The sequence below is a fragment of the Salirhabdus euzebyi genome (assembly GCF_014207435.1).
Taxonomy (GTDB): Bacteria; Bacillota; Bacilli; order Bacillales; family Alkalibacillaceae; genus Salirhabdus; species Salirhabdus euzebyi.
On sequence record NZ_JACHGH010000001.1, the window covers coordinates 519,045 to 576,715 of the forward strand.

54 protein-coding genes and 1 other annotated feature (2 of these 55 cut by a window edge) are annotated in these 57,671 nt (G+C 35.4%); of the genes, 14 read left to right on the forward strand and 40 right to left on the reverse strand.

The window, feature by feature from the left end:
* Window positions 1-682: the 3' portion of a M24 family metallopeptidase gene (locus HNQ94_RS02690; protein WP_174494346.1), read on the forward strand. 416 nt of this gene lie to the left of the window's left edge; only the last 682 of its 1,098 coding nucleotides appear in the window; its start codon lies beyond the left edge, outside the window; its stop codon occupies window positions 680-682.
* 43 nt (window positions 683-725) lie between these two features.
* Here HNQ94_RS02690 and ald read toward each other — a convergent pair whose 3' ends face one another.
* From ald to HNQ94_RS19545, 4 genes are all read right to left on the reverse strand, one after another.
* The gene (gene ald, locus HNQ94_RS02695; protein WP_174494345.1) at window positions 726-1,844 is read right to left on the reverse strand and encodes an alanine dehydrogenase; all 1,119 of its coding nucleotides are present in this window, start codon (window positions 1,842-1,844) and stop codon (window positions 726-728) included.
* Window positions 1,845-1,991: 147 nt separating this feature from the next.
* The gene (locus HNQ94_RS02700; RefSeq protein WP_174494344.1) at window positions 1,992-2,750 is read right to left on the reverse strand and encodes an SDR family oxidoreductase; all 759 of its coding nucleotides are present in this window, start codon (window positions 2,748-2,750) and stop codon (window positions 1,992-1,994) included.
* Between the two features lie 160 nt (window positions 2,751-2,910).
* Window positions 2,911-4,590, reverse strand: a complete 1,680-nt coding sequence (locus tag HNQ94_RS02705; RefSeq protein ID WP_174494343.1) for a methyl-accepting chemotaxis protein — start codon at window positions 4,588-4,590, stop codon at window positions 2,911-2,913.
* Between the two features lie 174 nt (window positions 4,591-4,764).
* Complete coding sequence (locus HNQ94_RS19545) at window positions 4,765-4,893, reverse strand: hypothetical protein (protein WP_260400886.1); 129 nt, start codon at window positions 4,891-4,893, stop codon at window positions 4,765-4,767.
* A gap of 125 nt (window positions 4,894-5,018) precedes the next feature.
* Here HNQ94_RS19545 and HNQ94_RS02710 point away from each other — a divergent pair, with 125 nt between their 5' ends.
* On the forward strand, window positions 5,019-5,450 hold the full coding sequence (locus HNQ94_RS02710; RefSeq protein WP_174494342.1) for a universal stress protein: 432 nt from the start codon (window positions 5,019-5,021) through the stop codon (window positions 5,448-5,450).
* A 55-nt stretch (window positions 5,451-5,505) separates the two neighbouring features.
* Here the strand turns inward: HNQ94_RS02710 and HNQ94_RS02715 are convergent, their stop codons facing one another.
* The 6 genes from HNQ94_RS02715 to HNQ94_RS02740 all read right to left on the reverse strand — a co-directional run bounded on the left by HNQ94_RS02715 (window position 5,506) and on the right by HNQ94_RS02740 (window position 10,596).
* A complete protein-coding gene (locus HNQ94_RS02715; RefSeq protein ID WP_174494341.1) occupies window positions 5,506-6,315 on the reverse strand; it encodes an EcsC family protein in 810 nt (269 codons plus the stop codon).
* Window positions 6,316-6,359: 44 nt separating this feature from the next.
* The gene (locus HNQ94_RS02720) at window positions 6,360-7,550 is read right to left on the reverse strand and encodes an acetate kinase (RefSeq protein WP_174494340.1); all 1,191 of its coding nucleotides are present in this window, start codon (window positions 7,548-7,550) and stop codon (window positions 6,360-6,362) included.
* 118 nt (window positions 7,551-7,668) lie between these two features.
* A complete protein-coding gene (locus tag HNQ94_RS02725; protein WP_174494339.1) occupies window positions 7,669-8,652 on the reverse strand; it encodes a class I SAM-dependent methyltransferase in 984 nt (327 codons plus the stop codon).
* A gap of 191 nt (window positions 8,653-8,843) precedes the next feature.
* On the reverse strand, window positions 8,844-9,338 hold the full coding sequence (tpx, locus tag HNQ94_RS02730) for a thiol peroxidase (RefSeq protein WP_174494338.1): 495 nt from the start codon (window positions 9,336-9,338) through the stop codon (window positions 8,844-8,846).
* A 91-nt stretch (window positions 9,339-9,429) separates the two neighbouring features.
* Entirely contained in the window at window positions 9,430-9,927 is a 498-nt protein-coding gene (gene ytfJ / locus HNQ94_RS02735; RefSeq protein ID WP_174494337.1) for a GerW family sporulation protein, read from the reverse strand.
* Window positions 9,928-9,960: 33 nt separating this feature from the next.
* On the reverse strand, window positions 9,961-10,596 hold the full coding sequence (locus tag HNQ94_RS02740) for a DUF2953 domain-containing protein (protein ID WP_174494336.1): 636 nt from the start codon (window positions 10,594-10,596) through the stop codon (window positions 9,961-9,963).
* 353 nt (window positions 10,597-10,949) lie between these two features.
* Here HNQ94_RS02740 and HNQ94_RS02745 point away from each other — a divergent pair, with 353 nt between their 5' ends.
* The gene (locus tag HNQ94_RS02745; protein ID WP_174494335.1) at window positions 10,950-11,756 is read left to right on the forward strand and encodes an NAD kinase; all 807 of its coding nucleotides are present in this window, start codon (window positions 10,950-10,952) and stop codon (window positions 11,754-11,756) included.
* 43 nt (window positions 11,757-11,799) lie between these two features.
* Here HNQ94_RS02745 and HNQ94_RS02750 read toward each other — a convergent pair whose 3' ends face one another.
* The 7 genes from HNQ94_RS02750 to refZ all read right to left on the reverse strand — a co-directional run bounded on the left by HNQ94_RS02750 (window position 11,800) and on the right by refZ (window position 19,338).
* Window positions 11,800-13,389 (reverse strand): amidohydrolase, encoded by a 1,590-nt coding sequence (locus HNQ94_RS02750; RefSeq protein ID WP_174494334.1) that lies wholly within the window; start codon window positions 13,387-13,389, stop codon window positions 11,800-11,802.
* 124 nt (window positions 13,390-13,513) lie between these two features.
* Entirely contained in the window at window positions 13,514-13,714 is a 201-nt protein-coding gene (locus tag HNQ94_RS02755) for an alpha/beta-type small acid-soluble spore protein (RefSeq protein WP_174494333.1), read from the reverse strand.
* A 96-nt stretch (window positions 13,715-13,810) separates the two neighbouring features.
* Window positions 13,811-15,013 carry a tRNA uracil 4-sulfurtransferase ThiI gene (thiI, locus tag HNQ94_RS02760; protein ID WP_174494332.1) on the reverse strand — a complete coding sequence of 401 codons (1,203 nt, stop codon included), beginning with the start codon at window positions 15,011-15,013 and terminating at the stop codon, window positions 13,811-13,813.
* Window positions 15,014-15,015: 2 nt separating this feature from the next.
* Window positions 15,016-16,158, reverse strand: a complete 1,143-nt coding sequence (locus tag HNQ94_RS02765; protein WP_174494331.1) for a cysteine desulfurase family protein — start codon at window positions 16,156-16,158, stop codon at window positions 15,016-15,018.
* 187 nt (window positions 16,159-16,345) lie between these two features.
* Entirely contained in the window at window positions 16,346-16,642 is a 297-nt protein-coding gene (locus HNQ94_RS02770; protein ID WP_174494330.1) for a hypothetical protein, read from the reverse strand.
* A gap of 5 nt (window positions 16,643-16,647) precedes the next feature.
* Window positions 16,648-18,351: a septation ring formation regulator EzrA gene (gene ezrA / locus HNQ94_RS02775; protein ID WP_174494329.1), complete on the reverse strand. Its 1,704-nt coding sequence runs from the start codon at window positions 18,349-18,351 to the stop codon at window positions 16,648-16,650.
* A gap of 378 nt (window positions 18,352-18,729) precedes the next feature.
* On the reverse strand, window positions 18,730-19,338 hold the full coding sequence (gene refZ, locus HNQ94_RS02780) for a forespore capture DNA-binding protein RefZ (RefSeq protein ID WP_174494328.1): 609 nt from the start codon (window positions 19,336-19,338) through the stop codon (window positions 18,730-18,732).
* Window positions 19,339-19,510: 172 nt separating this feature from the next.
* On the opposite strand from refZ, the gene msrC reads away from it, so the two are divergent.
* On the forward strand, window positions 19,511-19,996 hold the full coding sequence (gene msrC, locus HNQ94_RS02785) for a free L-methionine (R)-S-oxide reductase MsrC (protein WP_174494327.1): 486 nt from the start codon (window positions 19,511-19,513) through the stop codon (window positions 19,994-19,996).
* Window positions 19,997-20,038: 42 nt separating this feature from the next.
* Here msrC and HNQ94_RS19710 read toward each other — a convergent pair whose 3' ends face one another.
* The gene (locus HNQ94_RS19710; RefSeq protein WP_246199906.1) at window positions 20,039-21,943 is read right to left on the reverse strand and encodes a sensor domain-containing diguanylate cyclase; all 1,905 of its coding nucleotides are present in this window, start codon (window positions 21,941-21,943) and stop codon (window positions 20,039-20,041) included.
* A 465-nt stretch (window positions 21,944-22,408) separates the two neighbouring features.
* Between HNQ94_RS19710 and rpsD the strand changes: the two genes are divergently transcribed.
* Window positions 22,409-23,011, forward strand: coding sequence for a 30S ribosomal protein S4 (gene rpsD, locus HNQ94_RS02795; protein WP_174494326.1), 603 nt, complete (start codon window positions 22,409-22,411; stop codon window positions 23,009-23,011).
* Window positions 23,012-23,338: 327 nt separating this feature from the next.
* Window positions 23,339-24,148 carry a zinc transporter ZupT gene (gene zupT / locus HNQ94_RS02800; RefSeq protein ID WP_174494325.1) on the forward strand — a complete coding sequence of 270 codons (810 nt, stop codon included), beginning with the start codon at window positions 23,339-23,341 and terminating at the stop codon, window positions 24,146-24,148.
* A 52-nt stretch (window positions 24,149-24,200) separates the two neighbouring features.
* Here the strand turns inward: zupT and tyrS are convergent, their stop codons facing one another.
* Window positions 24,201-25,469, reverse strand: coding sequence for a tyrosine--tRNA ligase (gene tyrS, locus HNQ94_RS02805; protein WP_174494324.1), 1,269 nt, complete (start codon window positions 25,467-25,469; stop codon window positions 24,201-24,203).
* 65 nt (window positions 25,470-25,534) lie between these two features.
* Window positions 25,535-25,741, reverse strand: a binding site (T-box leader).
* A 128-nt stretch (window positions 25,742-25,869) separates the two neighbouring features.
* Between tyrS and HNQ94_RS02810 the strand changes: the two genes are divergently transcribed.
* From HNQ94_RS02810 to HNQ94_RS02825, 4 genes are all read left to right on the forward strand, one after another.
* Window positions 25,870-29,247: a transglycosylase domain-containing protein gene (locus HNQ94_RS02810; RefSeq protein WP_174494323.1), complete on the forward strand. Its 3,378-nt coding sequence runs from the start codon at window positions 25,870-25,872 to the stop codon at window positions 29,245-29,247.
* A gap of 325 nt (window positions 29,248-29,572) precedes the next feature.
* Entirely contained in the window at window positions 29,573-30,214 is a 642-nt protein-coding gene (locus tag HNQ94_RS02815) for a GNAT family N-acetyltransferase (protein WP_174494322.1), read from the forward strand.
* A 12-nt stretch (window positions 30,215-30,226) separates the two neighbouring features.
* On the forward strand, window positions 30,227-30,874 hold the full coding sequence (locus HNQ94_RS02820; RefSeq protein WP_174494321.1) for an acetoin utilization AcuB family protein: 648 nt from the start codon (window positions 30,227-30,229) through the stop codon (window positions 30,872-30,874).
* The gene (locus HNQ94_RS02825) at window positions 30,871-32,055 is read left to right on the forward strand and encodes an acetoin utilization protein AcuC (RefSeq protein ID WP_174494320.1); all 1,185 of its coding nucleotides are present in this window, start codon (window positions 30,871-30,873) and stop codon (window positions 32,053-32,055) included. The genes HNQ94_RS02820 and HNQ94_RS02825 overlap by 4 nt, the downstream gene beginning before the upstream one ends.
* Before the next feature lie 24 nt (window positions 32,056-32,079).
* Here the strand turns inward: HNQ94_RS02825 and motS are convergent, their stop codons facing one another.
* The 4 genes from motS to HNQ94_RS02845 all read right to left on the reverse strand — a co-directional run bounded on the left by motS (window position 32,080) and on the right by HNQ94_RS02845 (window position 36,092).
* The gene (gene motS / locus HNQ94_RS02830) at window positions 32,080-32,892 is read right to left on the reverse strand and encodes a flagellar motor protein MotS (RefSeq protein ID WP_174494319.1); all 813 of its coding nucleotides are present in this window, start codon (window positions 32,890-32,892) and stop codon (window positions 32,080-32,082) included.
* Window positions 32,882-33,706 (reverse strand): flagellar motor protein MotP, encoded by an 825-nt coding sequence (motP, locus tag HNQ94_RS02835; RefSeq protein WP_174494318.1) that lies wholly within the window; start codon window positions 33,704-33,706, stop codon window positions 32,882-32,884. The genes motS and motP overlap by 11 nt, the downstream gene beginning before the upstream one ends.
* 53 nt (window positions 33,707-33,759) lie before the next feature.
* Window positions 33,760-34,755 carry a catabolite control protein A gene (gene ccpA / locus HNQ94_RS02840; protein WP_174494317.1) on the reverse strand — a complete coding sequence of 332 codons (996 nt, stop codon included), beginning with the start codon at window positions 34,753-34,755 and terminating at the stop codon, window positions 33,760-33,762.
* A gap of 257 nt (window positions 34,756-35,012) precedes the next feature.
* A complete protein-coding gene (locus tag HNQ94_RS02845; RefSeq protein ID WP_174494316.1) occupies window positions 35,013-36,092 on the reverse strand; it encodes a bifunctional 3-deoxy-7-phosphoheptulonate synthase/chorismate mutase in 1,080 nt (359 codons plus the stop codon).
* A gap of 147 nt (window positions 36,093-36,239) precedes the next feature.
* Between HNQ94_RS02845 and HNQ94_RS02850 the strand changes: the two genes are divergently transcribed.
* Entirely contained in the window at window positions 36,240-38,396 is a 2,157-nt protein-coding gene (locus HNQ94_RS02850; RefSeq protein ID WP_174494315.1) for a cell division protein FtsA, read from the forward strand.
* Between the two features lie 111 nt (window positions 38,397-38,507).
* Here HNQ94_RS02850 and ytxJ read toward each other — a convergent pair whose 3' ends face one another.
* The 10 genes from ytxJ to HNQ94_RS02900 form a co-directional block, all read right to left on the reverse strand.
* Complete coding sequence (gene ytxJ / locus HNQ94_RS02855) at window positions 38,508-38,855, reverse strand: bacillithiol system redox-active protein YtxJ (RefSeq protein ID WP_174494314.1); 348 nt, start codon at window positions 38,853-38,855, stop codon at window positions 38,508-38,510.
* Between the two features lie 41 nt (window positions 38,856-38,896).
* The gene (locus HNQ94_RS02860) at window positions 38,897-39,295 is read right to left on the reverse strand and encodes a YtxH domain-containing protein (RefSeq protein WP_174494313.1); all 399 of its coding nucleotides are present in this window, start codon (window positions 39,293-39,295) and stop codon (window positions 38,897-38,899) included.
* 29 nt (window positions 39,296-39,324) lie between these two features.
* Window positions 39,325-39,729, reverse strand: a complete 405-nt coding sequence (locus HNQ94_RS02865) for a DUF948 domain-containing protein (protein WP_174494312.1) — start codon at window positions 39,727-39,729, stop codon at window positions 39,325-39,327.
* An 817-nt stretch (window positions 39,730-40,546) separates the two neighbouring features.
* Window positions 40,547-41,839: a UDP-N-acetylmuramate--L-alanine ligase gene (murC, locus tag HNQ94_RS02870; protein ID WP_174494311.1), complete on the reverse strand. Its 1,293-nt coding sequence runs from the start codon at window positions 41,837-41,839 to the stop codon at window positions 40,547-40,549.
* Window positions 41,840-42,050: 211 nt separating this feature from the next.
* Window positions 42,051-43,166 (reverse strand): nicotinate phosphoribosyltransferase, encoded by a 1,116-nt coding sequence (locus HNQ94_RS02875; protein ID WP_174494310.1) that lies wholly within the window; start codon window positions 43,164-43,166, stop codon window positions 42,051-42,053.
* Window positions 43,167-43,349: 183 nt separating this feature from the next.
* Window positions 43,350-45,518 (reverse strand): DNA translocase FtsK, encoded by a 2,169-nt coding sequence (locus HNQ94_RS02880; RefSeq protein WP_174494309.1) that lies wholly within the window; start codon window positions 45,516-45,518, stop codon window positions 43,350-43,352.
* 140 nt (window positions 45,519-45,658) lie between these two features.
* Window positions 45,659-46,264, reverse strand: a complete 606-nt coding sequence (gene ytpR / locus HNQ94_RS02885; protein WP_174494308.1) for a YtpR family tRNA-binding protein — start codon at window positions 46,262-46,264, stop codon at window positions 45,659-45,661.
* A 15-nt stretch (window positions 46,265-46,279) separates the two neighbouring features.
* The gene (locus HNQ94_RS02890) at window positions 46,280-47,092 is read right to left on the reverse strand and encodes a DUF1444 domain-containing protein (RefSeq protein ID WP_174494307.1); all 813 of its coding nucleotides are present in this window, start codon (window positions 47,090-47,092) and stop codon (window positions 46,280-46,282) included.
* 105 nt (window positions 47,093-47,197) lie between these two features.
* Window positions 47,198-47,536 carry a thioredoxin family protein gene (locus tag HNQ94_RS02895; RefSeq protein WP_174494306.1) on the reverse strand — a complete coding sequence of 113 codons (339 nt, stop codon included), beginning with the start codon at window positions 47,534-47,536 and terminating at the stop codon, window positions 47,198-47,200.
* Between the two features lie 2 nt (window positions 47,537-47,538).
* Window positions 47,539-48,585 (reverse strand): PTS sugar transporter subunit IIC, encoded by a 1,047-nt coding sequence (locus HNQ94_RS02900; RefSeq protein ID WP_174494305.1) that lies wholly within the window; start codon window positions 48,583-48,585, stop codon window positions 47,539-47,541.
* Window positions 48,586-48,738: 153 nt separating this feature from the next.
* Here HNQ94_RS02900 and HNQ94_RS02905 point away from each other — a divergent pair, with 153 nt between their 5' ends.
* Complete coding sequence (locus HNQ94_RS02905) at window positions 48,739-50,877, forward strand: methyl-accepting chemotaxis protein (protein ID WP_174494304.1); 2,139 nt, start codon at window positions 48,739-48,741, stop codon at window positions 50,875-50,877.
* A gap of 39 nt (window positions 50,878-50,916) precedes the next feature.
* On the opposite strand, the gene HNQ94_RS02910 is transcribed toward HNQ94_RS02905, so the two are convergent.
* Complete coding sequence (locus HNQ94_RS02910) at window positions 50,917-51,444, reverse strand: hypothetical protein (protein ID WP_174494303.1); 528 nt, start codon at window positions 51,442-51,444, stop codon at window positions 50,917-50,919.
* A 125-nt stretch (window positions 51,445-51,569) separates the two neighbouring features.
* Here HNQ94_RS02910 and HNQ94_RS02915 point away from each other — a divergent pair, with 125 nt between their 5' ends.
* The gene (locus tag HNQ94_RS02915) at window positions 51,570-52,010 is read left to right on the forward strand and encodes a YtoQ family protein (protein ID WP_174494302.1); all 441 of its coding nucleotides are present in this window, start codon (window positions 51,570-51,572) and stop codon (window positions 52,008-52,010) included.
* Window positions 52,011-52,041: 31 nt separating this feature from the next.
* On the opposite strand, the gene HNQ94_RS02920 is transcribed toward HNQ94_RS02915, so the two are convergent.
* Window positions 52,042-52,566 (reverse strand): DUF84 family protein, encoded by a 525-nt coding sequence (locus HNQ94_RS02920; RefSeq protein WP_174494301.1) that lies wholly within the window; start codon window positions 52,564-52,566, stop codon window positions 52,042-52,044.
* A 71-nt stretch (window positions 52,567-52,637) separates the two neighbouring features.
* The gene (locus tag HNQ94_RS02925; protein WP_174494300.1) at window positions 52,638-53,705 is read right to left on the reverse strand and encodes a M42 family metallopeptidase; all 1,068 of its coding nucleotides are present in this window, start codon (window positions 53,703-53,705) and stop codon (window positions 52,638-52,640) included.
* Window positions 53,706-53,841: 136 nt separating this feature from the next.
* On the opposite strand from HNQ94_RS02925, the gene HNQ94_RS02930 reads away from it, so the two are divergent.
* Window positions 53,842-54,165, forward strand: coding sequence for a PepSY domain-containing protein (locus tag HNQ94_RS02930; protein WP_174494299.1), 324 nt, complete (start codon window positions 53,842-53,844; stop codon window positions 54,163-54,165).
* A 56-nt stretch (window positions 54,166-54,221) separates the two neighbouring features.
* On the opposite strand, the gene HNQ94_RS02935 is transcribed toward HNQ94_RS02930, so the two are convergent.
* The 4 genes from HNQ94_RS02935 to HNQ94_RS02950 form a co-directional block, all read right to left on the reverse strand.
* Window positions 54,222-55,076 (reverse strand): YtnP family quorum-quenching lactonase, encoded by an 855-nt coding sequence (locus HNQ94_RS02935; RefSeq protein WP_174494298.1) that lies wholly within the window; start codon window positions 55,074-55,076, stop codon window positions 54,222-54,224.
* Between the two features lie 39 nt (window positions 55,077-55,115).
* Entirely contained in the window at window positions 55,116-55,754 is a 639-nt protein-coding gene (gene trmB, locus HNQ94_RS02940; RefSeq protein WP_174494297.1) for a tRNA (guanosine(46)-N7)-methyltransferase TrmB, read from the reverse strand.
* Window positions 55,755-55,892: 138 nt separating this feature from the next.
* Window positions 55,893-56,690, reverse strand: a complete 798-nt coding sequence (locus HNQ94_RS02945) for a phosphotransferase family protein (RefSeq protein WP_174494296.1) — start codon at window positions 56,688-56,690, stop codon at window positions 55,893-55,895.
* A 255-nt stretch (window positions 56,691-56,945) separates the two neighbouring features.
* A protein-coding gene (locus HNQ94_RS02950; RefSeq protein ID WP_174494295.1) for a diacylglycerol/lipid kinase family protein crosses the window boundary here: on the reverse strand, window positions 56,946-57,671 show its 3' portion. 204 nt of this gene lie beyond the right edge of the window; the window shows 726 of its 930 coding nt (coding positions 205-930); the start codon falls outside the window, past its right edge; it ends in the stop codon at window positions 56,946-56,948.

The window sequence follows — 57,671 nt, forward strand, 5'->3', positions numbered from 1 at the left end:
GGATAAAAAGGAATACGCCATTTTGAAAAAAGCTGCAGTTTTAGCCGATTTTGGGGTAGAAAAAGGAATAGAAGCATTACAAGATGGAGCTTCGGAAATGGAAATTCTTGCTCATATCGAATATTCTCTGAAACGAGAAGGGATAAGGGAGATGTCTTTCTCGACTCTCGTACTAACTGGAGAAAAAACAGCATCCCCACATGGGAATCCAGGTACTAAACAACTAAACCCAGGCGATTTTGTGTTATTTGACCTAGGAGTAATTTATGATGGATATTGTTCAGACATTACAAGAACTGTAGCTTACCAAACCATTTCACAAGATCAAAAGAAAGTTTATGAAACGGTTTTATCTGCACAAGTAGCGGCTATACAAGCTTCACAGATTGGTGTTCAAATTGGGCAAATTGACCAAACAGCTCGCCAAATAATAACAGATGCAGGGTATGGTAAATACTTTACGCACAGGATCGGACATGGACTCGGTATTGATGTTCACGAATATCCTTCTATGCATGGAGCAAATACAGTTCCACTAAAGGAAGGAATGTGCTTTACCATTGAGCCCGGTATATATATTCCAGGGGTTGGTGGTGTAAGAATAGAGGATGATATTTTTATGACGAAGAATGGACCAGAAATATTAACTTCCTTTCCAAAGGAATTACAAATTATCTCGTAAAAGGAAAAAGAGGCCGAAAAATAATTTCGGCCTCTTTTTCTGTTTATTTGTTTAATAATTCATTCACATCAGAGTAATCTAATTGATGAGCCTCAGCTACTGCCTCATATGTTACATAACCATCTAACGTATTAATACCCTTTTTCAAGGATTCATTATCTAAACAAGCTTGCTTATACCCCTTGTTCGCTAATTGTAATGCATAAGGTACAGTAACATTCGTCAGACCGATTGTTGACGTTCTTGGCACTGCTCCAGGCATATTAGCTACTGCATAATGAAGTACCCCAAATTTCTCGTACGTAGGATCATCATGTGTTGTGATACGATCTGATGTAGCAACAATTCCACCCTGATCAATAGCAACATCTACGATAACAGAGCCAGGTTTCATTGACTTAACCATATCTTCTGTAATCAGTTTTGGTGCTTTTGCTCCTGGAATAAGTACTGCACCTATCACTAAATCAGACTCTTTAACAGCGTCTGCTATATTTAAAGGATTTGACATTAACGTATTAATAGAAGAGCCGAAAATATCATCTAATTCGCGTAGTCTATCTGGACTTAAATCAACTATTGTCACATCTGCTCCAAGTCCCATAGCAATTTTGGCTGCGTTTGTACCAACAACTCCTCCACCAATAATTGTTACTTTTCCACGGCGTACTCCAGGAATTCCACCTAACAAAATTCCTAGACCACCTTTTGATTTTTCCAAAAATTGTGCACCAATTTGGGATGCCATTCTTCCTGCTACCTCACTCATAGGAGTTAAAAGTGGTAAAGAACGATTCGGTAATTGTACAGTCTCATAAGCAATACCGATCACCTTTTTATCAATAAGCGCCTTTGTTAAAGACGGCTCAGCCGCTAAATGTAAATATGTAAACAAAATAAGTCCTTCATAAAAATAACCATATTCCTCTGGTAATGGCTCCTTTACTTTCATGACCATCTCTTTACTCCAAACGTCTTTTGCCGTTGGAGAAATAAAAGCACCCGCTTCTGTGTATTGTTCATCAGTAAATCCTGATCCAACACCTGCATTCGTCTCAACGTATACTTCATGCCCAGCCTTTGTAAGTGAAATAACACCTGCAGGGGTTATAGCTACTCTATTTTCATTATTTTTTATTTCCTTTGGTACTCCTATTTTCACGTTGTTTCCTCCTTCTACAAAAAAGCTATGTATATGAATTATAAATATATAAGCGACATTAATATACCACTACAAAATAAAAAAAGATAGGTTTCTGCACGAAAAAATGTAAGCATTTACATTGTTAGAATTTTCTTAAAAAATTTCTCATTGATGACGATGTATCACATCTAATCCCCCTGTGATATCTATGACAGATCCCGTTATCATATCGGAAGATTCTTCACATAAAAACAAGACCATTCTTGCGATATCCTCACCAGTCCCTGACCTACCTATAGGTGTTTGCTCATCATTAAACTTTCGACTATGAGCAATAGTTGCTTCCTTCATTTCCCCGACAATATTTCCCGGGCAAACCATGTTTGAAGTAATACCAAACGCTGCCTCTTCAATAGCAACACTTTTTGTTAACGAGACAAGGCCAGACTTTGCTGCGGCAAATGCAGAACGATAAATCCATCCTGGTGCATCATCAGCTCCTTGAAATCCATAATTAACAATTCTACCAAACTGTTGCTCTCTCATCTTTGGTATAACTAATTTCAACAGCAGGAAAACACTATCCAGGTTCCCCCGAATCATCCTATCCCACTCTTCATAACTATAATCAACCATTTTCTTTCTTTCAAAAATATAAGGACCTGCGTTATTAATTAAAAAATCAATGCGACCGAATTTAGTATAGGCTTTTTCCACTAACATCTTTAAGTCTTTTTCTTTTTGTACATCTACTTGGATTAATTGTAGGTGCTCATGATAGTCAGACAATTCTTCTTTTAGCATATCCGCCTTTTTTCGATCACTTCTGTATGTAGCTGTGACAGAATAGCCTTTTTTCAAAAACAACTCCGTTACTTTTTTACCTAATCCTTTTGTTCCAGCTGTTACGATTGCATGTTTCATTATTGTTAACCTCCAAGCTAACACGGTATAACAAGACATTCTTTTGCTTAAATTTTATCATGACAAGTAAAAATAGCAAAAGCATAATAGATTTTAAACACATTTTATAAAAAACGACGAGTGTACTCTCTTAAGAATACACTCGTAAATTTAATCCTATTTACAGTTTAAATCGATTTACTTGGGTAGTTAGTTGTTCCGCTAAGTGAGCTAAATGCACAGCACTTTTTGAAACTTCCTCCATTGAGCTACTTGATTGTTGAGCAGAAGCTGCAGCTTGTTCAATTCCAGCTGCTGACTCTTCTGAAACTGATGCAATTTCATCAATAGAGTTATTCATTTCATCGCTAGTTTTCACAATTTCTTTTAGATTTCCAGATATACCTTTTATTTTCGTTACCATATCAGCAAGCGAATTCGAAATTTGCAAAAAGGACTCCTCTGTCTTTTTGATTTGCTTAGAACCCTCATCTACTTCTTTATATCCAGTCTGCAGTGAATCGACAACTGAATTTGATTCCTGTTGAATATTGTTAACAATGGTTGTAATATCACCAACGGAATACTGAACTTGTTCAGCAAGCTTGCGTACCTCATCCGCCACAACTGCGAACCCTTTCCCGTGGTCACCAGCTCGAGCTGCTTCTATTGCAGCGTTTAGTGCTAATAAATTCGTTTGCTCGGCAATATCTTTAATGACAACGACTAATTTAACGATTTCTTTTGATTGATTATCTAAACCTTTTACCTTCGCAACTGCATCGCTCACTATTTGATCAATGCTACCCATTTGACGTACAGATTGTTGCATTCGTTTACTACCTTCTTCTGAAACCGATAAAACTTCATTAGAAATTTTCACAACATGATCACCTTGTTGATCAGCAGATTCTATTTTTTGTTTAAAACCATCCATTTTCTCCGCTAAATTTGATGCACTATTCGCCTGAGATTCTGCTCCAGAAGATAACTCTTGCATAGTTGAAGCGATTTGCTCACTTCCTTCCTTTACTTCATCAGCAAACTGGGTAAGTTGAGTGCTTTGACTTGCTACATTTTGGGTTGCACTAGAAACCTTTTCTACAACATCGCGTAAACCATACTGTAAATCGTTCATTTTCTTTGCTAGATGTCCTATTTCATCCTTCGTGTTAATTTGCAAATACTCATGTGACATGTCTCCATCTTCCATCACATTCATTCTTGTCGTTACTAGTTGAATCGGATTTGCTATATTTCGAGCAATCATAATGGCTAATGTTGAGCCAGCGAGGAGGACAATTGCCAATATAATTGTTCCCATTAAATTCATCCGGTCTCCATTTGCAATAACATCTTGTCCCGCTACATTTATAACCTGTTCCCGTTCAGAAGACCATTTTTTTAAGGAGGCCATTAGTTCTTCCGCTAAAGGCTGAACTTCCTCCTTCAAGTTTTGTTGAGCTTGAGCTATGTTACCTGTATCATACACTTGGAAAACTTCTGTAATAGATAATGCGCGCCAGTTCATTGTATTTTCTACTAGCATTGTGTTACTATCGTTTTCTTGCAGCACTAGTAATTGTTCTTGAAGAATTTCACTTTTCTCCGTATACTCATCAAATTTATTACGATATTGTTGATCCCCATATAATACGTAAGCCCTAGTCACTGCAATTTGTTCTGCTATATTAAAGGCTAATTCTTCTTCAATCATTAAAAGAGGTAGCTGTTCATTTATTATGTTTCTTGCATCGTTATTCATTTTGCTTGTTGCAAAAAAGTTAAATCCCCCCATAATAACTGTCAGGATAATAATAACCATAAAGGATAACAATATTTTAGTCTTTATACTTTTCAAGTTTATTCCCCCTCGTGTATGTCAACCTGTGAAAAATTTGCAAAATTATGTATTTTTATGTTTTTTAGCATACCTACACTTTGGGGTTCTGTCCATAGTTTTCTTGCTATATTTTTCTAAAAGATCAAAAAAGCGACGAAATTCATTAATGAATTTCGCCACTTTCATTCCTATCTATTCCTTCTCTTGAGCTCGCTTGTCTAGTTCTGGTTCATAAAACCCACTTTGATAGCTGTCTGTAATTTGCTGGGCAATAACTTCTTCTTCTTGTTCTTCTTTTGTCTTTTTCCTTTGCTTGTCCATTATGACACCTCCTTCTATTATTGTTTCAAAATGTTCATAATTTGCTCCATCCACTTTATACCAGTTGGAAATATACTTGATATAATTAACGTGTAAGATGATCACCTTAAAAGGGGGAGTTTTTTATGGCTTATCAAAAAATTTTGGTAGCTGTTGATGGTTCAGATGCTTCAACTCTTGCTTTTCAAAAGGCTGTTAAAATGGCCCAAACAAACAATGCCAAAATGATTCTTGCACATGTTATTGACACAAACGTCTATGGTTCAGTCGTGGGATATGATTTGACTTTTGCTCAGAGAGCAGAAAAGTATGCGAACGAGCTTTTAAATGATTTTAAAAAGATGGCTGAAGAGGCTGGGGTTCAGGATGTGATTATCCATCTAGATTACGGTTCCCCTAAAGCAAAAATCGCAAAGGATATCGCACCACAATTTGATGCTGATTTAATCGTATGTGGAGCTACAGGACATAATGCTGTAGAACGTTTTTTAATTGGAAGTGTGTCTGAACATATTACTAGATATGCAAAAGTAGATGTTCTAGTTGCTCGTTCTTAATGTAGGAATAAGAAAAAGCTATCCCTGAAGAACCAGTTTCTTCGCGGATAGCTTTTTATAGGAAACAACCTTTTTCTAGTAAGTATCTATACTGAAAATACTTAATAATAAATCTGTTCTCATCATTAGATCGGCAATAATTCGCTAAACACGATAATCCTATGCTAATGAAAGGAATTTGACGGACTCTTTTATTCCGCAAAGACACAATGCACATCATTTCTAATAAAAGCTTTCCATGATGAATGACCATCTTCTCATCAAGTAATCGATCTTCTCCTTCATATACAAAGGGTGGATCCACATAAATTTCCTTTTTAAAAGACTTCCATGCCGTATATCTGTCACCTTTAGGTAACCTCGTTATGTACAAAAACTTTAATACCATAATCATTTCATAAGGTTTAATCATTTCATATCCGAAACATAAGCCAGTTAACTGAGCTTTTCTTACACTCCGAATCAAGGTTATTGGAATATTAGCTGAAGCTAATATAGCCGGACTCATTCCTAATATTCCCCCTTGAACAGCAGATAACCAAGTATCTTTCTGGCAAATTTTCTCTGCCAAATGAGTTAACTGCCTAATAGGTAAATAGCGTAGATCCTCGATTTTTTCAATTTGCTCATCAAAGATTAGACTTTCATGAATGATCCTTTCTCGGTCTTCCTTATAACGAGAAGTTCCTTGCAAAAAATGATACATATAAAACAAGTAATCATCAATTTTTGCAAGGAGTTTCGTATTCATAGTCCTCGAATCTAACAGCAATTTAGAAAAATTACTACTATTCTGGAAGGATTCATCCTCCTTCATTTTCTTTTCCCAGGAAATAATATTAGCCACATACGTATTCAGACTCATCTGGATCCCCCTTTTTAGGGTATCCCTCTTCAACCTCTTCTTAACTAATCATGAAGTAGTCTAATCGTGTCTCGTGCAATCATTACTTCTTCGTTTGTAGGGATAACAATAACTTTTACAGGTGAATGAGGGTAATTGATAAATACTTCCTTCCCTCTCACTTTATTCAAGGTTGGATCCCAATATACACCCATAAATTCTAATCCTTTCAGAACACGCTCTCTAATAGTAGTACTGTTTTCCCCTACACCTGCTGTAAAAATGATTGCATCTACTCCGGACATTCTCGCAGCATAAGAACCTAAATATTTATGGATTCGACCGGCAAATACATCCAAAGCTAATTCCGCTCTTTCATTTCCTTCTCCTTCAGCTTGTTCAATATCCCTTAGGTCACTAGAAAAGCCAGAAAGCGCAAGCATACCACTTTGTTTGTTTAAAATGTCCATTACTTCACCTGCAGATTTTCCTGTTTTGTCCATAATATATGGGATAAGTGCGGGATCGATATTTCCAGATCTTGTACCCATTGTTACCCCAGCAAGAGGTGTAAAACCCATAGAAGTATCAATTGATTTTCCACCTTCAATAGCGGCAATACTAGCTCCATTTCCTAAATGACAGGAAATAATACGCAGTTTTTCTATCGGAATTCCTAATAGCTCGGCAGCACGAGCAGATACATACTTATGAGAAGTCCCATGAAAACCATATTTACGAATACCATATTCTTTGTAATACTCATATGGCAGACTGTACAAATAAGACTGTTCAGGCATACTTTGGTGGAATGCAGTGTCAAATACAGCAACTGCAGGTGTATCCGGTAAAATTTCCTTAAACGCCCTAATACCTACGAGGTTTGCCGGATTGTGCAAAGGGGCTAGATCGGATATTTCTTCTATCTCCTTTATTACTTCATCCGTTATCACAATAGAATCACTAAATTTTTCTCCACCGTGCACGACCCGGTGGCCAATAGCCTCTATCTCTTCGTAAGATTGAATTGCTCCTGAATTAATCAGTTTATTTAAAAGGGTTTTAACTGCTTCTGCATGGTCCTCTATATCTTTAACTTCTTTTTCTTTTGACGCATCAAACTCTATTGTAAAAATGGAGTCATTTAATCCTATTCTTTCCACTACACCTTTTGTAACGACTGTTTCTTCAGGCATTTCAATCAGCTGAAATTTTAAGGAAGAACTACCTGCATTTATAGCTAAATACTTACCCATTACTTTTCAACCCCTCATTTTTTAACCAGATTCATTATTACCTTTCCCCATTTAATCACCGGCTAATAGAGAATTCAAGAAAGATCTACCCATGGGTACGCTTTCAGAGTGAATGTTTTTATTTTCTGTCATTTTTTAGCCATATATTTATTTGATTTAAAATTTTATCCATTGCTTGTACATTTTTAAAAGAAGGTAATTGTGCCATCAAAGCCTTTTTAGGTGGGGTTGTTTTAATACCCTTCTTTTGTAAAACAAGAATGCTTTTTGCGTTTTTTTCTGATTTAAACATCGATAATGGTAATTGTAAAAGCCCTTGAATATGAGCATATTCCTGTAAATAACTATGTAGCTTATCCGATTGTTCACTATCAAATAGAAAATTTGGGACAATTAAGAATAAATACCCACCTGCCAATGTATAATTTAAACTTTGTTCAATAAATAAATGGTGTGCAAAGGAATGCCCTTCTTCTGCATGTAATGTGAAATTTTTAGCCTGCTCGTCGTCTGGATAATATCCGACCGGTAAATCTGAAACGACTATATCAACAGGCTCTAAAAGTAAATGTCGTAAGCTGTCTTGATGGAAAAATTCAATCTCTCTTTGTTGAAGATTCGCATTAACATAAGCTAGCTGTATTAAAGAAGGATCAACTTCACTTCCAAATGCGTGTGTCTCATATGGAAGCTGATTCATTACCCCCGTTAGTAAGTTGCCTGTCCCACAAGCCGGGTCAAAAATTCTTACATTCTTTTTATCACCAATAAACTTTCTAACTAAATAGCCAATAAAAATAGCTACAGCATCAGGTGTTATGTAATGATTCTGTTGTGTCGCCCCTTTCATGCCTTTTAAAATGGCAAGCTGTAATGCCTTTCTAATTTCCTCTCTTTCGAACGACTCAATGTTTATTTTTGATAATTGCTTCTCTAATTTATTTTTAAATTCCTTCTCTATTTCTGCAGATACTTCTTTAACATGTAGTAATTCCCCAGCCTCTATTAATCCTTCTAAGTAAGGAATATCCTCTGTATATTCAATTAGTGTTGTCATTTGATCAAACCATTTAAAAAGATTTTCTATATTTTGTTGCTCCATCTTTCTTTCCCCCATTTCTAATGCTAATGTACTACTATACTAGCAGATTTACATCCAACAAATCATTTATTAATGACTGAAGACAAACTTGAAGGGTCAACCCCTCTATGTCATCGTGTACAGTGTTGCCTGTATCAAACAATGACATACTTGGGATTGACCCTTTCTCAAAAGATATATTCCATTTTTTATTATGCTTGTTTTACCGCATCTAAAGCGGCCTCATAATTTGGATGATCTGTTGCCTCGCTTACATATTCTACATATGTAACTTCATTGTTCTCGTTAACAACAAAAACCGATCTCGTTAATAATCTTAAATCCTGAATAAGGACTCCGTATGCTTGACCAAAGGAAGCATCACGATGATCAGATAATGTAATAACATTTTCAATACCATTCGCACCACACCAACGCTTTTGAGCGAAAGGTAAATCCATACTAACCGTTAATACGGTTACGTCTCCCAAGCTACTTGCTTCTTCATTAAAACGACGTGTTTGAGCATCACATACTCCTGTATCAAGAGAAGGTACGACACTAATTAATTTGACACCACTAAAATCCTGTAATTTTTTTTCTGAAAGATCGTTAGCAACGACTTTAAAATCTGGAGCTTGATCCCCAACTTTTACTTCCTTACCTACAAGTTCTTTAGGTTGTCCTTTAAACGTAATACTTGCCATACTTTATCGCCTCCTATTTAATGATTAGCACTTTCCATTATTATGAAGGGTCTAATTAGATTTGTCTAATCATTTCATTTATTCGAACTATTTATAAATTATTAGGAGGTTCATTGTTTTTGCCTTCACTATCTTTCTCTTGCCCTTTTTCTTTGTTGCCATCTTTGTCATCTTTTTTACTATCATCTTTCTTATCCGGTTTATTTGATTTTTGTGATTTAAGCAATTCTTGAATTTTATCAACTGCTTGTGGTGCAAGATCTAATATTTTTTCATATATATGTGTGCTTTCATCTAAATGTACAGTATTCACACCGTTAGGACTTACAATGATAAATGCTATTGGTGTAATAGAAACTCCTCCACCACTACCTCCTCCAAATGGTAAACTACCTCCACCATCTGAAGATTGTGTCTGGAATTCACTACCACCTGCCGCGAACCCAAATCCTACTTTTGATACAGGTAAAATCACTGTACTACCATCCGGAGTTTCAATAGGATCTCCTACGATGGTGTTCACATCAACCATCTCTTTTAAATTTTCCATTGCTGTCGTCATTAGTCCTTGAATTGGATGTTCAGACATGTGTAGAGCTCCTTTCTGCCAATCAATTTATACTCATTTTTCCTGTTGATTTTTTTGCCGTACAATCTTTAATATGGCGTAAATAGCTTGCCCAATCCGAAAAGAAATCATGCATTGAATGTTTGTTTCAAATATGTTTCGTTGAAAAACTGGTGTGATAGATAGATTAGGATAGTTTAGGAGTTTTGTGAATTGACCTATTGCTCCTACCATACTACCTTTTATTGCCCACAAGGAACCTATAGCAATACCTGTTAAACTTGCATCGGTTGAACCTATGTACGTTTTCCATTGGAAAGAGTGGACCCTTATTTTTTTCGTGAATTTCACAATTACTGGCAGGGATTTTAAAATTGTTCTTATTAATTTTTCAAAATCCTTTAAACGTTTTACTATTTTTTCTAAAGAAAAGGTGTGCTTTTTCTCATTATTATCATTTTTCTCGATCTTTATTTTCACCTTTGTGTCTCCATCTTCTTCCTCTTCAACTTCTAGTGGGATTTCTCTCTCTATTTTAATTATCTTCCAAAATTTTAATTGCACATCTAGCTGGTTGTAATCTTTCTTATGGTTATAGTGAAAAGTAATATGTACCCTTGTATAAATAATAATGATAAACAGAATAATGAAGAGGATAATGAGTACAAAAAGTATAAACAATACGTTCAAAGCAACCACCTCTTTTTATCATTATTTTCACAAAAAATAAAATTAAACAGAGAGAAGCTTTTATTTTCTGTCACTTTTCAAGTCGATTATAGTTTTTGAGAGAAAATGTGGTGCATTACTTCTACACCCTCTACTTACTGAGGGGTCATTCGTAGTAGTTGTTAAGCGGATTGATGCTTCAAAGGAAAAATCCCATAGAAAGGATTCGCCTTCCCATTTCTGTCTACTGTATGAAAACAACAATATTGTAGAAAATGGCCTATTTTATTATGGTAAAAATGAGGAAAGTGATATGATATAGGTGAAATTCATCAACTTTTAAGGTACAAACTCGATAGCGGAGGTAATGTCACATGGACGAAAGAAAAAATCTTTACTTTTTCTATCCAAAAAATGACCAATTAGAAAAACAGCTACAACCATTATTTGATTTAGCACAAAATAATAACTTTAACATTGTAACAGAAGCAGAAAATGCAAATATCATCATCAGCGTTGGTGGAGATGGCACATTTTTGCAGGCCGTAAGAAAAACAGGTTTTAGGCAGGACTGTCTATATGTAGGAATAAAATATGAAGAAGAAGCAGGACTCTATTGTGACTTTGATTTAGATTCCTTCGACAGTATGGTCGATGTCATGCTTAACCAGGATTTAGAAGTTAGAAGATTTCCTGTTATAGATGTTGCCATTAATGGAGATGAAGCACGTTTCCATTGCTTAAACGAGCTTAGTATTCGTTCTTCGATTATTAAATCATTTGTGTTAGATGTGTTCATCGATGATACTCATTTCGAAAAATTTCGTGGGGATGGTTTGGTAGTGGCAACGCCAACGGGTAGTACAGGCTACAATAAATCAACCAATGGGGCTGTTGTAGATCCTAAGATTCCTTGCTTTCAAGTAACTGAGCTAGCTTCCTTAAATAACAACATGTACCGCACACTTGGTTCTTCCTTTATACTTAGTGGCGAAAGAAAACTACGTCTAGAAGTAATTCAAGATGGCAATGATTACCCTGTAATTGGTATGGATAACGAAGCCTATTCCATTCGAAATATTAAAACGCTCGACATTACATTAAGTGACAAAATTGTCAAAACAGTAAAACTTAAAAATAATTCATTCTGGGATCGCGTAAAACGAACATTTTTAACCTAAAACATAATGGCCCGTGTTCACTTGAACACGGGCCATTAATCGTTTATTTACGATAAACAATGGTTTCGTCAACAACCGTTTTCAAAACCGACGTACTAGAAATTTCACTTGGTTCGATTTTGAATAAGTCTTTATTTAAAATGGTGAAATCGGCATAAAATCCTGGAGCAATTTGACCTTGAATATGCTCGTTTCCAATAGCTGCAGCTGCATTTATTGTATACAAGGCTATTGCCTCATATATGGATAAAGCCTGTTCTAATCCATAAGAATTCCCATCAAATATGGACTTACGTATAATTGCCGCTTCTATACCTTTTAATGGATTTACCTCTTCGATTGGAGCATCAGAACCACCCGCACAAATAATTCCTCGCTCCAAAAAGGATTTCCAAGGATATGCATGTTGAAGTCTTCTTTCTCCGATTCGTTCCATTACCCATGGGAAATCAGAGGATACAAATGTTGGTTGAATATCAATAATTGTGTTTGATTTATTGATACGTTCATATAACTCTTCTCTCATAATTTGCGCATGGATAATTCTGTCTTTCACTCCACTAGGGGGAGGAAATTTCTCCAGCATGTCCACAACAAATTCTACCGCTTTATCACCTATTGCATGAATCGCGACTGGCATTTGAAGCGATCTTGCTTTTTCCATTAATAACGACATCTGTGTTTCTGAATGGATTGGTACTCCTACTTGCATTGGATCATCCTCATATGGTTCGGATAACCATGCTGTTCTACCTCCTAAAGCACCGTCAGCAAAAATTTTCATTGCCCCTAATTCTACCCATTTTGTTCCTCGTTTGAAACCTAATCCAGCCTTTTCCATATCTTCGATTACACCATGGTGGACTAAGAGATGAGCTCTGAATTTGATTTTTTCTCCATCTATGGTCCGACAAAATGCTTGATATGTTTGATCAAATCCACCATAATAATTTAAATCTTCTGTATGGCCTGCAACTATACCTTTTGCAAGCAGGTCATGAATGGAAACATTAATTGCTTTTTCAATATACTCGTCTGTTACAGTTGGCATTGCATTCTTTATTAAATCTTGTGCAGTATCTAGTAAAAAGCCAGTAGGACTTCCATCTTCATCTTTGGCTATTACGCCACCAAATGGTGCCTCGGTTCGATGATCTACTCCTGCCATTTCTAATGCTTTTGAATTAGCAACTATTGCATGTCTACAAATTCTCGTAAGCATAACGGGATGATCAGGAGCTATCTCATCTAATTCCTTGCGATGAATAATCCGTGGGTCGTCCCACTGATTCTCATTAAAACCTTCACCAACTAACCATTCCCCAGGAGCTAAATTACTAGTAGCTTTCTTAATCGACTCGAGCAATTCCTTTGGGGATTGTGTATAAGCTAAATCAAGCCTAAGTATCCTTTCACCATGACCAACAATATGTAAATGGCTGTCAATAAAACCTGGATACATAACCTGTCCTTCTATATCGACATATTCTTCAATATTATCTTTATATTTATTTTCTAATTCCTGTTTTAAGCCCATATCCATTACTTTTCCATTTTCCGAATAAACTGCTTCTACCATTTCATTTGGCATGCGCATTGTATATATACTACCACCAAACCAAAGTTTGCCCATATGCTACACTCTCCCAATAAAAATTAAAAAGTAATCTTTTTTTCACTATACGACATAATTTAGCTGAAAGTAAAAAGAAAAGGGCAGATAAATCTGCCCTTTTCAATCCAAACATATTCAATTATTAACGATTCATTTGTTGTTGAGCAAATGTTACAAGGCGCTTCGTGATTTCACCGCCGACTGAACCGTTAGCACGAGAAGTATTGTCAGCTCCTAAGTTAACACCAAACTCCTGTGCAATTTCAGTTTTCATTTGGTTAATAGCTTGTTCAGCACCAGGTACAACAAGTTGGTTCGAATTTTGGCTATTATTGTTTGCCATGTGTAATCACCTCCTTGTCACTAATTATGTTGTGCAGATTTGGAGGTTTCATACAAAAAAACAATTGGTAGTTTTTTCTTTTTCGTCATTTAGCTGTTATAAAAGGTCTTCAAATAGCTCTTTACGTGGCGATTTTTCGGAAATAGTCACTGTTTCAACATTCTCTAATATTTTTTCAATATCAGGTGTAAAATCAATTGGATCTTCAAACTGATGAATTTTTTCTTTTCTTGGTTTCGTTTTTGGCTGTTTAGGTACGAATACTGTGCAACAATCCTCATAAGGACGGATGGAAATTTCATATGTGCCAATTTCCCTAGAAATATCAATAATATCAAGCTTATCCATTGTTACTAGCGGGCGGATAATTGGATAATTGGTCACTTCATTAATCACATTCATACTCTCCATCGTTTGACTGGCCACTTGGCCTAAGCTTTCTCCTGTTGTTAAGGATAAAATTCCTTCTCTTTCTGCCAAACGTTCACTAACTCGAAGCATCATTCGACGCATAACAGTCATCCCATAGCCTTCTGGTATTTCTCTAAATATTTTCTGTTGGAGTTCAGTAAATGGAACAATATGGACCTTTAATTGATGTCCATATTTCGTTAGGGTATGAGCTAAATCAAGTACTTTTTGTTTTGCTCGCTCACTTGTAAAAGGTGGAGAATGAAAATGGATTGCTTCTACCTTTACCCCTCTTTTTAACGCTAGATATCCTGCAACAGGGCTATCAATTCCACCTGAGAGCAGAAGTAATGTATTCCCTGTGGTTCCTACAGGTAGCCCGCCTAGCCCTTGAATTTTTCCCGACATAATGTAGGTTGCATCTTGCCTAATTTCTACTCTAATTTCCACATCTGGATTACGAACATTAACCGTATATTGATCTGTATTGGAGAGTAGATGTCCACCTAACACCTGGTTCATTTCCTGAGAACCAATAGGAAACTGTTTATTAGGTCGCTTTGTTGTAACTTTAAACGTTTTGGCATTTTTCGCTTCCCTTAAAGCGTATAATGCACCTTCTTTAATTTTATCAACGTCATTTTCCACTTTCATTGCCACATTCATAGATTGAATACCAAAAACTTCTTGGCACTTTTCAATGACTTTTTCATGATCTTCGCCGTTTAGCTTAATGTACATTTGATCACGGCTACGAATAACATGTAGATTTGAAAATGAAGTGAATTTTTGCTTAAGGTTTTTCTTTAATTGTAAAATAAATTGTTTCTTGTTTTTGCCTTTAAGGGCCATTTCACCATACCGAATAATTATATGATCAAATTCCATTGTTATCTCCCCATTACATCGCTAAGTTCATCTAACACTTCTAAAAACGTCCGACAAAATTGATTAATTTCTTCCTCTGTATTATAAAACGAGAGACTTATACGAAAGCCATGCATCGTTCTACTTTGCTCTAAACCACATGCTGCGAGGACTGCACTTTCATCGCTATGTTTAGATGAACAAGCTGATTTAGTTGATATAAAAATATCTTTTTTCCCTAGTGCATGAATAACTACTTCTGGTTTATATCCAGGTACGGAAATATTTATAATATGAGGCGCACCTGTCTTTGGAGAATTGATATAAATTCGCGAATCAGCAGCTAAGCACTCACGAATTGATCGAGAAAGCTTGCTAATTTCATCTATCTTATTTTTTTGATTATCAAACGTTAAACGTAATGCCTTCACCATTGCAACGATTCCTGAAACGTTTTCTGTTCCGGGTCTTATTTCTTCTTGTTGTCCTCCACCATGTACTAACGGATATAAACTAGTGCCTCTCTTTATATATAATAACCCTGTTCCCTTTAACCCATGAATTTTATGACTGGACATAGAACATAAATCGATGCCTTCATGAGCTAAATGCAATGGCACTTTTCCAAGCCCTTGTACATGGTCCACATGAAAGAAGAGCTTCGGGTATTGTTGAGAGATAGCTGCGATTTCCTCAATTGGCTGAATTGTTCCTATTTCGTTGTTTACATGCATAATGGAAATTAAAATAGTATCTTCTCTGATAGCAGCTTTAACTTGTTCTGGCGAAACCTTTCCTTCTATATCAACGGATAAATAAGTAACGTCGAAACCAAATTGTTCAAGAGAACGACAAGCTTCCAAGACAGAAGGATGTTCAATCTGAGTTGTAATAATATGTTTACCACGATTTTGGTGCTGTAGGGCAATACCTTTAATAGCCAAATTATTACTTTCCGTACCACCTGATGTAAATATTAGCTCTTTTGGTAAGACATTTAGTAAAGAAGCTGCCTGCTCCTTTGCTTTTGTTAATAATTGCTCCACCTCTCCCCCTAAATAATGGATAGAAGAAGGATTGGCAAAAAAACCTTGGGAAACTTTATAAAAGCTATCCAAAACTTCTTTGTAAGGACTTGTTGTTGCGCTATTATCTAAATAAATCATCATTAAGCTCCTTTTTCCGTTTGCAATCAAATATAATAACACAATATTTTTCAATTTAAAACTTTTACCTTACGTTAATAATAACAGAGTAAAGGGTAGATTACCCAATTTACTAGCCTATTGAAAACGATATGGGACATTACTCAAAGAAAAAGCCGTCCTTTAAAAGGACAGCTTGAACTACTAGTTATTCCAAAAGCGAAAGTAGCGTATCGATTGATATCATTTCTTCTGAAGATATGTTTCTTATCCATTCCTTGCTTAAACCCACTTCTTTTATGTCTGCTAATTCCTGCTTGCCTAGTGCTTGATGAAATAAAGTATCCACATTTCCCGATTTATAAAGGTTCGTTTCCAATACATATGCACTATGGTCACTCATAGGATAGTTTTTTACTTTGTTAGCTGATATAAACATCCAAAGAGCAGTACTCCAAATGGTTATACATCCGATCACTAGGGTAATAAGAATAAATCTTTTCACAGCTATTACCGCTTAAGACCAACTTGCTGTCTCATGATCTCCTCTAGACGTTTTACAGCACCAGGTTCAATTTCTTCCAGACCATTACCTGCATGTTCCAAAGCAAGTTCATAGTCCCAGTTACGGAAAGCATTTTCTGCTTCAGATAATTGAGCTGCAAGCATAGGGTATTGGCTTCTATAACGATTTGCATATTGGATAACGTACTCAGCTAAGTATGCTTGTTCAAATAAATAATCAGTTTGCTCAACAGCTGTAACCGTATTTTTTTCGGCTTTCGTTAAAGCATAGTTAATTTCATCGATTTTCAAAGGATGTTGATCTAGCTTTACATTCATATTGTCAATCATTGCTGCTACTTCTGAAATAGCATTATAAATATACTCAGGAACTCCCGGAAGATTACTTTTTTGCAATCTTCTTCTGACATGCGCTAGTTCGCGTACTAAGTTATTTATTTTCTCTTTTGCTTGTAATTCGTCTTGTCTAAGTGATTTAATTTTATTTTGAAACTCAACGTGTTGTTGATGTAAATTTTCCCACTGTATAATCCAACCTTCTAATTCACTTCGTATATGGGAATAATTTTTCTTTTCTTCATCTAGCTCTCGTTCCATTTTTTCTGACTGAAGTTTCAATTGCTTTAATCCATTTTCTAGATTAAGCTGTGTTTCTTGATCTTCATCTTTGAAATGATAGCTTTCTTGAAGAATTTTCACATCACTTTTTGTTTTTTCTAAATCTTTTTCAATCTCTTCTAAGCTTCTATACATGACATGGACATGTTTTTCCGTATATGTTTTTGCCAACGCTTCTTCTTCTAATTGATGGAAAATTTCTTGAATTCGTTCCTCTATCTCGATAATAGTATTTTCCACACCATCTATTTCCCCTTGGTGGAGCATTTCAATTAGAATCAATAATTGTTCATGATGTTTATGTATTTCCTTCTCAAAACCAAAGTGATGAATTTGATGTCCATTATCTTTCATTTCTTTCAAACCACTAATAAGTTCATCTAATTGTTCTGGCAAATCTGTTTTACACGTCCGATATAATAATGGTAAAACCTTTATTTTATGGTTTAAAATTTGGAGACGGGCATTAGCATCCTGCACAAGATGTTGCGCTTCCAAATAATTGCCTTTATTAGTTAAGTCTTCAAAGTGAGATAATTGGTCTTCTATTTCATCTAATTCTACATCGAAGACCACTTCCGCTTTTCCGAATTGATATCTATTTTGTAACAAGTATTTTCTTGTTTCTTTTACACGAGGACGAATAAACTCAATTTCTTTTGAGCTATCTTCTTTTGAAATAATTAAGGCATCAACCTCTTCAAACATTTTCTCGATGGATACTTCGATTATCTCAATTGTTCTACTTACTTCATTAAGGATCTTTTTCGCAGAACGAAAACGATATCGGTCAGCTGCTTCTTCAGCATCAAGTAAATCCTCTTCAATATCAGGCATTTTTCTTGTTACGATATGGTCCCATTCCGTACGCCACTTTTCAAAACGTGTCTGAGTTTCACCGGATAGATTCAACTCTTTTACTTTTGATAGTTGGTTTGTTACGTCCTTATTCATAACTTCTAATTTCCACTCTTCTAATTTATCAACTCGGTCATAAACCTTTTTTCTTAATATGAGACCTATGGTGATGAGGGTGATTAATAAAAGAATGGCTCCGATGATGTACTCCATATAAAGCCTCCTTACCATTTCCAACGTTCCTTTTAACCGTTCGGCATGGAAAATTGTGTTGTTAATATAATATCATGATAAGGCTTATTTTTGCTAAATTTTTTCAAATTTCTTTTGATTTTGACAAGATTCAAGCAGAAAACGCCAATACTTTGTAAAAGGCTGACAGCAATAAGTAATACCTCATATGCTAGTTTGCGACACAAGAGATTTTCTCCTATTGTCATAGGGGCTTATTACGTTTGCTAAATGAGGTGTCAGAAAAATTTTAGAAATTGTCGCCAAGTCCTTTTGCGAAAGCCTTAGTTTTTTTACGTTAATCTTTTAACAAAGTTAAACTTTCTTAATGTATAAAAAAAAGACAATTGAGGGTTCCTGTTAAGAAGCCGCAAGTGTCTTTAACCACAATTTAATTGTATTCGTGTAGTTTTTCATATAAGCATCCTTTGATAAGTCCCATTTCACCATACTTTGCCATTCATAAGGCATTGTATATGGAACATTTAATAATCCCTTAAATTGCATAAACAAGCACTCTTTTTCAATTGTTGTATATGATTTTTCGTAGATTACGCGATCAAAAACGTCTTCTATTAAATATTTCTCTTTTGCTAAATACGTTACTAGTAGTTCCCTAACTAATATATTGTCCATAGAAAGTTCTCTTTGGATAAAACAAGTAAATTGATGATGTTTCTGTTTGTAATGTATAATAGCCTCAATAAGTTTATATGTATTTTCAAGAGGGTTGTGTGTTGAGTCTAAAGATTTTTGAACATGCTCTATTTCTTCTAAGTATTTTTCATAGTAGCTTACAATTAAGTACTCTAGAAGTCCTTGTTTATTTTGAAAGTAATAACTTATCATGGAGACATTCACTTTCGCTTTTGTTGCGATATCCCTTACAGATGTGCCATGAAACCCCTTCAAATAAAACAAATGAGCAGCTGTTTCAGCAACCTTATCTTTTGTTTTTAGACGACTCATAAAACATCCCCCCTTCTTCTCAAAAAAAGAACATAGTCTAATTTTTGATGCTATACTTTATTTTTCTGCTTTTCTTTTCAGAATCCTCTCATAAAGTTTCGTGGATTTCTGACAGAACGATGGACCAAAAACATAAATAATGGCTTATTTTGTCAAATAGGAGGTAATTGTGTTGTTTCACACAGAAATGTATAAAGGTACAAAAGAAGAAAATTATCAATTAGTAAATAAGCAACTACAAGCTTTATTAGAAGGAGAAGATGATTTAATCGCAAACTTAGCAAATGCTTCAGCTCTTCTAAATCAATTTTTAGATAAAGTTAATTGGGTAGGTTTCTATTTGTATAAAAATGGGGAACTTATACTCGGACCATTCCAAGGACTTCCTGCGTGTGTGAAAATTGGGTACGGAAAAGGTGTATGCGGAACGGCACTAAAAGAAGAAAAAACAATTCGGGTGAAAGATGTTCATCAATTCCCAGGGCACATAGCTTGTGATGCTGCAAGCAGATCTGAAATTGTTATCCCTTTTTATAAAAATGGAAAAATTACTGGTGTTTTAGATATAGACAGTCCTATTGAGGATCGTTTTGATGAAACGGACCAAAAATATTTAGAACAATTTACACAAATATTAAATCAACATATTAGCACATAAAAAAGGAATACCAACTCGGTATTCCTTTTGCTTGCTTATAAATTAGACTACAATTTCATTTTGATTTACAACACGGTTTTTACCTTGCTCCTTAGCAATATAGAGAGCCCTGTCCGCTCTTAAGAAAATTTCCCTACTATTATCCACTAACTTATTATTCCAAAAAGCAATTCCACAAGAAATAGTCACTTTAGGATTCGTTTTCATAGCCACTGTTTCCACCAGGCGTTCTGCTACTTGGGCCCCTGCTGTGAGGGAAGTATTCGGAAGATAAATGGCTAGCTCCTCTCCACCCCATCTTGCAGCAACATCATGACTTCGAATATTCTCTCTTATAATTTCCGCTACTTGCGTAATTATTTGATCTCCCATATCATGACCATACTCGTCATTTATACTTTTGAAATTATCAATATCGATTAAAATAAATGATCCCTGTTGTCCATGTTCAATATGCTTATTCATCATCTCATCTAAATGTTTTCTCGAGTATAACTTTGTTAGATAGTCTGTTCGAACTAACTGCTCAAGTTCTTCTTTCAACAGTGAATTTACTACAGTTAGGGCAGAATGATGAACAAGAGCTTGAAGTAACTTATATGTCTCAAAAGAGAAGAAATATTCAATTTTATGTAAAACAACGACAAAACCAATAATATTTTGCTCATGAACCATTGGTACCGCCATAACAGATTGAAATGGTAACGAGACATTTGGATACTTATTGGAGAAATCTCCTATAAACATCGTCGTCGTTTTATTGTGGATACAGTTGTGAATAAAAGAAACAAATGCTAGTCCCTCTTCTGTAGAAAAGAAGGAAGAACTTTCCTCTAACACATTAAAATTTTTCACTTCATTATTAGGATATAAAACAAAACCAACCTGTTCTGCTCTAAAGGAATCCTGAATCAGATGAGACATATAAGAAAAAGTATCTGTTAATCTCATTTTTGAATTTAGCTTTTGGGATGATTTAATAATTAATTGAAGATCATCAATCAATCTCTTTGATTGTTGATAAAGTCTCGCATTTTCAAGCGCATTTCCAGCCGTATTAGCTATTAAAGTAATAAACTCAATATCATCCTCGGAAAACAAAGCAGATTGAGAAGTTATCACCTGTAATACACCGTATATTCCTTGTTTTCCCTTTAAAGGTGCATAAAGCGACTTTTCTGTTTCTGATAAGGATTCCATTTGACATTGTCCTGTTAAATAAGACTGTGCACTTGCGTGGTGTTCTTCATTGTAATAATCAATTTCTCGAATAGGTAGGTTACTTTTCTGAAAATCATATTGTGATAAGAGCAAGTAATAATTAAAGCTCGGATAAAGTTGCTTTAATGTAAGAATAATTTCTTCCAAAAGCTCTTCCATATTGATCGATGAATGAAACTTGGATGTTAATCGATAGAGCAACTCGTACTTTTTCTCTTCACTAATGGAAGTATAGAAATGTTTCATTTTTATTATGATCTGAAGCGTCTGAAATGCTATTTCATCAAAATAGGCTGTGATTTCCTCATTAAAGGTTGCTTTATCAAAACCTAATAAAATGAATCCGTTTATTTCTTTTTCAACTTTCAATGGAACAATGAAACAATATAGATGATCTGCACGATCCCCTAACAAAGCATTGCTAACGGGAAACCCACAGTGTTTCGGTGAATTTTCTAATAAACACTCAAACTCGTCCAAAGAAACGGTATGTTCTTTACAAGTATGCTTTAACAACTCTCCATTTGATAATAAAACCAATTCCCTCAAGGAATCATTCAACAAAAATAGTTCTGTAAAATCCGCTTTTGTTGCATCTTTAATATTGCCTGCTAAATCAGACATGAATATTGGAAAAGTAGTATGATTTTGTTTCATAATTAAGTCATAATACTTTTGCTTTATATCATTTATTAAGTGGTCAAGGGCTAGGACTTTTTTCGTCACTCTGCATCACCTAAACTATTTTTGATATTTCCAAATTAGGAAATTTTACCTACTAAATATATTATTATTTTATCACATATAAACAAATTATAATGTAGAAATTTGTATAAAAAATCAAAAAATATTTGTTATTTTTTCAAACAAATTTTAAAACGATAATAAAGCCGTGTACAGCAATTATTATTTTTAGTTCTTTGTAATACTAGGATTTATCATAGCAAACGCAGATAGTTCAATAGAGTTCCTTGACTTCTCCTTAAAAAGAACTTATAATGTCCTTTGTGTAAAATAAAAGGTAGCTTAGGTGAAACCGGCGTTGTAATCATTTTGTTCCTCAAGGAAAAAAAAGAGGTGTATCGTGTAACTCTCTGCTGCTGGAGCGATGGTACATGAAAACAAAATGAGCACCGTTAAGGAACACAGTCCTTATTTTATGCAAAACTTAATTATAAAGGAGAATGTCAAGTGTCAAGATACACAGGTCCAACTTGGAAAAAATCTCGTCGATATGGCATTTCTTTAAGTGGTACAGGTAAGGAACTAGAAAGACGCCCTTATCCTCCTGGACAACATGGTCCTAACCAACGTAAGAAATTGTCAGAGTATGGTTTGCAAATGCAAGAAAAGCAAAAGCTACGTTTTATGTACGGCTTAAACGAACGTCAATTCCGTCGTACTTTTGATGAAGCTGGTAAAATGAAAGGTGTTCACGGTGAAAACTTCATGATTCTTCTTGAATCTCGCCTAGATAACCTTGTTTACCGCTTAGGCTTGGCTCGCACTCGTCGTCAAGCTCGTCAATTAGTAAACCATGGTCACGTAACAGTGGATGGTAGCCGTGTAGATATCCCATCTTATCGTCTAAAACCAGGTCAAGTTATTGGTATCCGTGAAAAATCTCGTGATCTTACAATTGTAAAAGAAGCTATGGAAGTAAACGTATTTGTTCCTGAATACTTAACTTTCAATGAAGATAACCTCGAAGGTACGTACAACCGTTACCCAGAGCGTTCAGAATTACCAGCTGAAATTAACGAAGCACTTATCGTAGAGTTCTACTCTCGTTAATTGTGATTTAAAAAGCTTGGCTTATTGCCAAGCTTTTTTTTATTACAAACATATGATTTGAACGAAATGTGTAAAACTAAGTATAATATCTTATCATTATCATTCTTCATCTTTTAGAGGTGCATTAACTAAATCTTTTTTGTTGACTTTTTTTATTCTCTTCACTAAATTTGAGTTAAGGCAACTTTTTTAAACACCGTGAAAATTTTATGTCACATCAATGACAGTTCAGCATATAGATTTTAAAGGGCTCTTTTTTTAGATTTAAAGTTTCCTTAGGTAAACTTTTGTGCGCTTGTGTAAGAAAAATTGTGAGGAGGATAAATAATGGGAGAATCAGTTCTTTTCGCATTTTTGCTAACTTTGTTTGCAGGATTAGCAACTGGTATTGGAAGTATATTGGCTTTCTTTACATCTCGAACAAACACGAAGTTTTTATCATTAGCCCTTGGTTTTTCTGCAGGAGTAATGATCTATGTTTCCATGATTGAGATTTTTGTCAAAGCAAAAGATGCTCTTGTTGGATCGCTAGGGAACGAGATTGGTAATTGGATGACTGTATTAGGGTTCTTTGGGGGAATTTTATTAATTGCTTCTATAGATAGATTCATTCCGAAACAAGGAAATCCCCATGAAATCAGAAAAGTAGAAGATATGAAGAAAAACGGCCCAGTTACCAATGATGCTCAGTTACTAAAAATGGGAACTTTTACTGCATTAGCCATAGCTATTCACAATTTTCCAGAAGGGATAGCTACATTTACTTCAGCAATTCAAGATCCGGCTCTTGGAATTGCAATAGCTGTTGCAATTGCAATTCACAATATACCAGAGGGGATTGCAGTATCTGTTCCGATATACTTTGCAACCGGAAGTAAGAAAAAAGCTTTTAAACTTTCTTTCCTCTCGGGATTATCAGAACCTATAGGTGCATTGTTAGCCTACTTATTTTTAATGCCCTACTTAAATGACGTTATGTTTGGTTTAATATTTTCAGCAGTAGCAGGTATTATGGTCTTTATTTCCTTAGATGAATTGTTACCCGCTGCCAAAAAATACGATGAAGCTCATTCAGCTATTTACGGTCTAATTGCTGGTATGGCCGTGATGGCACTTAGCTTATTACTATTTATTTAATCGTGATAGTAAAAAAGATGCATTCGAAAAACCCGAATGCATCTTTCATTTATTAGCTATAACGAATTAAAAAGTATTTTTTCTTCCCTCTACGTATAATTGTAAAGCGGCCGTCAATTTTATCTTCATCAGAAATCCCGTATTGAAGATCTTGCTGACGATCCCCATTAATGTAAATAGCCCCATTGCTAATATCTTCACGAGCTTGACGTTTGGATGAGGAGATATTTGCTTCAACTAAGAGGTCAATTAAACCTATTTCAGCGTTTTCAAGCGTAAATGTTGGAACATCTTTAAAACCTTGCTCAATTTCTTCTCCGTTTAATGCTTTTACTTCCCCACTAAATAAAGCTTCCGTAATTTTTTTTGCTTGTTCAAGTGCTTTTTCTCCATGAACAAGCTTTGTCATTTCTTCTGCAAGACGAATGTGAGGAATTCTTTTTTCCGGTTGTGTTTCCAATTCTTGTTCTAATTCTTTTATTTCTTCTTGACTTAGGAACGTAAAGTACTGCGTAAATTTGATTACGTCTCGGTCGTCTGTATTAATCCAAAATTGGTAAAATTCATAAGGAGTTGTCTTTTCTGGATCAAGCCACACAGCTCCACCTGCTGTTTTACCGAATTTCGTACCATCTGCTTTCGTAATAAGTGGAACCGTTAACCCAAACGCCTTTGCCTTTTCTTCTTCTTCTGAGGTACGGCGAATTAATTCTAATCCTGCTGTTATATTTCCCCATTGGTCACTTCCACCAATTTGCAGGGTACATCCTTTTTCTTTGTATAAAGTAAGAAAATCAAGTGACTGAAGGATCATGTAGCTAAACTCTGTAAAAGAAATTCCATTTTCTATTCTGGATTCAACTGAGTCCTTAGCCAACATATAATTAACACCAAAGTGCTTTCCGATGTCTCTTAAAAATTCAATAACGTTCATTTGAGCAAGCCAATCATAGTTATCTGCAGCTATTACATTTTTTTCATCTGAATTTGGGTCTAAAATATGTTTAATTTGATTTTTTAACTTTTGACTCCAATCTTGTACTACATTTTGCTCATTTAATTGTCTTTCCGTATTTCTTCCACTAGGATCCCCAATCAATCCTGTTCCTCCACCAACTAACGCAATAGGTCTATGCCCAGCCTTCTGAAATCTTTTTAACATAAGAAGTGGGACCAAATGACCTATATGAAGACTGTCTGCTGTTGGATCAAATCCACAGTATAAGGTCACCGTATCATTTTCCAAATGCTTTTTTAACCCATCCTCATCTGTAATTTGATTGACAAGCCCACGTTCATTTAAATCCTTTAAAATGTCCATTAGTGCTCCTCCTTTTACTCGGTACGTATATTTTTAGACGCAAAAAAACCTCGCTCCTATAAAAATATAGGGACGAGGTTTACCCGTGGTACCACCCTAGTTGCAGTATATTGCACTGCCACTTCATTTGTTAACGGCTTTAACCGTCTTCTACATTAAGTAGAAAATGCTCCCAGACGTAATTCACGAAACTACTATGTATTGACTCACACCAACCGTCAACTCTCTAAAACAGGGAGTAGTTTGCTACTTCATCTTTTCTTTGCATCCATATTAAATTGTGTTTGTTATCATTTTATACCATAAACGATAAATGAAAGCAAACCTATTTATACTAGACTTGTCTGTATAACGATAGATTATGGTATAATGTATTGTGGAATTTAGGGGGTAATTAATAATGAATGAAAAATTTTATGATAAATACCAAAAAGTAAAAGCATGGTGGAAAAAAGGGAAACTACAAAAGTTTTCTCGCATTACTTCCGACGTTATTTGGAATGTTATTTTAATTTTTATCATTATTGGATTAGTCGGAGGATTTTTTCTTGGTGGTATTGGAGCAGGATACTTTGCTTCTTTAGTAAAGGACGAGCCTATTCGTGCTTACGATGATATGAAGCAAAGTATATACAATTATGAGGAAACTACAGAGCTTTACTTTGCTGACAATCAATACCTTGGAAAGCTTTCAGCAGATCTTCATAGAGATGAAGTTAGTATTTCAGACATCTCGCAATATGTTATTGATGCAGTAATTGCAACAGAAGATGAGTATTTTAATGAACATAATGGTGTTGTACCAAAGGCTATCTTAAGAGCATTGTTACAAGAATTTTTAAATTCCGCAAATAAAACTGGTGGAAGTACACTTACTCAACAATTAATTAAGAATCAGATTTTAACAAATGAAGTGTCTTTTGAACGAAAAGCAAAAGAGATTCTTTTAGCAATGAGACTCGAAGAATTCTTTAAGAAGGAAGAAATACTAGAAGCTTATTTAAATGTTGTCCCATTTGGACGCGATTCATCTGGGCGAAATGTTGCTGGTATCCAAACTGCTGCACAGGGTGTTTTCGGCGTTGATGCAAAGGATCTTAATCTGCCTCAAGCGGCCTATCTAGCAGGTATGCCACAAAGTCCTTTTGGCTATACTCCGTTTACTAATGGAGGAGAGCAAAAAAGTGCTGAGGGCTTACAGCCTGGTTTAGATCGTATGAAAATTGTACTATCTAGGATGCTAGAAGTAGGTGACATAACAGAAACAGAATATAACGAAGCCCTAAACTATGATATAACCGCAGACTTTATCGAACCACAGCCGTCACCAATTGAAAAGTATCCTTTATTAACAGTGGAAATCGAAAAGCGTGCAAGAGAAATTATGGCGCTTCAACTAGCAAAACAAGATGGCTATACGGAAGAAGATTTAGAAAATAATGATGATTTGGCAGAAGAGTATAATATCATAGCTAAACGTAATCTACGCCAAAAAGGATATAAAATCAATACAACTATAGATAGAGAAGTATATGATGAATTCCAAAGAATCGCAAAGGAGTTTGAACACTATACTCCAACCCATACGATTATTAGAGAGAATCCTGAAACAGGAGTAAAAGAAAAAGTAGAAAATCCAGTTCATCCTGGTTCCATTTTAATCGAAAATAAAACAGGTAAAATTATCGCATTTGTTGGTGGTCGTGACTTTGCTTTAAGTGAAAACAACCACGCAACAACTACTATTAGACCGAATGGTAGTACAATGAAACCAATTTTAGACTACGCACCGGCGATGGAAAAAGGAATCGTTCAGCCTGCAACAGTTCTGCCTGACGTCAAGAATAGTGGCCCTAACACTGGAGCAAATTGGTTACCTGATAACTACACAAGTACGGAGTCAGGATTAACTACTGTTCGTACAGCATTAGCGAAATCCTTAAACATTCCAGCTGCAAGGGTTTATAAAGAAATATTACCGGATAGACCTACTACTTATTTAGAAAAAATGGGCTTTACCACTTTATATGAAGATGAAAATACAAGCGATCATGAAAATCCTTCCATGTCCATTGGTAGTTTGTCTAAAGGGGTATCAGTCGAAGAGAATACAAATGCGTATGTAACGTTTGGTAACATGGGTAAATTTGTCGATGCTTATATGATTGAAAGCATCGAAACAAAAGACGGTGAAGTAATCTTCCAGCATGAATCAGAAATGGTTGACGTCTTTACTCCACAAACTGCTTATTTAACAATAGACCTTATGCGAGATGTATTAAGTGCTGGTACAGCTACGTATGCAAGAAGTGTACTAAACCATCCTGGTGTAGACTGGGCAGGTAAAACAGGATCTACAGAAAACATTCAAGACACTTGGTTTGTAGCAACCAATCCAAATGTTACGATTGGAAGTTGGATGGGGTACGATACGTACGATTATGAAGGAGATGGCGGCGGAAGTTCAGCAGCCGATAGACGTATTCATTTAAATTACAATTATGGAACAAATTTAGGATACAGTAGTCGTAACGTTCTTTTATGGGCTAGACTAGTAAATGCTGCCACCGAACTCCGTCCAGACTTGATGTTACCGGAAAGTGGCTTCCAAAGTCCTGGTGGATTAGTAAGAAGAAGTGTTTGTTCTGTTTCAGGGTTACTTCCAAGTGAGGCTTGTGAAGAGGCTGGATTAATCACAACAGACATATTCAATGCTAAATTCGCACCTAAAGAAGAGGATTACAGCTTAATCAAAGATAATATCGTTAAGATTGAAGATAAGTATTATCCTGCTATAGAAGGAAAGACACCAGAAGAATTTACCGAAGAAGGTTTCCTACTTAACCCTGAATTCCTGAAAGACAGGGGCTGGGATAAAGTACATGACCTAAGCAAGCTTCTTCCAAAAGGGGAAAAGTGGGAAAAAATTATGATTCCTGATACTGAAGAGCTTGAGGATGATGGTAAAGCGCCTTCTGCTCCAAGTAACGTCACACTTTCAGGTAATAAGCTGACTTGGACGAAGCCTGCTGAAAAAGACGTCATTGGTTATCGCATCTATATGGCAGATGAACCAGAAAAAGAAGCCGAAACAGTAGGTAACACGAAAGAGACTGAGTTTGAGCTCCCTAGTAAAAACAAAGCCTTTTATGTTACAGCAGTAGATATTTACGGTGAGGAATCAGAGTATTCAAAAGTAGCCGTATTTGGAGAAATCATTACAAAGCCTGGTGCAGTTGCAGATTTAAAAGCATCAGCTGAAGAAACTTCCGTGAAACTTACTTGGAGCAATCCAGCTGACGATGACTTCTCGCATGTAATGATTTTAAGAGGATCAAACGTCATAGCCGAAAGCGTATCTGGTACATCTTATACAGATAATGATGGCCTAAAACCTGACACCTCATACACATACACCGTCATTGCCGTAGACGAAGATGGTGAACAAAGTGATAGAAGAAATGTCAAGGTGACGACGAAGGGTGAGGCTGTGGAAGTGGATAAACAGCCACCTGGAGAAGTTACAGAATTAAAGGCGACAATTGATAAGAAAAAAGCAACCATTAGCTTTAAGATTCCAAATGATGATGATTTCCTTAAAGTAATCATTCAGGGTGACTTACAAGCGGAAAAAAATACTGGCCCAATAGTATTTAATGGACTACAACCCGGTGACTACACTATTTTAGTTAGGACAGTTGACTCCGCAGGAAATAGGAGTCCAGGGAAAACTCTAGAATTCACAATAAGCGAAACTACTGATACTCCAACAGAATAATTACTTAGCAAGTGGTCTAATCAAGGCCACTTGCTTTTTTATGCAATAAATATGGTAAATTATCAATAATTTTTCCTGAACCTTCAATTCTTCCATTCAACCTTTATTTATTATGATGGTACCTGTAATAAGCAGCAGTTATTGAAAATATGCCATTATAACTATCATCTCCTTTCCTTTTATTACTAAAATCAATCACTATATACCTCACATCCATTTGTTCACTAAATTAATATATTTTTTTCAACCAAACGGTTTATTATTTCATGTATAATGGTAAATAAATATAGATGTTTTATGTTTATTATTTATAGGTGGTGTAGGAATGAAACATCGGAAAACTTATCATTCCGCAACAATAGAAACAGATGATAAAGCACTCATTTTGGAGGGGCCATTATCGTCTGATCAACTGGCGAAATATAATTTTCATGAAGGCTTAAAGGCATTCCGGCCTCCGAAAAAACAATTTGAAGCTCTGAAACAAATTGCTGATTTTGAGGAAGGTAGGATTTTAGTTGCCCGGGATGGGGACATGATTGTTGGTTATGTCACGTACCTTTATCCTGATCCGTTAGAGAGATGGTCGAAGTTCCAAATGAAAGATTTAATTGAACTTGGAGCCATTGAGGTTGCAGCTGAGTATAGATCTTTAAAGATTGGGTCTAATTTAATAAGACTCGCCATGATGGATGAATTTATGGAAAATTATATAATTATTACAACTGAATATTATTGGCATTGGGACCTAAAAGGAACAGGGTTAAGTGTATGGGAATATAGATATGTTATGGAGAAGATGATGGGAGCAGGCGGATTAAAGCCGTTTCCTACTGATGATCCTGAAATTGCCTCCCACCCTGCTAACTGTTTATTGGCTTATATCGGTGAAAACGTTCCAGAAGAGTCTGTTAAGCAATTTGAAGAATTACGATTTTTAGGTAGAAATCGCCAGGACTGGTTCTAAGGGGGATTTACGATGTTAGTTGAAGAAGTGATGAAGCGTGATGTCATTACACTCCCGCCTCACGAGAAAATTGAAACCGCTTTAAAACTGTTGAATCAATATCATATTCGGCACATTCCAATTGTTGATGAGCAAAATCAAGTGATTGGAATTGTATCTGATCGAGATGTTAGGGATGCTAGTCCATCTATTTTTGACCGTGCCACGAAAGCGGAACAGTTAAAGAATGAGATTCAATCAATTATGTCTTCACCTGTCATTACTGTTCATCCATTGGATTTTGTTGAAGAAGTAGCTGGAATATTTTATGACCAGGAAATTGCCTGTGTTCCGGTTACAGAAGACAATAAACTTGTAGGAATTGTAACAGAGAAGGATGTTTTATATACCCTTATTCAATTAACAGGAATTCATGAACAAAGCTCTCAAATTGAAATAAAAGTAGAAAATAAAATTGGTATTTTACCTGAAGTAACGAACATTATTGGTAGTCATAAAGTTAACATTTCTTCTGTTTTAGTTTATCCATATAAAAATAATTACAAAAATAAAATTTTAGCATTTCGAGTTCAAACGATGAATCCAATGCCAATTATTGACTCATTAAAGAGCAAAGGATATGAGGTATTGTGGCCAAACATGCCTGGGATTTCAAAATGACATGTGAAGCAGCGTTTGTTTACTCAAATAGTTTTGTGAATTATCATTTTAGGGCGGATCATCCGTTTAATCAAAATCGCGTACTCTTTACCTATGAGTTGTTAAAGGATGCCGGTGCTATTTCGGATGACCAAATCATAGAACCAAGATTAGCATTGGATGAAGAAATAAAACTTGTACATGATGAAGATTATGTTGAAGCAGTCAAAGCTGCTGGTAGTGGAAAACTTGCTGAAGAAGATGCCTTAGAATATGGAATTGGGACAGAGGATACCCCCATTTTTAACAATATGCATGAAGCTGCTTCCTTACTAGTTGGTGGCTCCTTAACTGCTGTTGATGCTGTCTTGGCAGGGAAATATAAGCATGCTTTAAACCTAGGTGGTGGCTTGCATCACGGCTTCCAGCGTAAAGCGTCTGGATTTTGTATTTATAATGACGGTGCTATTGCTATTCAATATATTCGGAAAAAATATAACTTAAAAGTGTTATATGTTGATACAGATGCTCACCACGGAGACGGGGTACAATGGGTTTTTTATGATGACCCTAACGTATGTACTTTATCCATTCATGAAACGGGTAGATATTTGTTTCCAGGAACCGGGAATATAAATGAGCGTGGCTTAAAACAAGGGTACGGTTACTCTTTCAATGTACCTATTGATGCATTTACGGAAGATGAATCTTTTCTAGAAGTTTATGAAAACGCTTTTCGTAATGTCGTAGAGTACTTTAAACCAGATGTTATTGTTACACAAAATGGTGTGGACGCTCATGCATACGATCCTTTAACGCACCTTTGTAGTACAATGAAGATCTATGAGTACATTCCAAAACTTGCACATGAATTGGCCCACGAATATTGCAATGGAAGATGGATTGCATTAGGTGGTGGAGGCTATGACATTTGGCGTGTAGTACCTCGAGCATGGGCCCAAATTTGGAAAGTCATGACGACAAATACAGTTTTTAAAGGGAATTTGCCACAAACTTGGCTTGAAAAGTATGAAAAACTATCCCCTGTAGACTTACCATCGTATTGGCATGATCCGGGAGAAGTGTATACTCCCATTCCAAGAAAACATGAAATAACGGAAAAAAATATGCAAACACTTGAAAAATCGATGCAGTTTATTAAAAATAAACAATATCGTTTTAATGGATTAACGAATGTTTAGAAACAAGAAAGCCTAGTGATCGTTTTAGTCACTAGGCTTTTCTACATCTTCAGGCTCGAGAATTACAATTTCTACTCTTCTGTTTTTTTGTAAATTTTCTGGGCTATCGTTACTAGCAATGGGACGAGTATCGGCGAAACTACTTAGTTGAAATCTCTTGGAATCTAATTCATGACCGTCTATCAAGTACCGAATAACACTACTTGCTCTTGCTCCGGAAAGCTCCCAATTGGAAGGGTAGCGAAAAGTAGAAATAGGACGACTATCTGTATGACCTTCCACCTTCACATGATTAGGAATAGTATTTAAAAGCTTCCCAACCTTGTCTAAGAAGGGTTTTCCTTCTTCAATTAGTTCCGCTTCACCTGATTCAAACAAAATCTGCTCTTGGAGGATTAATACAACACCACGTTCTGTTATATTAGCCGAAATCACTTCATTCAATCCTTCTCTTGTTAAGAACGACTGAACTTCTTGTACTAGCTCTTCCAAATTTCCTTCGCTTTCTAATTCATCAGGATTTTCGTCTTCCTTTTCTTCCTCGTCATTTTCCTCATTCGCTGGTGGTTCTCTTAATTCACTTGGACTTTCTGCATCCACATCATCCCCTAATTCAGAAGGGTTTTCAGCTGGTACAATGGATGGATTAAAATCAAAAATTACCCTATCACGGTAAGAGTCAGCTACTGCCTTAAATTTTTCAATATCAATTTGGGACATCGAAAATAAAAGAATAAAAAATACTAAGACTAAAGTGATTAAGTCAGCATATGTGGTCATCCAACTAGCTGTAGAACCAGAATCTTTCTTCTTTTTTCTTAGCTTCTTATAATCCATTTACAGTCTCTCCCACTAATTCCTCAGTGTTTTCTTGCTCTAATTGTTTCTTTTGTTCACTGGAGAGAAATGCACTTAATTTTTCCTCTAAAATCTTAGGGTTTTGACCGGATTGAACGCCAATAACTCCTTCGATTACTATTTGCTTTAAGAAAATCTCTTCATCTGTTCTATTTTCTAGTTTACTAGCTATTGGAAGAAAAACTAAATTCGCTAACAAAGTTCCATAAAAGGTAGTTATTAAAGCCACTGCCATACTAGGTCCAATTGTTTCTGGATTTGTTAAGTTCTCTAACATTAAAACGAGCCCAATTAAAGTACCAATCATCCCCCATGCAGGAGCGTATTCCCCTGCTTTTTGGATGATTGCTCTACCTTTTTGATGTCTTTCTTCAATTGCAGCAATTTCGGCACTCATTATATCGTTAATTACTTCCGGTTCAATCCCATCGATTGCCAGTAATACACCTTTTTTAATAAAAGGATCCTCTACTTCTTCAATTTCATTTTCTAATGCGAGTAATCCTTCTCGTCTTGCTTTTTCGGACAAAGTTACAAATAAATCAATTAAGCTTTTTAAATCATTTTCACTTTTTCGAAATGCTTCTTTGAATACTTTTAATGTTAATTTTAATTCTTTGATACTAAAGTTAACGATAATTGCTGCACATAGTCCACCTAGCACTACTAGAATGGATGCAACATCGACAAAAGATGCTACTCCACCCAAACCGCCATTTGTATATATGCCAAATAAGACCATTGTTAATCCTATAAATATACCGATTGGTGTTAAAATATCTCTCCGCTTCATCGTCTCTCTCCCTACTCAAAGACATCTCTATAATATATTTATCGGATTTAATCTTATTTTGTTGAGTCCCTTTCGACAATTCGATGTGGAAGAATAACGTTAGATTCATCCACTTGTTCTTTATTCATGTATTTTGTCAGAAGACGCATAGATACAGCACCAATGTCATACATCGGCTGCACGATAGTTGTTAAAGTTGGTCGAACCATTGTAGCTAAACGAGTATTATCAAACCCAACAACTGCTATATCTCCAGGTACAGTAAGCCCTCTATCTTGTATTCCATGAATAACACCGAGTGCCATTTCATCAGATGCAACAAAGATAGCTGATGGTTTTGTTTTGCTCGTTAAAAATTGCTCAACAGAGTCTAAACCAGATTGATATGTATAATCACCTGTATAAATAAGCTCTTCATCAACAACTAATCCAGCTGATTGTAGTGCTTGTTTATACCCATTTAGTTTTTGATTGTTAATATCTGTCTCTAATGGACCTGATACAATACTAATCACTTCATTGCCATCATTGATTAGTTTTTCAACGGCTTCCGTTGCAGCTGCTTCATAATCAATATTTACAGATGGTATCGTATTTGTTTTATCCACTGTTGCAGCAAGTACAACAGGAACAGGTGCAGACTGGAACTCTTTAATATGATCTTCCGTAATATCCCCACCCATGTATACGATTCCATCTACCTGCTTCCCAAGCATCGTATTGATTAAATGTAACTCCTTGTTTTTGTTTTGATCAGAGTTACTTAAAATGATGTTATATTTATACATAGTTGCAATATCTTCAATACCTCTTGCTAATTCAGCAAAAAATACACTAGATATATCTGGGATAATAACACCAACAGTGGTAGTCTTCTTACTAGCCAATCCTCTTGCAACTGCATTTGGGCGATATCCTAGTCTTTCAATGGCTTCTAATACCTTTTGTCTAGTAGCTGGTTTAACATTAGGATTTCCATTTACCACACGTGAAACGGTTGCCATGGAAACATTTGCTTCTCTTGCTACATCATATATAGTAATATTCATTTGCATATTTCCTCCTTAGATAATCCGTTCTAAAAATATATATAATAATGATACGACACAATTAATAAACAAGCAACGACAAGCATGTGAACATTGTATAAACATACATAATTGTATCAAATACTAACGAAACATAACGAATTTATTACCTTTACCAGGTTTTTAAGTATAAAAAGGTCCTTGCCATATTTATTATGGACAAGGACCTCGAAATGAAACACTTTTCATAGAAAAAATGAGCTTTATGTTTCTTTACTCTATCGTCCAACCTTTTCTGTTAAGCCTTTTAACTCTTTCATGAAATGATCAAAAGTCGGGATATCCATCTGCTGTTGGGAATCGGATAATGCAACGGCTGGATCTGGATGAACTTCTGCCATTACCCCGTCTGCACCTACAGCAATTGCTGCTTTAGCTGTTGGTAGAAGTAAGTCTCTTCTACCAGTAGAATGTGTAACGTCTACAAAAACAGGTAAATGTGTTTCTTGTTTTAATATAGGCACAGCTGAAATATCTAACGTATTTCTTGTTGCTTTTTCATATGTGCGAATACCTCTTTCACACAAAATAATATTTTCATTACCTCTTGAAATAATGTATTCCGCAGCATTAATAAATTCGGAAATTTGTGCTGCAAGTCCTCTCTTAAGTAGGACTGGTTTATTGACTGATCCGGCAGCTTTAAGTAGTTCGAAATTTTGCATGTTTCGTGCACCGATTTGAATCACATCTATATAATCAATCGCAACTTCTAAGTCAGCTGGGTTTACAATTTCGCTTATCACGGCCAAGTCATACTCATCGGCAACTTGTTTTAATATTTTCAGCCCTTCTATACCGAGTCCTTGGAAATCATAAGGAGATGTTCGAGGCTTAAACGCTCCCCCACGCAGCAGTTTTAGACCTTGATTTTTAACAGCCTGTGCCACTTCTGCAACTTGTACATAGCTTTCTACAGCACAAGGCCCAGCTATGAAACTCACTTTCCCGTTTCCAATTTTCTCACCCTTAATAGAAATAACCGTATCTTCTGGCTTCTTCTTTCTAGACACTAGTAATGCTTTACTATGATCATCTTCTTGTAGTTCAAGACCCATCTTAAAAATTTCTTTAAAAAGATGTTGAATTGTGGAGTATTCAAAGGGACCATCATTATGCTTCAACAAATCATTAAGCATTTTCCGTTCGCGCACAGGATCAAAACGATTCATTCCTTGCTTATGCTTAATTTCACCAATTTGTTTTACTAAATGTCCCCGCTTATTAATAAGGGATAGGATATCAAGGTTAACTTGATCTAACTCTTCTCTTAAACTGTCTAATTGCTCATTACTCACTATGAATGCCCCCATCTTCAGTTTATTAAATACCTTTAATATGGTACATTTTAAATAATTAGAACTTATTATAACGAAACAAAAAGGGAATGTCATTAATATAGACAAAGTTTTTACAATTTTCTGTTTTAAGGGGGATGACGAAAAATGGGCGAAAGAATTATTTCGTTCGATATCGGAACACGATCCGTTGTCGGAATTATTTTAGAAAAAGTATCTACTCATTTTGAAGTAATAGACTTTATTTCCGTTGAACATAATGAACGCTCCATGTTAGATGGACAAATTCATGATATTTTATCCGTTTCGAAAGTAATCCGAAAGGTAAAAGAATTTCTGGAGGAAAAACACGGTCCAATAAAGAAAGTGTGTGTTGCTGCAGCAGGAAGAGCACTTAAAACCCAACAAACAAAAGTCACAAAAAATATTTTTCAACAACCATTGATGAATGAGGAAGACATTTTACATCTAGAATTAAGTGCCGTTCAGCAAGCTCAATATGAATTGGCCCAAAAAGAAATGGAGGAAAACAGTACCAACTACTATTGTGTGGGCTATTCTGTCCTTCATTATAAGTTAGATGGGGATGATATTGGCTCCTTAATCGATCAACAAGGACATGAGGCGGAAGTGAAAATTATTGCAACTTTTCTACCGAAAGTGGTCGTTGAATCATTAATATCAGCTCTTCATAGAGCTGATTTAGAGATGGATGCTTTAACGCTTGAACCTATCGCTGCAATCAATGTATTAATACCACCATCTATGAGAAGATTAAATGTTGCTTTAGTTGATATCGGAGCAGGAACAAGTGACATTGCTATTACTAACTATGGAACCGTCATTGCCTATGGTATGGTACCTGTTGCTGGAGATGAAATAACAGAAGCTATTAGTAATCATTATTTACTAGACTTTCCATTGGCTGAAGAAGTGAAAAGAGAAGTCACTACCAATAAAAAGAGTAAAGTAACCGATATTTTGGGCTTCGAATCAGAAATTACATACGATGAACTAGTGTCTAACATCATGGATTCGATTGACCAACTTGCCAACTCGATTTGCGATGAAATTCTTCTACTTAATCAAAAATCACCACAAGCAGTAATGGTTGTAGGGGGTGGTAGTTTAACCCCTGAGCTTACAAAACGAATTGCAAACCGACTTCAACTACCTGAAAACCGTGTTGCTGTAAGAGGGACAGATGCTATTCAACAACTAAAGAAAACATATATCATACCAGAAGGGCCAGCCTTTGTCACACCTCTAGGCATTGCAATTGCAGCGAAACAAAATCCAATACATTACATTAGTATTCAAGTAAACGAACGTACTGTTCGATTATTTGATTTAAAACAATTGACGGTAGGGGATTGCTTACTTGCAGCAGGTATTAATATCAATAAATTGTATGGAAAACCAGGCATGGCTTACATGGTTACCTTTAACGGAAAAAACATTACTATTCCAGGTACGCTAGGCCAACCACCTATTCTTACCTTAAATGGGAACCCTGTGTCCTTAAAAGACTTGATTAAACATGGGGATAAAATGAAAGTTATTCCAGGGGAGAACGGACAATCTCCTTCTATTATGCTAGGTGAGTTAGTAGAGGATGTATTTTCGTTCCCGGTATACGTAAATGGAGAAAAACATATTGTACAACCTTCTATTTTAGTAAATAATCAACCTGCTAACAAAAATACGTATATCCAAGATAAAGACGACATTCGACTAAATGCCATTCAAACAATAGAGGGATTTTTGCATTCCATCAATAAATCATCCTTACTGGAAAACAGGATACCCTTTCACGTGAAGATAAACGGAGAAAAGAAAAAGTTAGATGTAGATATTTGCACCATTTATATTAATGGAGTAAAGTCCACGCCAAAGTCTAGTATAAAACAAAATGACAAAATTACTATTGTTGAACAAAGTCAGTTTCCACTTAATCAGCTTTTAGAAATGTTAGAAGTAGATAGAAGTATCGTTTTGCCAGTAACATTTGAATCTAGAACAATTTATTTAAAAAAGGAGAAGGTAGCTTTCTATCGAGAAGATATACCTTTATCAGAAGACAGCATAGTCAAGCATGAAGATTCACTTAAGATGACAAAGAATGATTCACAGCCCTTTATTTTTCAAGATATTTTTAGATATATCGACTTTGACATCTCTAGCATTACTGGAAAACAGTTTAAGTTGTACGTAAACGGAGAAGAAGCTTCTTTTACTACCGAGTTAGCCCCCCACGATAAAATAAGTATTAGATGGATAGAATCCATTTATACAAAAAAATAACGAATTAGAAAAACTTGGCTTGTCGCCAAGTCCTTATGGCGAAAGCCTTAGTTTTTCTTTTACTTTAATCCTTTAATAAAGATAAACTTTCTTAAAGTAAAAAAAGAGCCATTATTTTGGCTCTTTTTGTGTTACATATTGTTCTTCCACTTCTTTAAGTGTATTTTCTGTAATATCCCAATGGGATGCGTTCCAAATGATTTTCCCTTCAGAAAATAACAAAGCTTGAGGGGATTCATGTTTCACTTTATATTGTTCCGCTATTTCATTTGATAGCGGGCGTGCTTCTTGAACATGTAACATATATAAAGGAACAGAAGTATTAGCAGCAAATGACTCGTATTGATCCTTTGCTTCTCCACTAATTGGGCACGTTAAACTGTGCTTCAATAAGAAAAAAGAAGTCTTATCATTTAGTTTTGAAAATTGCTCCCGTGTTTCAATTAATTGAATACCCATCAACTTATCCTCCGTCTATCCAAAAAATAAATAATCGACCTTTACTTACTAAACTTTTCTTCTAAGTCGTCTGCTGCCTCTTCAAGCGTATCCGCAATATCTTGTCCATCCATTTTATCACGTAATTGATTCACTTTTCCTTGAAGTTGCTGCTTTGTATCCTTCATACGCTCCGTAAATGTTGTTGAAAATTCATCTGTTTTATTCTTAGCGAGATCACGCCACTCAGAACCTTTTTCATAGGCAATATCTTTCCAATCTTCGGCTCTTTCTCTTACATTTTGAGCTCGATGATTTATATCTTCACGTAACTCTCTACCTGATTTAGGAGCTAACAATAATGCGACAGAAGCACCTACAATACCACCTAATAAAGTGCCTAATAAAAAGTCCTTGCTATTAATGTTTTGGTTGTCATTATGGTTTTGTTCATTCCCCATTTAAATTCCTCCTTCTTATTAGTAAAAATTTACCTTTTGTACTTTTTCCATAAGTCAATAATTGCTTGTCCCCACTTTACCGCTTGGGCAGCAGTTGCTTTATTGTTTTCCGATTCACGGACAATTTCCGTTGAAATTTTTTGGAGCGATCCATTAAATTGTTTAACAGACTCACCAACTCCGTATATACCTTCTACTAAGTTATTCATTCTTTGTGATTTATGCTGAATATCCTCAGCTAGTTTATTTGTTTTATTTAACAAAGCCGCTGTTTCTACCGTTATACCTTCCATTTGTTTCTCTAAACCTTCTAACGTGTTTGCGACATTATTCATTGTTCGTTGAACAGACTTTAATGTGCCCGCTAGATAAAAAACTAATACAGCAAAAGCAATTGCAGCGATTAAAGCTGAAACGTAAAGCAGGACTTCCATATTCCCAACCCACTCCTTTTATGTATTTTACTTTCCATTACAACATTCGACATTATTGGCTAATTTAAAACCTTAGTTGATATTTTTTAAAAAAATTAATCCTTTTGCTTTATATATAGCCTATACCCGAATACAAGATTCGTCAAACAAATCAATCCTAACTATTTACTCATTATATGCAAAAATCCACTCTTTTATTTAGCTCTTTTCTAAAGTAGTTATTATTTTTGCGCAGTAGATGGAAAATGCGACGTAACTTATGTAGGGTTTGCTCTTTGAAGCAGCTAGGTGCTAAACGGCCGCTCCGGCAGAATACTTCGCTTTCCACGGGTTCCCACTGAGCCTCCGCTATGATAAATGTTTTGATTTATGAGTAGTAATACCACTCCATTTATCTTTTGGGGAGTCTTCTCGCTCGTACAGCACACCATTCTAAGCCGCGGAAACATGCGAGACTCCTATGGGAGAGCATGAGTCTGAAGACCCCCGAGACGAGCGCTCTTTGCTCGCGAGGAGGCTGAGGCCTTGCCCATGGAAAGCGAGTATTTTTCCGCGGCGACGGACTACCACTCATCTTGTAGAGGATGAACTTCACACACATAAAGTTATGTCGTAGTTTAAGTAAAAAGTAACGGTCCTTCTTTAGTATAGGTGAGAAACAATCTCCTTACTTCATTTTTTCCTCTTTTTTTAGAAAAACTTCGCTTGTCGCCAAATCCTTATGGTGAAAGTCTTAGTTTTTTTTATACTTGAACAAGGTTAAACTTTCTTAAAGTATAAAATAAAAAGCCGTTCTAATGAACGGCTTCCTAAACTTTTATAATTTTTCATACGCTTCTTGAAATTTTTGAACATCCCCTGCTCCCATGAAGATGAGAACACTGTTTGAAAAGTCTTGTAAAACGTCTGTATTTTCTAAATTGAGTATTGTTGCACCATCTATCTTGTTTTGCAGGTCCTCAATAGTTAAACTTCCACTTTTTTCACGTGCAGATCCAAAAATATCACACAAGTACACATGATCTGCTTCACTTAAGCTGTCAGCGAATTGTTGCAAGAACGTTTTTGTTCTTGTAAAAGTGTGTGGTTGAAATATTGCTACTATTTTTTTATCTGGATATTTCTTCTGAGCAGATTCGATAGTTGCCTCAATTTCTCTTGGATGGTGAGCATAGTCATCAATTAAAATTTGCCCATTTTTCCATTCCTTTTCGGTAAAGCGACGTTTCACACCTTTGAACGATTTAAGATGTTTAATATCTTCTGCCCCAATTCCTTCATAGTGACAAAGGGCAATAACAGATAATGCATTTAAAACGTTGTGCGTGCCATAGGTAGGGATTTCAAAGGTTTCATAAAATGTGCTTCTAACAAATACATCAAAGGATGTTCCTTCTGTTGTTGCCTGAACATTTTTTGCTTGAAAATCATTTCCTTCCGATAGACCGTAGTAAACAACTGGTACTTTCGGTTGAATATGCTGAAGCTGTTCGTCATCCCCACAGGCTATAATGCCTTTTTTCACTTTCATTGCTAACTCTTGAAAGGCATTGAATACATCGTCAATACTTGTAAAATAATCAGGATGATCAAAATCGATATTTGTCATTATTGCATAATCGGGTTCGTAAGCTAAAAAGTGTCTTCGGTATTCACAAGCCTCGAACACAAAATACTTACTATTTTCATGTCCGTTACCTGTTCCATCCCCTATTAAATAAGAAGTTGGTTCCACTTGTTTGAGGACATGTGCAAGTAAACCTGTAGTTGAAGTTTTCCCATGAGCACCTGTGACAGCAATGCTTATATATCTTTTTAGCCATTCCCCTAGAAATTCATGATAACGATAATAAGGTAATTCCAATTCCTTAGCTTTTTTAATCTCTTCGTTCTCGTCGTTAAAAGCATTTCCAGCAATAATAGTCAAACCTTCTTCTATATTATTCTCTGAAAATGTTGTTATTTTAATCCCTCTTGTTTCTAAAGCATCTTGGGTGAAAAAGTATTTATCAACGTCTGAACCTTGAACCTTTTCACCTGCATCATGAAGAATTTGTGCTAATGCACTCATTCCAGTTCCTTTTATACCAATGAAGTGGTAAGTAGTCATAAACTTGAACCTCCACAAACTTTCATTCTGATTTAGTATATGTATCTGCCTACAATTTTGCTATTTCCAATACCCATTTTTCTTACCGGTTTATTATATCAAATTCATTTTAAATTGTAATAACTTTAATAATAAAAGTTAAATTTGTATGAAAACCCCTGTCTTATCAAGACAAGGGTTTCTATCCTTTTTATTATTGCCAGGAAAAACTTTATTCAGTCTCTTCAATATATTCCACTTTTTCTAATCTCTTGTTAGGTCTGTACCTACGACCTTCTTTAGCCTCTGGTTTCCCATTTAACAGGACATTATCACCAGTAAAACCAATATTAATTTTTAATAAGCTTCCACCGACACCGTACATATCTACAGGTACTTTTAATTTCTCAAAAGCCCGAATACGATCTTCTGTAAATCCACCGCTCGCGACAATCTTTACATGCTGAAAGCCTTCATCGTCTAAAGCCCTTCTTAATGCAAAGATCAGCTCAGGATTTACTCCTCTTGGATCAAATGTTCCCATTAAATGAGGATTTCGGAAAAAGTACTTATCTACAATTGTACGAGAAGTATCAAGTCTGACACCTTTTAAATCTTCTTTAAATGCCCTAGCTACTTTTAACGAGTCTGTTATAACATCATTGTTGTAATCGACTAATGCCAACAAATCATCATTTGGAAAGCTATCTTTATAAGCTCGTGTAGCAGCAACAATATCACCTTTAAACATCTGGATTAGAGCATGAGGCATTGTTCCCATTCCTTCTTTCCCCCACCATTCGTTCATGGCATGGGTAGCTTGGGCAGTCGAGCCTCCTATATAAGCAGCATAGCCATCTCCAGCCTGTTGCGTATAATGATCATCACGGTCCCCCATAAAAATAATAGGCTTTTGTTTCCCAGATGTACGAGCAGCCTTAACTACATGATAAACATTTGTAGCAACTGAAGTTCTTCGTGCTAAAACACCATCAATTAAGCCTTCCAAAAAGCCGAAATGTTGATACGGCCCCGTTATCGTAAGGACAGTTTCAAATGGATTAATTTTATCTCCATCTTTTAAAGAGTGGATTTCTAACTCCTCTGGATGATCTGCAAATGTATGAATTAAAGCAATAGCTTCATCAGTCCCGCATAAAACGGCTTCATCCTTTTGGAAGAATTGCATCGTAACATAATTATCTGGAACAGAAGCCTTAATGATTTCCTTTGTTTTCAGAAAATAAACAGCCGAAAACCAACCTTCTCTAATTCGTTCATCAAACTTAAAGGTTTTATTTGTCAGCCTATTTATTTTGCCTTTCATCTTTAATTCTATTTCTTTCATTTCTTATCCCTCTTATATGTAATTTGCGGTTATATACGCTATTTATTATCTTAAACATTGTAACATAATTTAACAAGCTAAAATCATTTAACTTGATTTTACTCTCATCCTTACAAGACAAGTGAAATAAGGCAGAAAAAAAGAAAAACCATATATGAATGGTTTTCCTTACTTTATAACCCACTATACAGAAAAGTCAATATTCTCTTTTACTTCTTCCTTTGAAAGTAAAATATCTCTAGGCTTACTACCATTTTGTTCTGATATGAGCCCGATTTCTTCCATTCTATCTATTAGTCTCGCTGCCCGATTATAACCAATGCTAAATTTTCTTTGTAAAAAGGATGTACTTGCTTTTCCTTCTCCCAAAATAATTTCAATTGCCTCTTGCAAAAGATCATCCTCATTTTCTTCTAAAGATACACTTTGAATTAAATCTTCTTGCTCAAATAAATAATTAGGGGGAGCAAGTTTTTTTACATAGCTTGTCACCCGTTCAATCTCATCGTCAGACACAAAAGCACCTTGTATTCGTTTTGGCTTACCTACCCCATTTTCAACAAAGAGCATGTCGCCTTTACCTAACAGCTTTTCTGCTCCATTGCTATCAATGATTGTTCTTGAATCCACTTGTGAAGATACACTAAAAGCTATTCTTGTTGGTACATTCGCCTTTATTAAACCTGTAATAACATCTACAGAAGGGCGTTGTGTCGCTAACAGCAAATGAATGCCACACGCTCTAGCTTTTTGGGCAATTCTACAAATAGCATCTTCAACATCTTGTGGAGAAGCCATCATTAAGTCTGCTAATTCATCAATAATGATAACGATATAAGGCATTTTTTCTTTCGCCTTTTGATTATAACGTTCAATGTCCCGGACGCCTTCTTCAGCAAAGGTTGTATATCGATTTTCCATTTCATCTACTGCCCACTTTAATGCAGAAGTAGCTGCTTTTACGTCAGTTATGACAGGTGCAACAAGATGTGGAATATGATTATAAGGTGCTAACTCCACCATCTTTGGATCAATTAACAAGAACTTCACATCCTCATAAGAGGCCTTATATAATAAACTAACTAAAATCGTATTAATACAAACACTTTTACCTGATCCAGTTGCACCAGCAATCAAACCGTGAGGCATTTTTTTCAAGTCGGTCACAACAGCTTTTCCTTCTATATCTAAGCCTAACCCTACGGCGAGCTTTGATGGCTGCTGCTTAAAAGAAGAACTTTGTAAAATATCGTGCATTGTTACCATACTAGAAGATAAATTCGGTACTTCAATACCTATCGCATTTTTCCCAGGTATCGGCGCTTCCATTCTTATATCCTTTGCTGCTAAGTTCATCTTAATATCATCCGATAAACTCGTTATTTTACTCACCTTTACTCCTATATCTGGTTGGACCTCAAATCTTGTCACAGTAGGTCCTTTCACTGTTTTAGATACTTTTGCACGAACATTAAAGTGATTTAACGTAGTTTCTAGCCTCTCCGTTTGCTCCTTTAACCATTGTTCGTCATTTGTTTCTTTTTTTGGTAGATCGTCTAAAAGATGTAGAGGAGGCAATGTGTTATTTGTTCCTGTTGTTGATTTATGGTGATATGCTTTTTTATCTCTTGGTGTCATGATGACATTAAATGGAGATAATGATTTGGAATTTCTCTTCTGTACAGCTTCATTTTTGATTTCTTCGTTAAAAGTTTCTGTGTTCTGAGAATCATCAGATAGTAAAAAGGAATTTTCCTCTTCTTCCTCTTCCTTATATGGTTGATCTATTATGCTATCAACTATGTCTTCAGTTGGAATTGTTTCCTTTCTACTTTCTTCTCGGGTCTTATCTGTAACCTTTCTCTTTTGCAGATCAAAAGGAATTATTTTTGAATGTATTTCTTTTTCTGCTATTTCCACTATTTCAGTAAGATGTTGGTCATCAAGCGATTGCTCAAATGAAACATCTGACTGTGGTTGTTGTTTTTTTCTTATGTAAGCTGGAACCTCTGAAATTTCACTGTTATGCAAGCTTCGATTGGTGCTATAACCATAAACAGGCGACGGAACATTTGTTGCGCGAAATGGTTCCTTTTTAGAAGAAGTACTCTCACGTTCTTCTACCTTGCTTTTTCTTCCCTGGTTCCTATTTCGCATCACTCTCGTTTCCTGTCTTTTTGCAATAACAGGCTGTTGTGTCGAATGTTGTTGAGGATATTGAAAAGACATCCTCGTCTGTAAATGTTGAGACCCATTATTTAACCTACTTGAAGCACGATTAACATACGTTGTTTTTTCATTCTTTTCTTCGTTGAACATCTCTTTAATCCATTTTCTAAACCGATTAAACATGGGTGTATCACTCTTTCCTTTTTCAATTCTTCTCGTATAAGGCATCTTATTTTCATTATGATTTGATTAAGGATAAAAATCAATGTTTGTCCAACAATTTACCTTCTATAAAGCAAAAAACCGCTTATAGCGGTTTTTGATTAAAATTCATATGGACTTCCAACCTGATATTTGTCTGATAAAACGAGGATTCCTTTTTCTTTCGGTGCATCTGGTAGTCCAAGTTCCTTTGCCGAACAAATCATTCCTGAAGATGCAACACCTCTTAGCTCAGCATCCTTTATTAACATACCACTAGGCATGATTGCTCCCGGTTTGGCAACGACTACTTTTTGACCAGCTTCAACATTTGGTGCCCCACAAACAATTTGTAATGACTCATCCCCAACGTCAACCTGACAAACACTTAGTTTATCCGCATTTTCATGAGAACTTTTTTCTTTCACATAACCAACAACAAACTTGGGAGAAAGATCAACATTTAATTTTTCCTTTACTCCATTTTTTTCAAATACCTCATGAATTTTTTCTAACCATTCTTCTGTTAAATCAATTTTTTCTACTTCATTTAAAGAAAAATAAGTGGAGGCTTGGAAAATATTATAACCAACTACCTCTTTCGATTCTTTGTCATAAATTTTAGCAATATCACCAACACGATTCACTTTTAAATTGGTTCTGTTTCCCTCTTTTATTGGGATTAATAGTACATCACCAATTCCTTTCTGATTATGAAAAATTTGCATGTCCAAACTCCTTCCTTACTTGTCTTCCTCTTTTTTTCGGTTTTTTGCTAGGATAAAAATTGGCTCTAACCCTTTGTCTTCATATAAAAAGGAAAGGGACGTAATAGGAATTCTGCCATCTGCAAAAAATTGCATCGTCATTTGAGCTAGTACATCATATCCAGTTGGATTTTTAATGTCTGCAAAAATACATACATCTTGATGTGGCACAGCAATAGCCAGTTCCCCCTCGGCATTTGCCTTCATCTCTTCCAACAATGCTTCATTCAGGATTCTACTTGCATCGTATCCGTCATTCGTTGCTACAAAATAAAATGTATTACCTGCAACTTCATCCTTTTTATATGAAATAGGAAGAGATCTGACATTAAACTTGGCTATTTCTGTCACTCTTTCCTTTGACCAGTCTTCCATCTTAAGTAAGTATTCATCAATTAATTTATATGATTTACCTAAGTCTAGTGCATAGTAAATTCTTGTTTCTGCTGTATGCTCACTAAAAATAAGCTTTTTTCCATTCTTTGTTTCTTTCGGAAATGAAGTAGAACGAATAACGGGAAAAATATGCTTTTCCTTTCCAGTCAATTCATGCTTTTCATTCATAATTCGTAGTGCCTCTTCAATATGATTAACGAGTTCATCTAATGCTTCTTCTTTTCTTCTTTCCCATTTTGCAATAACACCTGGAAGGGATATAACCATTCCCATCTTTGTATCTTTCCACTCAATTCTAAAATTGTCTTTTTCTCTATCATATATCGTATTCCAACTTGGATTTGACAATCTTTCTTCCAGCATCTTTTTCATTTTTATGCTTGTCATTTTCATTCATTATTCCTCCCTTACTAGTAGAAGGACAAACCACCTTTATTTTAGCATGAAGGTGTCCAATCACAAAACCCTTGGCTTAAATAACCAAGGGCACTAGCTTGACTACTTTGTTTCCAAAACTTTGCTTTCCACATTATGAAGGAAAGCTTCAATTTCTTCCTTTGTCTTTCTGTTTTTACTTACAAAACGATCCACTACTTCACCATTATGTAAGGCGATAAAGCTAGGTATACCGAATACGTCATAAGCTGCACACACATCAATAAATTTATCTCTATCTACATAAACAAAAGTAAAATCGTTACTAAATTTTTCTTCTACCTCTGGCATAAACGGATCAATGAACGTACAATCTGGGCACCATGCAGCAGAAAATAGTAAAATTACATTTCCCTTATTGTATTCATTTTGTAGTTGAGTTTCTGATTGTAATGAAACCATATTTATTTACCCCCTTCATTTAATGCAAGCTTCATGTCACCATATTTAATCCAATTCATTTTTCGAAGCCATTCTGATAGTATCAAACTAATAATCGCAGGGCCAATTATATGCAACGCTAAAATCAGCATAAAAGTTTCAACAGTTGTTCCCATTGTTTCCAACGTCATCAACTGTCCAACAAAGCCGGAAGTACCCATACCAGCCCCAGCAAAGTTATTTTCCATTTGAAAAACAACAGTAGCAAATGGAGCTAAAATAATTCCTGCAACAGTAGGTGGAATTAAAATAACGGGCTTTCGGATAATATTTCCTATTTGGAGCATAGATGTCCCCACACCTTGTGCAACTAATCCACCAAAACCGTTCTCTCGATAACTACTAACAGCAAAGCCTATCATTTGTGCGGAACAGCCTATTGTTGCCGCACCAGCAGCTAGCCCATCTAATTGAAGCATAATTGCTATCGCAGCACTTGAAATTGGTGCTGTTAAAGCAAGTCCCATAAGAACAGCTACTAAAATCCCCATAATAAAAGGACGCTGTGTTGTTGCCCATTCAATTGTATCTCCAAAACCAGTCATAAAAGAATTAATATAAGGACCCACTAGTGAAGCGATTGTAAAACCAGTAAAAATTGTTACAAAGGGTGTTAAAATAATGTCTAATTTCGTCTCATTGCTAATAAGCTTACCTACTTCAACTGCAAATAAGACGGCTATGTAACTTCCAGCTGGACCGCCTAATTCCGTTCCAAAAGCACCGGCAAAAATAGCAGCAAACATAACTAGTGCAGGGGCTTTAAGTCCGTATGCTATAGCTACACCAATTGCAGCACCATAAATTTTCGGGTCCATTGCAAAGGACCCCATTTCAATGAGAAATTCAAAGTTTTGGGACACTTTTTCTACAAGCTCTTGTCCTAACGTTTTAATGATAAGACCAATGATTAAAGAAGAAAAAAGTCCTAAAGCCATATAACTTAATGCTGTTATGAAATATTCACGTAAGGATAGAGTGACTCCTTTTCTTTGTAAAAAAGCTTTCATTTTACAATTCCTCCTGTTAGACCCAATAAATTATAGGTAAGTATGACCAAATTTTCCAACTTCAATTGTCTTCTTACGAAATTCGTTCTATAATTATTTTTATATACACTATTCTACAAAAATCGTAACATTCTGCAAAAGGGGGGCATTTCGTTGAAATCAATTAAAGGGAAAGTACTGTTTATATTATCCTTATCTTTACTAAGTTTAGCAATTTTAATTATTTTTTCCATTTATTTTTTCAACCAGCAAGCAAAATTAGCTAACGAAATACAAGAAGTACAAACAGCATTTGTTGAAAGTGAAGACCTAAAATACAAAATGCTTAATACACGTTATCAAGAACAGCTCTTTTTAAGTACACCTAGCGAACAACAAGCACAGGCTTTAACGACATCCATTGAATCTGTTAATACCTTTGCCTTACAGTATGCGGAGGAAAATAAGCAATATGAGGACATATCCGCAAGCTTTCAAGCCATTGCAGAAAGTACAGAAGCATATTCTGATCAATTAGTTTCTGTTGTTGGTATGTATAACGTGATGGGATTCACGGAAGAAGAAGGACAAAGGAAAAGCTTAAACGATACATATGAAAATATTTATTCCTCGGTCGTTGAAACGGAGAATGAATACTTAATAAATTTGTTATTGGATATGCGATTAAACGAGACGAAATACATAAATACAAATAACTCGGTTAACTTAACCAAATTTAATGATCTTTTGAAAGAATTCACTAAATCTTTATCAGAACAAAATTTGAGTGAAGAAGAGGCAAGAAAACTTAATTCAGATGTTTTAGGCTATAAGATGACAATGACATCTATCCGCAGTGGATTAACATCTGCACAACAAATAGTAAATGATTTCTCCACTATATCAAGTGAAGTTGAAAGCAAAGTAAGAGAGGTTAACCTTGCAGCCGAGGAATTAAGTAAACAAATGACTGAAGAACAAAAAGCCACACAACAAGTCATTTCCACTTTGTTAATAGTTATAGGATTAGTTGCTCTTTTAATTATTGTAGTGACTGGCTTTATTTTAAACCGTTCTATTAGTAAATCAATCCAAAACTTAAAAAAAGGTGCAGAAAGAATGGGCAGTGGGGATCTTTCATACCGTGTTGAAATTAAAGGTAAGGACGAAATGTCAGAGCTAGCTGTATCCTTTAATAAAATGGCGGACAAAATGCATCAGTCCCTTTTAAAGGTTTTAGAGGCATCCAAGGTATTGGGAGACTCTTCTGGTAAATTAACTGCTATAGCACAACAGACATCGGTTCAAACCACTGAAGTTAGTGAAGCAATAAACCAAGTAGCAATTGGTTCACAAGAGCAAGCAAGTCAAATCGATGAAAGTACAAACTTAATTGATCTTGTAACTGTCGCAATACAAAGAACAGAGAAAGCAAATGAAGAAATAGTAAAAGCATTACAAAATGCTGAAAAAGATAGCCAATCAGGAATTGAAAAAGTATATGGATTAGAAAAAATCTCTTCCTCCTTTATTCAATTAGCGAAACACTTATCTGATGAAGTTAATCAAGCTACAGAACAATCGAAAAAAATTAATAATATTGTATCAACTATTCAAGAAATAGCAGATAGTACTAACTTATTAGCATTGAATGCAGCGATAGAATCAGCAAGAGCTGGTGAACATGGCAGAGGTTTTGCTGTCGTAGCAGATGAAGTAAGAAAACTAGCAGAGCGATCTAAGCAAGAAGCAGAAGAAATATACCAACTCATTAGTAATATGACGAACCAAATGAATTTCCTTTCTAAAGAGGCCGAAAAATTCAACCTCTATCAAAAAGAACAATCAAAATCAGTAGAAGAAACAAAAGATGCTTTTACTAGTATTACTGAGCAAGTCTACAACATGAATGATAAAATGAAAGGCGCCCAAACATCTGTTTCTGAAATTAGTAATGCAAATGAAGACTTAAAACGTAAAATACATGAAATTAGTATTATTTCAGAACAGGCCGTTGCTACAGCTGAGGAAGTTGCTGCATCTAGTGAAAACCAAACAGAGTCGATTGAACAGCTAAGTGGAGCAGCACAAAATTTACATGCATTATCCCAAGAATTAGAGGCAGAAGTAAATGAATTTAAGTTAGATGAAGAAGAAGAGCTAGAAAGTACTGAGGAAATGATGGTAGATTATGATGAAGAAATAGTAGACCATGTAGATGATGTAGAAGATTATCAAGAGGAAAAATTTATAGCTGACGAAGAAGCTGCTTCCGCTTTAGAAGAAAATCAGGATGGGACAAAAGACAAATAGACGAGCCATAATGAAAAATAAGCGTCGCTAATGCGACGCTTATTTTTCATTATTTAATATAGATGAGTTTACAATTTCCATTAAGTCTGAACTTTCTTCCTCTAAATTATCTAAAGTTGTTATCGTTGTTATTTTCACTCCGCCTATACCAACTTGAAGTTCATATTCTTCCTCTTGATGTGGAAAAACAGCAATATAACCAAAACGCTTGTCATCCTCATAGGAGTGTAATAAAAGAGACTCTGGTCTAGCCTTAATGCCTTCAAAAAGATGCTGACTATCTTCACTTTCAAATTGGTTATAGAATAACAGATAATCTTGATCTTCTTTTGCTAAAAAGACATTGTTATTCGAGCTTCCATTTATTTCCATCCCCTCTGGTAAATATATCGATATATCATCTATTTTCTGGTTCGTTTCTAGAGGATCAGCCATAAATGATTTTTCTGCCTCCTCTTTTGCATTTTCCAATGCTTTTTCCTCAGATAAAAAACATCCGCTAAGGAGAAAGATCAAACTCAAACTAAACAGTAGTAATAGGAATTTTTTTACGCCCTTTATTTGCACTATGATTCCACCCCTGATCAATTTATGTCGAAATAGTTCTAATATAATAATACTATGGATATATCATTTGACAAGAGGAAAAACAAAAAGGATGATAATGGTAGTAACGTTTAAGGAGGATATAAATGGAACTAAACGTATATTTAGCAGGACAAATCCATACAGATTGGCGTAATGAAGTAAAAGAAAAAGCAATAGCTAAAGAATTGCCTTTAACATTTTTCGGTCCACAGGAAAATCATGAATTGTCCGATAAAATTGGAGAAGATATTTTAGGAGCTCAGCCCAATAATTTGTTTCGTGATGATGCTGCTTCTAGTATTAATAACTTAAGAACCCAAGTTTTAATGCAAAAGTCTGATATTGTCATTGCATTATTCGGAGAACAATATAAACAATGGAATACAGCCATCGATGCAAGTATGGCACTTACATTAAATAAACCGTTAATCTTAGTAAGACCTGAATCGCTCATTCATCCACTTAAAGAATTATCAAATAGAGCAAATGTTACCGTCGAAACAGTAGATCAAGCTTTAGAGGTAATTGCTTATATTTATCAATAATGCCTAGTAGACATAAAAGAAGCAACCAAATTTAGTTGTTGGTCGCTTCTTCTTTTTGTTTAGAAAATTCATATAATCCCTTCAATACACTAACTACATGGGAGAACATCATTTTTCGATCGACTAACTGATTAGTAAAAACACCTATTGCTCCCTCTTTTTTACGAATTCCTTTTTGTTGTGTAAAAGCATCCATAATATCTCCAAGCTCTTTACCCATTTGTAATTCTTCTGCAACCTCTCTCGGAAGTGGAAAACGAGCTCCACCAGCAGTGAATACATTACCCGATTCATCTACCAATGCTCCCCAGTTACAAAGAAAGTAGCTTTCCCCTATTTCCATAACTCCACCCTCTAAACCAATCCCAATCACTCCTTTTTGAGATTGTGCACACTCACGGGCACGGTTTATTGCCCCCTCCATTGTTTCCTCATCTGAAAAGGGTTGTGAGGAGACCTTAGACTCCACTTCAATACCTTCTACTTCAGCTTCTAAAAATATGTCCTTTACCGCATTGAGCTTAGCTGGATTTAGGGAACCAACCTTAATAATCATGATTTCACCCTTTCCATCAAAAAATAGAGTTAAAGAGCGAAGTTGCCGTTAAACAATCTCCGCTCTTCTTGTTATCCGTTTTTTCTAATTTGGTCTACTGCATTTTGATCTGTCGTTTTAACTAATTTCACGAGTAGTTCTTTCGCTGCGGCATAGTCATCAATATGAATAATCGATGCATGTGTATGAATATATCTTGAGCATATTCCTACTACTGCAGATGGAACACCTTCATTAGAAATGTGAACTCTTCCTGCGTCTGTACCACCTTGTGAGATAAAGTACTGATAAGGAATATTGTTAGATTCTGCCGTATCTAAAATAAAATCACGTATTCCTCTATGTGTAATCATGGAACGGTCAAAAATTCTTAATAGTGCTCCTTTTCCAAGTTGGCCAAATTCTTTATCATCCCCAGCCATGTCATTTGCAGGGGAAGCATCTAGGGCATAAAAAATATCAGGTTTAATCATATTAGCAGCTACTTGTGCTCCTCTTAATCCAACCTCTTCTTGTACTGTTGCACCAGAATAAAGTTCATTAGGAAGATCTACTCCTTGCAATTCTTTTAATAATTCAATGGAGAGACCGCAACCATATCTGTTATCCCAAGCTTTTGCCATAATTTTTTTCTCATTTGCCATTTGTGTAAATGGACAAATAGGCAAAATTTGTTGTCCTGGCTTAATACCAATTTTCTTGGCATCTTCTTCATCATCTGCCCCAATGTCAATAAGCATATTTTTCATATCCATTGGCTTTTTACGTTGTTCTTCTGTTAAGTTATGTGGTGGAATAGATCCAATCACACCAATAACAGGGCCATTATCAGTAATAACTTGCACACGCTGTGCTAATAATACTTGACTCCACCATCCACCTAACGTTTGAAAGCGAAGCATACCATTTTTCGTAATTTGGGTAACCATAAAGCCAACTTCATCCATATGACCTGCAACCATAACTTTCGGGCCATTACCTTTACGAACACCAAAAACGCCACCAAGACGATCTTGTAATACTTCATCTGCATATTTTTCAAGTTCTTGCTTCATAAACTTCCTTACGCCATGTTCATTACCAGGTGCACCAGGTAATTCTGTCAGTGTGCGAAATAAATTAAGTGTCTCATTATTCATTATGTATCATCTCCAATAATTAATCGTCTTTTATTATTTTATCTGATAAATTGAATTGTTTCCAATTATTATTTTCTAAATTTCGTTATTTTAGATATACTAAAATGTAGAAGTAATGTTGGACAGGAGTGATTTGATGCGTTGGAAAGACTTTTCCTTTGGCCTAGGAGTAGGTGCTATCATTGGTTTTATTGCTAGTAAAACAGTCGAAATAAACAATATGCTTTCACCTGAAAAAGTATTAAAGATGACAAAAGAAAAATTTAAACAGCAAGGGCCAATTAATGGATCTTGGATTTACATGAAGCCAGATACGCTTACGAAAGAACATTTTACATATGATGTTTACCACGGAGGTATATCAAGACTTATTAATGGTGAAACGATTCAATATGAATTTTATGTAGATGCTTACACGGGATCCATTATCGAAATAGCCAAAAGAGCTAGTAACGTATAAGAAAGAAGCAGTCCCGAATGAACTCCGTGGGACTGCTTTTCTCTTTCTATTTCAGACTAAATGTATTCGTATCGCTCTCGTTTAACACTTTTCTCTACTTCACCTTTTTCATCAAATAGGATTGCTCGATAATAAGCATCATGATAAAAAGTAAACCAGGCCCGTTTCGAATAACCCCAGTTCATTAACTTTTCTTTTTGATGAACAGATGTGACTGGAAAATCATCATATGCTAAAACCCATAATTTATTTTGATGTGCGTGAGTCGGCATGATATCGGCCATATGAATAAAGCTTTCTTCTCCATCCTCAAACAAGATAATAGCATGCCCATCACTATGTCCACCCGTATGAACCATCTTAAGTCCAGGTACAACCTCTAATTCATTCGAATAGGTTTGAACTTGTGTTTCTATCGGTTTCCAATTATCTTCCCAATATGTATTTTTTGAACGAATATTAGGATGACGCATCTCATTCCACTCTATTTCATTTGCATAAATAACCGCTTTTGGAAAAGTAGAGACCAGTACATCGCCTTGCCATTTTGTTATTCCGCATGCATGATCAAAATGCAGATGAGTCATCAAAATACCATCAATATCACTAGGTGTTAATTGCAATTGATTTAAAGCCTGCTCGACATTTGATTCTTCCAAAACACCAAAATTTCTCTTTTGTTTTTCATTTAATTTATTCTTCCCAATTCCTGTCTCGATTAAAAAATTTTTTCCATCAATTTGAAGTAAAATAGGATCTGTTCTTAATTCGATTTGATTTTTTTCATTAACCGGATATTTTCTACTCCACAGTGCTTTTGGGACTACCCCGAACATAGCTCCACCATCTAGATGTGTTACCCCACCATTTAACCAAGTGAGTTTTGCACGACCAACCTGTAACGTTTCCATTCTCCCCCTCCTTTACATTCAGTCTACCATATTTTTTCTTTAAGGAAATCTGACTCTACACCTGTAGATAGGTTGCCCTAGGCTTGAAAATTTCTCTTCATACTCCGTCATAACATTTAAAGGATCATCTATATTGTTCAAATCTAATGTTACCTCTTCCAAACGCATTCCGTATTGAGAAAAGCTTACGACAGAATACTCGAATAATTGCATATTATCCGTTTTTAACACTATTTCTCCATTAGGCTTCAATATATGTTGATATTGTTCTAAAAAAGTACGATAGGTTAATCGACGCTTTTCATGCCTTGCTTTTGGCCATGGATCAGAAAAATTCAAATAAAGCTTATCAATTTCATTTACCGTGAAAAGTTCCCGTAAATCTTCTGCATTTTCATTCACAAGACGTACATTCGTTACTTCTGTTTCCTTCACTTTTTCTATTGCATTTACAATAACACTTTTTACTTTTTCCATCCCAATAAAGTTAATATCAAGATGTTGTTTAGCCATATTTGCTATAAATTGTCCTTTACCAGAACCAATTTCTAAATGGATTGGGTTTTCATTTTGAAACATATTTTTCCAGCTTCCTTTATGTGAAAAAGGCGAAGTTTCGACAATATGATTATTTTCCTCCATAAAGTCATCAGCCCATGGTTTATTTCTCATTCTCATTTCTTCATCCTCCTAAGCTATATCGTTAATAACATACCATGTTGTGAATAAGATTTAAAGATGAACGCGACACTCTAAAAATGACAAAATAAAAGAGTTGATGATCATCATCAACTCTACATAATCAATTATATTTTATTATGACTGATGCATTTTAACAAATATGCTTTGCAACGTTTCTTCCCACTTAACAGCTTGGGAAAATTCTTTTCTCTTCTGATGCCATTGAATAAAGGTTACAGATTGAGCTATGACATACCAATAGATACGATTCATTAAACTTACATCCATTTGTACACCATATTTTTCAAGCCAGGAGTTCCAATTGGATTCAGGAATATATTTGTGAAGCAACATACCTATATCCATTGCTGGATCAGCTATCATAGCATTATCCCAATCAATTAAATATAGTTGGTTGTCATCAGCTAACAACCAATTATTATGGTTTACATCACAATGACATACTACTTTTCTCTGATTTTGTACAACAGGGAGTTGCTCGGTTAAATATTTTATTGCTTTATGAACATCAATATTTGTTTCTACTTGATTTTGTTCTATTTGGCTTTGACGTAGTTTATTCAATATCATTTCGGGTTCAAGCGGTTTTTTTTCAATTCTCATAAACAAATGAAGAAGTTCAGTTGAATGGTGGATTTTACTTAGTAAAGCTGCTACTCTATCAAACTTCATTTCTAGTGGTTTTAATTCACGCCCCTCTAACCAATGCTGGGCTGTGATAACGTCTCCATTTTCTAAACGTTTCGTCCAAACAAGTTTTGGCACTATTCCTTCAGCAGAAAGAACTGCTAAAAAAGGTGACGAATTTCGTTTTAAAAAGAGTCTTTTTTCTTCTAGTTGTGCGTAATATGCTTCTCCAGTGGATCCACCAGCAGGAGATATAGTCCACTCTTTACCTAATACTTGTTCCAACCCAATTCACCTTCAATTCTTCAAAAACTAATAAAACAATCTATAGAGCGTTTATAGCCTAGAGGCATCAAACCTTGTAAATACTTTACATGTACAAGTAACTGTCAATAATTTGTAATTTTTATTATAACGCAAAATTGCTCGAAAAAGATAAAAATAACATAATTTTTTAGTTATTTAGTAGATTCTTAAAAAATGACATGAATTTAGGTTAACGTATTTAGTAGGGAATTTTCAAGTCTTCTTTTTGGAAATTTAAAATCTATTAATCTGACGGGAGATATTTTCTTTTCTTATCGAGCATGAATGGCAAAATCCAGTATGCCCATCCACTTGATACTTAGAACCACTCTTTATATGGATATCAATGTGTTTTGCTTTAAATAAATGTACTTCCTTTAGTGATGTATGTTTGCCAAAAAAGACAGTAATAAAAAGAAGAAGTACTTTCCACCTAGGGATATTATCTAATACTAATACATAAAAGTAATCACCGTTAATACGAGCTAAAGGAACTATTTTCATTCCACCACCAAAGTAAGGGTGATTAGTAATAGTGACCATCCATGCTTTTTTAAAGGACTTTTTTTGACCATCTGCAATTACATCCATTTCCTTTGTTGTAAAGGAAAATAAGACTTGCAATAAAGCCAACGTGTAACTTAGAGTCCCGAAGTTCCATTTGTTTAATATCCTTTTATAGACCGCTTCATTTGCCCTCTTCGCCACTTCTGCATCAAATCCGAATCCAATGCTATTAGCAAAAAGGACCGCTTTGTTTGTACTTTTATCTTTTAATGCTTGGCCGAACCAATAAGGTTTCCATGATGGATACTGAACAATTTGATTAAATAATAGTTTTTGTTTCTTCTTAGGTAACTTACACCCTCTCGCGAAGTCATTACCCGACCCTGCTGGAATGAAAGCTATTTTCACATCAGGATACTTTTTCACTCCATTCATTACTTCATGGAGTGTTCC

What these genes read in the sequence shown, in the direction of transcription:
- trmB (WP_174494297.1), bottom strand. Translation starts at nt 55,754, where the DNA reads ATGAGAATGAGAAATAAACCATGGGCTGATGACTTTATGGAGGAAAAT.
- HNQ94_RS02825 (WP_174494320.1), top strand. Translation starts at nt 30,871, where the DNA reads ATGACATGTGAAGCAGCGTTTGTTTACTCAAATAGTTTTGTGAATTAT.
- HNQ94_RS02725 (WP_174494339.1), bottom strand. Translation starts at nt 8,652, where the DNA reads ATGGAGCAACAAAATATAGAAAATCTTTTTAAATGGTTTGATCAAATG.
- HNQ94_RS02920 (WP_174494301.1), bottom strand. Translation starts at nt 52,566, where the DNA reads ATGATTATTAAGGTTGGTTCCCTAAATCCAGCTAAGCTCAATGCGGTA.
- HNQ94_RS02765 (WP_174494331.1), bottom strand. Translation starts at nt 16,158, where the DNA reads ATGATTTATTTAGATAATAGCGCAACAACAAGTCCTTACAAAGAAGTT.
- tyrS (WP_174494324.1), bottom strand. Translation starts at nt 25,469, where the DNA reads ATGGACATTTTAAAGGATTTAAATGAACGTGGGCTTGTCAATCAAATT.
- HNQ94_RS02880 (WP_174494309.1), bottom strand. Translation starts at nt 45,518, where the DNA reads ATGTTTAATCGGTTTAGAAAATGGATTAAAGAGATGTTCAACGAAGAA.
- HNQ94_RS02815 (WP_174494322.1), top strand. Translation starts at nt 29,573, where the DNA reads ATGAAACATCGGAAAACTTATCATTCCGCAACAATAGAAACAGATGAT.
- HNQ94_RS02755 (WP_174494333.1), bottom strand. Translation starts at nt 13,714, where the DNA reads ATGGCAAACAATAATAGCCAAAATTCGAACCAACTTGTTGTACCTGGT.
- HNQ94_RS02895 (WP_174494306.1), bottom strand. Translation starts at nt 47,536, where the DNA reads ATGGTTTCATTACAATCAGAAACTCAACTACAAAATGAATACAATAAG.
- thiI (WP_174494332.1), bottom strand. Translation starts at nt 15,013, where the DNA reads ATGGAATTTGATCATATAATTATTCGGTATGGTGAAATGGCCCTTAAA.
- ytxJ (WP_174494314.1), bottom strand. Translation starts at nt 38,855, where the DNA reads ATGGGTATTCAATTAATTGAAACACGGGAGCAATTTTCAAAACTAAAT.
- zupT (WP_174494325.1), top strand. Translation starts at nt 23,339, where the DNA reads ATGGGAGAATCAGTTCTTTTCGCATTTTTGCTAACTTTGTTTGCAGGA.
- motS (WP_174494319.1), bottom strand. Translation starts at nt 32,892, where the DNA reads ATGGATTATAAGAAGCTAAGAAAAAAGAAGAAAGATTCTGGTTCTACA.
- HNQ94_RS02850 (WP_174494315.1), top strand. Translation starts at nt 36,240, where the DNA reads ATGGGCGAAAGAATTATTTCGTTCGATATCGGAACACGATCCGTTGTC.
- ytpR (WP_174494308.1), bottom strand. Translation starts at nt 46,264, where the DNA reads ATGCAAATTTTTCATAATCAGAAAGGAATTGGTGATGTACTATTAATC.
- refZ (WP_174494328.1), bottom strand. Translation starts at nt 19,338, where the DNA reads ATGAGTCGTCTAAAAACAAAAGATAAGGTTGCTGAAACAGCTGCTCAT.
- HNQ94_RS02715 (WP_174494341.1), bottom strand. Translation starts at nt 6,315, where the DNA reads ATGAGTCTGAATACGTATGTGGCTAATATTATTTCCTGGGAAAAGAAA.
- HNQ94_RS02935 (WP_174494298.1), bottom strand. Translation starts at nt 55,076, where the DNA reads ATGGAAACGTTACAGGTTGGTCGTGCAAAACTCACTTGGTTAAATGGT.
- HNQ94_RS02750 (WP_174494334.1), bottom strand. Translation starts at nt 13,389, where the DNA reads ATGGGCAAACTTTGGTTTGGTGGTAGTATATATACAATGCGCATGCCA.
- ytfJ (WP_174494337.1), bottom strand. Translation starts at nt 9,927, where the DNA reads ATGTCTGAACATCCAATTCAAGGACTAATGACGACAGCAATGGAAAAT.
- tpx (WP_174494338.1), bottom strand. Translation starts at nt 9,338, where the DNA reads ATGGCAAGTATTACGTTTAAAGGACAACCTAAAGAACTTGTAGGTAAG.
- HNQ94_RS02720 (WP_174494340.1), bottom strand. Translation starts at nt 7,550, where the DNA reads ATGGGTAAGTATTTAGCTATAAATGCAGGTAGTTCTTCCTTAAAATTT.
- motP (WP_174494318.1), bottom strand. Translation starts at nt 33,706, where the DNA reads ATGAAGCGGAGAGATATTTTAACACCAATCGGTATATTTATAGGATTA.
- HNQ94_RS02915 (WP_174494302.1), top strand. Translation starts at nt 51,570, where the DNA reads ATGGAACTAAACGTATATTTAGCAGGACAAATCCATACAGATTGGCGT.
- HNQ94_RS02925 (WP_174494300.1), bottom strand. Translation starts at nt 53,705, where the DNA reads ATGAATAATGAGACACTTAATTTATTTCGCACACTGACAGAATTACCT.
- HNQ94_RS02900 (WP_174494305.1), bottom strand. Translation starts at nt 48,585, where the DNA reads ATGAAAGCTTTTTTACAAAGAAAAGGAGTCACTCTATCCTTACGTGAA.
- HNQ94_RS02700 (WP_174494344.1), bottom strand. Translation starts at nt 2,750, where the DNA reads ATGAAACATGCAATCGTAACAGCTGGAACAAAAGGATTAGGTAAAAAA.
- ezrA (WP_174494329.1), bottom strand. Translation starts at nt 18,351, where the DNA reads ATGGAGTACATCATCGGAGCCATTCTTTTATTAATCACCCTCATCACC.
- HNQ94_RS02930 (WP_174494299.1), top strand. Translation starts at nt 53,842, where the DNA reads ATGCGTTGGAAAGACTTTTCCTTTGGCCTAGGAGTAGGTGCTATCATT.
- murC (WP_174494311.1), bottom strand. Translation starts at nt 41,839, where the DNA reads ATGACTACTTACCACTTCATTGGTATAAAAGGAACTGGAATGAGTGCA.
- ccpA (WP_174494317.1), bottom strand. Translation starts at nt 34,755, where the DNA reads ATGAATATTACTATATATGATGTAGCAAGAGAAGCAAATGTTTCCATG.
- HNQ94_RS02860 (WP_174494313.1), bottom strand. Translation starts at nt 39,295, where the DNA reads ATGGGGAATGAACAAAACCATAATGACAACCAAAACATTAATAGCAAG.
- HNQ94_RS02865 (WP_174494312.1), bottom strand. Translation starts at nt 39,729, where the DNA reads ATGGAAGTCCTGCTTTACGTTTCAGCTTTAATCGCTGCAATTGCTTTT.
- HNQ94_RS02890 (WP_174494307.1), bottom strand. Translation starts at nt 47,092, where the DNA reads ATGAAAATGACAAGCATAAAAATGAAAAAGATGCTGGAAGAAAGATTG.
- HNQ94_RS02810 (WP_174494323.1), top strand. Translation starts at nt 25,870, where the DNA reads ATGAATGAAAAATTTTATGATAAATACCAAAAAGTAAAAGCATGGTGG.
- HNQ94_RS19545 (WP_260400886.1), bottom strand. Translation starts at nt 4,893, where the DNA reads ATGGACAAGCAAAGGAAAAAGACAAAAGAAGAACAAGAAGAAGAAGTT.
- HNQ94_RS02710 (WP_174494342.1), top strand. Translation starts at nt 5,019, where the DNA reads ATGGCTTATCAAAAAATTTTGGTAGCTGTTGATGGTTCAGATGCTTCA.
- HNQ94_RS02745 (WP_174494335.1), top strand. Translation starts at nt 10,950, where the DNA reads ATGGACGAAAGAAAAAATCTTTACTTTTTCTATCCAAAAAATGACCAA.
- HNQ94_RS02875 (WP_174494310.1), bottom strand. Translation starts at nt 43,166, where the DNA reads ATGAAAGAAATAGAATTAAAGATGAAAGGCAAAATAAATAGGCTGACA.
- HNQ94_RS02820 (WP_174494321.1), top strand. Translation starts at nt 30,227, where the DNA reads ATGTTAGTTGAAGAAGTGATGAAGCGTGATGTCATTACACTCCCGCCT.